The sequence below is a fragment of the Actinomadura chibensis NBRC 106107 genome (assembly GCF_001552135.1).
Lineage (GTDB): Bacteria > Actinomycetota > Actinomycetes > Streptosporangiales > Streptosporangiaceae > Spirillospora > Spirillospora chibensis.
Genome location: NZ_BCQP01000012.1, coordinates 114,579 through 169,207, shown reverse-complemented (window position 1 = coordinate 169,207; position 54,629 = coordinate 114,579). Strand labels below are relative to the sequence as shown.

Below are 54,629 nucleotides of genomic sequence, written 5' to 3'. Positions count from 1 at the left end.
GGACGGCCCCGCCCGGCCGTGCACCGGGGCGAGCGGCGGGAGCGCCCGCCCGCCGGGGACGAGCGCGCCGCCGCGCTCGCCTGGTTCGAGTCCGAGCGGCGCAACCTGGTCGCCGCCGTCCACCAGGCCGCCCGGCTCGGCCTGCACCGGACGTGCTGGGAGCTCGCCGACGCCCTGTTCGACTTCCAGGAGTTCCGCCGCTACAGCGAGGACAACATCGCCGTCCACCAGGCGGGCCTGCACGCGGCCCGCACCGAGGAGGACTGGGCCGCCGCCGCCGTCATGCTGCACAACCTCGCCACCGCGCACTTCGAGCTGGGCGACTCCGTCCAGGCCATCGGCTACGGGGAGGACGCGCGCCGCGGGTTCCGCGCCGTCGACCCGCCCGACCGGTACGGGCAGGCCGCCGCGCTCGCCACCCTCGCCGACGTGCACGTGGCGCTCGGCCGCTACCTGACCGGCATCGAGCACGCGCGCCGCTCGCTCGCCATCCACGAGGAGCTCCGCGACCGCGGCGGCGGGGGCGGCGACGCGGGCGTCGCGCGGGCCCACGACACCCTCGCCCGCGCCTGCCTCGGGCTCGGCGACTACGAGGCCGCGCTCGGCCACGCGGCCGAGGCGCTCGGCGCGCGGCGGCGGATCGGCGACGAGCCGGGCGTGGCCGAGACGCTGCTCACCGTCGCGCAGGTCCACCGGCGGCAGGGGAACGTCCACGAGGCGGTGTCGCACGCGCTGGAGGCCCTCTACATCCGGCAGGAGCTCGCCGACATGCACGGCGCGGCGCAGGCGCTGACGGAGCTCGCCCGCATGAACGCCGCGCTGGGCCTCCGCGACATGGCCCAGCAGGACGCCGAGCAGGCCCTGCGCACCTACCGCGCCGTGGGCGCGCGGCACGGCGAGGCCCGCGCGCTGACCACGCTTGGCATGCTGATGTGCGACGCCGCGAAGTTCGCCGAGGCGTTCACCTACTGCGGGCAGGCGCTGCGGCTGCACCGCGAGACCAGCGACCGGCACGGCGAGGCGGAGGCGCTGTCGCAGATCGGGATCGTCCACTGGCGGCTCGGCCGGTACCGGGAGGCGCGCGAGCACCTGCTGCGCGCCCTGGAGATCCGCCGCGAGATCGGCGACCAGCACGGCGAGGCCAACGACCTGGAGCACCTGTCGGTCGCCATGCGGCGGCTCGGGCGGCACCGGGAGGCGTTCGTCCTCGGCCTGGAGGCCCTCGACCTGTGGCACCGGCTCGGCGCGCAGGGCGGCATGGCCGGGACGCTCGGCAGCCTCGCCCGCACCTACTCGCGGCTCGGCCTGCCCGAGGACGCCGAGCGCGCCGCCCGGCAGGCGCTGCGGATCCGCCGGGAGGGCGGCGACTGGTACGGCCTCGGCGTCGGGATGGACACCCTCGCCGCCGTGCTGCGCCGCGCCGGACGCCCCGAGGAGGCGCTCGAACGCGAACTGGAGGCGCTCCAGTACCTGGGCGAGGTCGGCGACCGGCACAGCGAGGGGACGGCGCTCGTCCACCTCGCCGCGATCCACCTCGACCTCGGCCGCGCCGACGACGCCCTGGACGCCGGGCGCCGCGCCCTCGACCTCGCCACCGAGCTCGGCGACACCCGCGAGCAGGCGTACTCGCTGCACACCATGGCCCGCGCGTGCCGGCTGCTCGGCAAGCACGCCCGCGCGGTCGAGCACGTCAACGCCGAGATCGTCGTCCGCCGCGACATGGACGACCAGCGCGGCCTGCGGCAGGCCCTGGAGCTGCTGCGCGACTCCCACCTCGCGCTCGGCGACCACGTCGCGGCGGCCGACTGCGTCCGCCGCGTCCGCGCCCTGGACAGCTGGCTCGAATCGGACGGCTCCCTCGACATGTGACACCGCGACATGTGACGAAAGACGTAGTCGGCCGCCCCGGCGCCGCGTTCACTGGAGCACGGGGCGCGAGATCATCGAACGGATCTGCGGGAGCGCGCCCCCGCCCGCGGCGGAGGAGGCGACATGGACACCACCCCCTTCTGGGACGCGCTGCCCCCGCGCGCGCGGGAGGCGCTGCGGGACGCGGGCGCGCCGGTCGTGATCAGGCCGGGCGCGTTCCTGATGCGCGAGCACACCCGCGCGTCCCAGGTCTTCGTGCTGCGCGCCGGGGCGGTCAAGGTCTGGGCGGACCGGGACGGCGAGACCGCGATCCTGGACGTCCTCGGCCCCGGCGACCTGGTCGGCGAGGTCGAGGCCGCGGACGGCGGCGTCCGGCACGCCAACGCCGAGGCGCTCACCCGGGTGGAGGCGCTCGTGCTGCCCGCCGCGCGGTTCCGCCGCGTCCTCGACGCGCATCCCGGCGCGGTGTGGGCCGTCGCCGCCGTGCTGGCCGAGCGGCTGCGCGACTCCGAGGAGCTGCGCCTCGCGCACTTCCCCGACGCCCCGGAGCGCCGCCTCGCCGGACGGCTGCTCCGCCTCGTCGCCCGCTTCGGCGCGCCCGTCAAGGAGGAGCGCCCGGACGGGGTGACCGAGGCGAAACCGGACGCCGAGGACGGCGGCGTCGAGGTCCGCGTCCCGCTGTCCCAGCAGGACCTCGGCCGCTGGGCCGGGATGGGCCGCCGGAAGGTCGCGCAGATCCTCGCCGCCGAGCCGGTCCGCGGCGGGCTCACCGTGGCGCGCGGCTCGATCGTCGTCCGCTCGGTGGACGCCCTGCACCGCCTCGCGGGCCACGACGCCGACTGACGGCGCCGGTCAGAAGCCGGACGGCTCGTGCGGCCAGGGCGGCGGGACGGGCAGCGGGCCGTCCGGGCGCAGGCTCACCCCGGCGCCGTCCGAGCGGCCCGACAGCCAGCCGAGCACCGCCCGCCCCGACCCGGACGCCTCGGGCCCGCCCGGCGGGCGGCCGAGGTCGGCGGACTCGCCGTAGTCGGTCGCGGTGATCCGGTGCCCCTCCAGCTCGCCGCGCAGCTTCGGCGGCAGCGCCGCGATGTCGGCGAGCGTCGCGCCGAGCGCCCACCGGACGTACGGCTCGGGCCAGTCGGCGGGCCCGTACCCGGCGGCGAGGTCGACGTGGTGGGCCTCCACCTCGTTCCACCGCCGGTACAGGACGTACCAGGCCGGGTGCGTGTACCCCGTCATCGCCTTGACCTCCGCGTCCCAGGCGGCGTCGGGCAGCGTCCTGGCCTGCTCGGACAGCCGCGCCGCCGTCGCCCGGACGTCCTCGGCGAGCGCGTCGCGGTCGCGTCCCGCGCCCGCCTCGACGTCGGCGTTGCGGGCGTCCACGCTCGGGTACTGCGGGACCTCGACGCCCGTCCGCGCCCATTCGAGCAGGTTCCACAGCGAGTCGGCGTTGCGCGCGATGTGCGTGGCGACGTGGCCGCGGGTCCAGCCGGGCAGCGCGGACGGGGCCCGCATGTCCTGGTCGCCGAGTCCGGACAGCGTGGCGACGATGCGCGCCGCGCCCGAATCCAGCCGATCGATCATTTCTTCCCAGGCCATGACGCCCCCATCTCCAGCGAACGGGACTCCATCCTGTCGCACCGGCCGCGCCCGATGCCACAGAATGGCGATCATGGAGCTACCCATCTGCGTGACCTGCGGCGTCCAGTACGGCGAGGCCCGCCCGGACTGCCCGATCTGCGAGGACGAGCGCCAGTACGTCGGCTGGGACGGCCAGCGCTGGACGACCCTCGCGGCCCTGCGCGCCGACCACCGCGGCCGGATCGCCGAGGAGGGCCCGGACGTCGTCGGGATCGGCGTCGAGCCGCCCACCGCCATCGGGCAGCGGGCCCTGCTGGTGCGCGCGCCGTCCGGCAACGTCCTCTGGGACATGACCACGCACCTGGACGACGACATGATCCGCCAGGTGAACGAGCTGGGCGGGGTCTCCGCCATCGCGATCAGCCACCCGCACTTCTACGGCAGCATGATCGAGTGGGCGCACGCATTCGACGCGCCCGTCTACATCCACGCCGCCGACCGGCGGTGGGTGGCCCGTCCCGACGACGCGGTCGTCTACTGGGAGGGCGACACCCACGAGCTGGCCGAGGGCCTCACGCTGATCAACGCGGGCGTCCACTTCGAGGGTGGGCAGGTCCTGCACTGGCGGGACGGGCGCGCCGTGTTCTCCGGCGACATCCTCCAGGTGGTCAACGACCGCGACTGGCTGAGCTTCATGTACTCCTACCCGAACTTCATCCCCGAGCGCCCGCGCACGGTGCGCCGCGCCCTGCGGCTGCTGGAGCCCTACGACTTCGACCGCGTGTACGGCGCCTGGTGGAGGAAGATCGTCTACACCGACGGGAAGGAGGCCGTCCGCCGCTCCGCGGAGCGCTACCTGTCCTTCGCGCTCGACGACGAGTGACTCACGCCACCGCCGCGGCGATCGCCGCGTGGTCCTGGTACTCGCGCCAGTGGACGATCCGCCCGCCCCTGGCCCGGACCACCGCGACGAAGTTCGCGGACGCCCGCCTGCCCGTGGCCGGGACCGACGCCACGATCGCGTACTCCGCGACGATCACCTCCGGGTCGGCGGTCTCGTGGATCACCACGTCCCGGAACTCCTCGAACACGACGGGCAGCGCCGCGCGCCCTTCGCGCAGCCGGGCCGCGATGGCCGCGCCCCCTTCCGCGCGCCGCCCGGCCCCGCCGGGCGCGAACGGCATCTCGACCACGACGTCCTCGGCGAGCATCTCCTCGTCCAGCCCGGCCCGCCCGTCGAGGGCGTTGCGCTGGAACCGCTCGAACAGCTCCCGGGGACCCGGCGTGGAAGGGGACGTGGACGTGGACATGGCGTACCTCCGGCCGCGGCTAAGATGAGCTAGGACTCATCTTGCAAAATATGAGTCGCGACTCATCTTGTCAACGGACGGACGAATGACACCGAGCAGGCCCATGCGCGCCGACGCCCGCCGCAACCGCGCCCGCATCCTCGCCGCCGCCGAGGAGGTGTTCGCCGAGCGCGGCGCCGCCGCGTCCACCGAGGAGGTCGCGGCCCGCGCGGGCGTCGCCGTCGGGACGGTCTTCCGCCACTTCCCGACCAAGCGCGACCTGCTCGCCGCGATCATGAAGCTGCTCCGGCGGCGCCTCGTCGACCGGGCGGAGGCCCTCATCGCCGACGGCGACCCCGCCACCGCCTTCTTCGACTACTTCACGTACCTGGTGGAGAGCTCGGCCGAGATCGGGACCGTCGTCGGCGCCCTCGCCGAGGAGGGCACGGCCGTCGAGCCCGGCGAGCAGATCGAGGCCCTCACGCAGGCGTTCGGCGCCCTCCTGGCCGCCGCCCAGGAGGCGGGCACGGTCCGCCGGGACGCCCGCCTGGACGAGGTTATGGCCCTGGTCACGGCCACCGCCCACGGCGCCCTGGCCGCCGGGTGGTCCGCCGACCTGCGGCGCCGCACCCTGGCCCGCGTCCTCGACGCCCTCCGCCCGCGCGGGGGCGGCTGACCGGAGCCGTCCGGAGCGGTGTTCCGGTGGCGGGAAGCGTTCGAACACGTGTACGGTGCGGTAGTGCCGCCCGGACCTCCGGGGACGGGCGGGGAGCATCGTGAAATGCGCCGGGGACCGGCGCTGTTACTCACTCGGGGGATTCTGTCGTACCCCCTGGCTAGCCTTGAGACCGACATGTCTCCACCCGCCGTCGCGCCAGAAGAGGAACCGGAACAACGCCGTGCATGACCGACTCATCGTGCGTGGAGCACGCGAGCACAACCTGAAGGACGTCTCGCTCGACCTGCCGCGGGACGCCATGATCGTGTTCACCGGTCTGTCCGGTTCCGGGAAGTCGAGCCTGGCCTTCGACACGATCTTCGCGGAGGGCCAGCGCCGGTACGTGGAGTCGCTGTCGGCCTACGCCCGGCAGTTCCTCGGGCAGATGGACAAGCCCGACGTCGACTTCATCGAGGGCCTGTCCCCGGCGGTGTCGATCGACCAGAAGTCGACCAGCAAGAACCCGCGCTCGACGGTCGGCACGATCACCGAGGTCTACGACTACCTGCGGCTGCTCTACGCGCGGATCGGGCACCCGCACTGCCCCGAGTGCGGCCGTCCGATCAGCAGGCAGGCGCCGCAGCAGATCGTCGACCGGGTGCTGGAGCTTGAGCCGGGCACCCGGTTCCAGGTGCTCGCGCCCGTGATCCGCGGGCGCAAGGGCGAATACCTGGAGCTGTTCCGCGAGCTGCAGTCGAAGGGCTACTCGCGCGCGCTGGTCGACGGGCAGACCGTCCGGCTGGACGACCCGCCCAAGCTGAAGAAGCAGGAGAAGCACGACATCTCCGTCGTGGTCGACCGGCTCTCGGTGAAGGACTCGGCGCGGCAGCGGCTCGCCGACTCGGTGGAGACGGCGCTCGGCCTGGCGGGCGGGACGATCGTCCTCGACTTCGTCGACCTCCCCGAGGACGACGAGCACCGCACCCGGATGTACTCCGAGCACCTCTACTGCCCCTACGACGACCTGTCGTTCGAGGAGCTCGAACCCCGGTCGTTCTCGTTCAACTCGCCCTACGGCGCCTGCCCCGACTGCACCGGCCTCGGCACGCGCATGGAGGTCGACCCGGAGCTCGTCGTGCCGGACGTCGAGCTCAGCCTCGGCGAGGGCGCGATCCAGCCGTGGTCCAACGGCCACGTGAGCGACTACTTCCTGCGCCTGCTGTCCGCGCTGGGCGACGCGATGGGCTTCGACCTCAACACCCCGTGGGAGAAGCTGCCCGCCAAGGCGCGCAAGGCCATCCTCAACGGGCACGAGACGCAGGTCCACGTCCGCTACAAGAACCGCTACGGCCGGACGAGGTCGTACTACACCGCCTACGAAGGCGTCATCCCCTACATCCAGCGGCGGCACGCCGAGTCCGAGAGCGACACCAGCCGGGAGAAGTTCGAGGGCTACATGCGCGAGATCCCGTGCCCGACGTGCGAGGGCGCCCGGCTCAAGCCGGTCGTGCTGGCCGTCACCATGGGCGGGATGTCGATCGCCGAGGTCGCCGCGCTGCCGATCGGCGAGGCCGCGAAGTTCCTGCTCGCCCTGGAGCTGAACGAGCGCGAGACGCACATCGCCGAGCGCGTCCTGAAGGAGATCAACGCCCGGCTCGGGTTCCTGCTGGACGTCGGACTCGACTACCTCACCCTCGACCGCGCGTCCGCCACGCTCGCGGGCGGCGAGGCGCAGCGCATCCGGCTCGCCACCCAGATCGGCTCCGGGCTGGTCGGCGTCCTCTACGTGCTGGACGAGCCGTCCATCGGCCTGCACCAGCGCGACAACCACCGCCTGCTGGAGACGCTGCTCCGGCTCCGCGACATGGGCAACACGCTGATCGTCGTCGAGCACGACGAGGACACCATCGCCGCCGCCGACTGGGTCGTCGACATCGGCCCGCGCGCGGGCGAGCACGGCGGCGAGATCGTCGTGTCCGGCACCGTCGACGACCTGAAGAAGTCCGAGCGGTCGCTGACCGGGGCCTACCTGGACGGGCGGCGCGCGATCGCCGTCCCGGAGATCCGGCGGCCGCGCACCCGGGGCCGCGAGGTCACCGTCAAGGGCGCCCAGCAGAACAACCTGCGCGACGTCGACGTCGCGTTCCCGCTCGGCGTCCTCACCGCCGTCACCGGCGTGTCGGGCTCCGGCAAGTCCACGCTGGTCAACGACATCCTGTACAGCTCGCTGGCGAAGAAGCTGAACGGGGCGAAGACCGTCCCCGGCAAGCACAAGCGGGTCAACGGCGTCGACCAGCTCGACAAGGTCGTCCACGTCGACCAGTCGCCGATCGGCCGCACCCCGCGCTCCAACCCGGCGACCTACACCGGCGTGTTCGACCACATCCGCAAGCTGTTCGCGCAGACCACCGAGGCGAAGGTGCGCGGCTACCAGCCGGGCCGGTTCTCCTTCAACGTCAAGGGCGGGCGCTGCGAGAACTGCTCCGGCGACGGCACCATCAAGATCGAGATGAACTTCCTGCCGGACGTCTACGTCCCGTGCGAGGTCTGCCACGGCGCCCGCTACAACCGGGAGACCCTGGAGGTCCACTACAAGGGCAAGACGATCTCCGAGGTGCTCGACATGCCGATCGAGCAGGCCACCACGTTCTTCGAGCCGGTCACCGCGATCCACCGGCACCTGAAGACGCTCAACGACGTCGGGCTCGGATACGTCCGGCTGGGGCAGCCCGCGCCGACCCTGTCCGGCGGCGAGGCGCAGCGCGTCAAGCTGGCGTCCGAACTGCAGAAGCGCTCGACCGGACGCACCATCTACGTCCTGGACGAGCCGACCACCGGCCTCCACTTCGAGGACATCAACAAGCTCCTCGGCGTCCTCAACGGCCTGGTCGACAAGGGCAACACGGTGATCGTCATCGAGCACAACCTCGACGTCATCAAGACCGCCGACTGGATCATCGACATGGGCCCCGAGGGCGGCTCCCGCGGCGGCACCGTCGTCGCCACCGGCACCCCCGAGGACATCGCCCGGGTCGAGGCCAGCCACACGGGCCAGTTCCTCAAAAAGATCCTCGCCTAGCCCGCCCCCGACCGGCCCACCGGCTCCCGTCCAGGATCATGGGGGGATGAGTGATGAAGTGGTGTCCGGGGGCGGGGGAGTCGGACGGCGGGGCGTGTTGTGCGGGGGTGCGGTCCTGGGGGTGGCTGTGCTCGCGGGGTGCGGGGGCGGTGACAAGGAGAAGTCCGCGTCCGACCTCAAGGGCAAGGAGGTCGCCAAGGTCGCGGACGTCCCGGTCGGCGGCGGCAAGATCAACGGGGCCGAGAAGGTCGTCGTGACGCAGCCGACCCCCGGGTCGTTCAAGGCGTTCACGGCGGTGTGCACGCACCAGGGCTGCACGGTCGGGAGCGTCTCCGACGGGCTGATCAAATGCCCCTGCCACGGCAGCGAGTTCAAGATCGCGGATGGCGCGGTGCGGCGCGGCCCGGCCGACCGGGCGCTGACCGAGTACCCGGTGCAGGTCAAGGGCGGCGGGATCGTCGTCGTCTGAGCGTCCCGCCCGCCGATGTCGTTCGGTATTGAACCATCCGCCTCGGGCGTACGTTCTCACGGTGACTGACGGGAACCGAGATGTCACCGGGAGGACGGCAATGCCACAGGAGTCCGAGACGCAGGTTGGCGAGCCGGTGCGGGCGCCGCGGGACGCACCGGCCGGGGGCGGCACGCGCAGAGGGCTTCTCATCGGAGCGGGGCTCGCGGGGATCGCCGGGCTCGCCGCCGCGTGCGGCGGGTCGGGGGACGACGACGCGGGCGGCTCCGGCGGCTCGCAGGACGGGGGCGGCGGGGGCGGCGGGGGCGGCGGGGGCACGGCGCTCGGGTCGGCCGCCGATATCCCGGTCGGCGGCGGCAAGGTGTTCAAGGACGCGAACGTCGTCGTCTGCCAGCCCACGCAGGGCCAGTTCAAGGCGTACTCGTCCAAGTGCACCCACCGGGGCTGCGACGTCGGCTCGGTGTCGGGCGGCACGATCAACTGCCCCTGCCACGGCAGCAAGTTCAAGATCGCGGACGGTTCGGTGGCGAACCCGCCCGCGGACAGGCCGCTGGAGGAGAAGCGCATCACCGTCGAGGGCGGGCAGATCACGCTCGCCTGAGCGGCGCGGGCGACGGCGGCCGGGCCCTGCGGCGCCGGCCCGCCGTCCGGCCCGCCGTCCGGCGCGGTGTGTCGGTGGCGGCTACTAGGCTTCTGAACGTGGCAGATCCGGCGACCTATCGACCCGCACCCGGCTCCATCCCCGAGTCCCCAGGGGTGTACCGGTTCCGCGACGAGCACGGCCGGGTCATCTACGTGGGGAAGGCCAAGAGCCTGCGGCAGCGGCTCAACTCCTACTTCGCCGACTTCTCCGCGCTGCATCCCCGCACGCAGACGATGGTGCGGACCGCCGCCCGCGTCGACTGGACGGTCGTGTCCACCGAGGTCGAGGCGCTCCAGCTGGAGTACTCCTGGATCAAGGAGTTCGACCCGCGGTTCAACGTCCGTTACCGGGACGACAAGTCGTATCCCTACCTCGCCGTCACCCTGAACGAGGAGTTCCCGAGGGTGATGGTGATGCGGGGCGCGAAGCGGAGGGGCGTGCGCTATTTCGGGCCGTACTCCCACGCGTGGGCGATCCGCGAGACGGTCGACCAGCTGCTGCGCGTGTTCCCGGTCCGGACGTGCAGCGCGGGCGTGTTCAAGCGGCAGCACCAGCTCGACCGCCCCTGCCTGCTCGGCTACATCGGCAAGTGCTCGGCGCCCTGCGTCGGCCGCGTCTCCCCGGACGAGCACCGCCTCCTCGCCGAGGACTTCTGCGACTTCATGGCGGGCAACACGTCCCGCTTCATCAAGCGCCTCGAACGCGACATGCGCGAGGCGGCCGCGTCGCAGGAGTACGAGCGGGCCGCCCGGCTCCGCGACGACGTCCGCGCGCTGGAGCGGGCGCTGGAGAAGCAGGCCGTCGTCCTGCCCGACCGCACCGACTGCGACATGATCGCCTTCGCGGAGGACGAGCTGGAGGCCGCCGTCCAGGTCTTCTACGTGCGCGGCGGGCGCATCCGCGGGCAGCGCGGCTGGGTCGTCGACAAGGTCGAGGACGTCACCACCGCCGACCTCGTCGAGAACTTCCTCATCCAGATCTACGGCGAGAGCGAATCGGTGCCGCGGGAGGTGCTCGTCCCGGCCCTGCCGCCGGAGGAGGGCGCGATGACCGAGCTGCTGGAGGAGCAGCGCGGCGGGCCGGTCCGGCTGCGCGTCCCCCAGCGCGGCGACAAGAAGGCCCTGCTGGACACGGTGGCGCGCAACGCGCACGAGGCGCTCAAGCAGCACAAGACGCGCCGCGCGTCCGACCTGACGACCCGCAGCCGCGCCCTCCAGGAGATCCAGGACGCCCTCGAACTCGACGACGCGCCGCTGCGCATCGAGTGCTACGACGTGTCCAACCTCCAGGGCAGCGACGTGGTCGCGTCCATGGTCGTGTTCGAGGACGGCCTCGCCCGCAAGAGCGAGTACCGCCGGTTCACGATCAAGGCCGTCCAGGGGCAGGACGACGTCCGCTCCATCCACGAGGTCATCACCCGCAGGTTCAAGCGCTACCTCGCCGAGAGCGAGAAGATGGGAGAGCTCGACCACCTCGGTGACCCACCTGAGGATCTTGCCGGGGGGCTTGGGGGGTCGTCCCCCCAAAGTGAGGCGCAAGAGGGCGCGCACCAGCCGATCGACCCGGAGACCGGCAGGCCGCGCAAGTTCGCCTACCCGCCCAACCTGGTGATCGTCGACGGCGGTCCGCCGCAGGTCGCCGCCGCGCAGCGCGCCCTGGACGAGCTCGGCGTCGACGACATCGCCGTCTGCGGCATCGCCAAGCGGCTGGAGGAGATCTGGCTGCCCGGCGACGCCGACCCGGTGATCCTGCCGCGCAACAGCGAGGGCATGTTCCTCGTCCAGCGGGTGCGGGACGAGGCGCACCGGTTCGCCATCACCTTCCACCGGCAGCGGCGGTCCCGGTCCATGACGGTGAGCGAACTCGATAACGTTCCGGGTCTGGGCCCGGCGCGGCGCGCGGCGCTGCTGAAGCACTTCGGCTCGCTGAAGCGGCTGAAGGACGCGACGCCCGAGCAGGTCGCCGAGGTCCCGGGGATCGGCATGCGCAGCGCGGAGAGCATCGTCGCCGCGCTGCACGGCGCCCCGCCGCGCGGCGGCGCGGGCGGCGGCACGGGGACTGGCGGCGACGGGGAGCACACGGGGAGACGGTCATGACCAGCGAGACGAAGATCCCGGACATCGTGATAGTCACCGGCATGTCCGGGGCGGGCCGCAGCACCGCGGCCAAGTCACTCGAAGACCTCGACTGGTTCGTGGTCGACAACCTGCCGCCGGGGCTGCTGGCGACGATGGCCGACCTCGGCGGCCGGGTGAAGGACGCGGTGCCCCGCATCGCCGTCGTCGTCGACGTGCGCAGCCGCGCGTTCACCGAGGACCTGCACTCCTCGATCGCCGAGCTTGAGGCGCGCGGCGTCCACCCGCGGGTGGTGTTCCTGGAGGCGAACGACGCCGACCTGGTGCGCCGGTTCGAGAGCGTCCGGCGGCCGCACCCGCTGCAGGGCGACGGACGGCTCGTCGACGGCATCGCGCGGGAGCGGGAGCTCGTCCGCGAGGTCCGCGCCGAGGCCGACCTCGTGATCGACACGAGCGGGCTCAACGTGCACGAGCTGCGCAACAAGATCATCGGGTTCTTCGGCAACGACACCGGCGAGTCCAGCCTCCGCGCGACCGTCGTGTCGTTCGGATACAAGTACGGCTTGCCGGTGGATGCCGACCTCGTGGTCGACTGCCGGTTCCTGCCGAACCCGCACTGGGTGCCGGAGCTGCGGCCGAAGACGGGCCGCGACGCCGCCGTCCGCGACTACGTGCTGGGGCAGCGCGGCGCGAAGGAGTTCCTGGACTCCTACACCGACGTCCTGCGGCTCCTCGCCGACGGCTACGAGCGGGAGGGCAAGCACTACGTGACCCTCGCCGTGGGATGTACCGGCGGCAAACACCGTAGTGTGGCCATGGCGGAACAGATCGCCGCGCGGCTGCGGGACGAGGGCATCGAGGTGCAGGTCGCCCATCGTGACCTCGGCCGCGAGTGACATCCCCGGCGGGGCTCCGCCCGGGACCCCGGACGAGGAGGCGATCGGCACGGTGGAGACCGGCGGACCGAAGGTCGTCGCGCTCGGCGGCGGCCACGGCCTGTACGCCTCGCTGTCGGCGCTGCGCCGCGTCACCGACCGGCTGACCGCGATCGTCACGGTCGCCGACGACGGCGGGTCCAGCGGCCGGCTGCGCCGCGAGCTCGGCGTGCTGCCGCCCGGCGACCTGCGCATGGCGCTCGCCGCCCTGTGCGGGGACGACGAGTGGGGCCAGACGTGGCGCGACGTCGTCCAGCACCGGTTCCGCAGCGAGGGCGACCTGCAGGGGCACGCCGTCGGCAACCTCCTCATCGTCGCGCTGTGGGAACTGCTCGGCGGGGACGCGCCCGGCTCGACCGTCGCCGGGCTCGACTGGGTCGGGCGGCTGCTCGGCGCGCACGGCCGGGTCCTGCCGATGGCGGCCGTCCCGATGGACATCGTCGCCGACGTGCGCGGCGCCGACCCGTGCCGCCCCGACGAGATCACGCACGTCAAGGGGCAGGTCGCGTGCGCGAAGACGCCCGGCAGCGTGCTCGGGGTGTCGCTCGTCCCGGCCGATCCGCCCGCCTGCCCGGAGGCGCTCGCCGCCGTCGAGGACGCCGACTGGGTCGTGTTCGGCCCCGGGTCGTGGTTCACGAGCGTCCTGCCGCACCTGAAGGTCCCGGCGCTGGCCCGCGCGCTCGTCTCCTGCCGCGCCCGCCGGGTCGTCGCGCTGAACCTCGCGCCGCAGCCCGGCGAGACCGACGACTTCTCCCCGCAGACCCATCTGGAGGTCCTGCGCGCCCACGCCCCCGACCTGACGGTGGACGTCGTCCTCGCCGACGGCGGCATCGTGGACGACCCGGCCGCGCTCGACAAGGCGGCCCAGGAGATCGGCGGGCGGCTCGTCCTCGCTGACGTCGCCGCCGACGACGGGTCGCCCCGTCATGAACCGGCCCGGCTGGCCCAAGCCTTCGTACAGATTTTCAGCCAGTGACGTCCGGCGCGGCCGGGATCGGCCAGACTGCTGGAAGTCCGATAGGGGGAGGGGTCAACAGATGGCGATGACCGGTGTGGTCAAGGACGAGCTGAGCAGGCTCACGGTCATGAAGCCGTGCTGCCGCAAGGCCGAGGTCTCGACGCTGCTGCGGTTCGCGGGGGGTCTGCACCTGGTCAGCGGGCGGATCGTGATCGAGGCCGAGATCGACACCGGGGTCGCGGCACGGCGCCTGATCAAGGACATCGCGGAGGTGTTCGGGCACACCTCCGAGGTCGTCGTGCTCGCGCCGAGCGGACTGCGCAAGGGCAACCGGTACGTCGTCCGCGTCTTCCGGGACGGCGAGTCGCTCGCCCGGCAGACCGGGCTGATCGACAACAACGGGCGGCCCGTCCGCGGGCTGCCCCGGCACGTCGTCGCGGGCGCCGCCTGCGACGCCGAGTCCGCGTGGCGGGGCGCGTTCCTCGCGCACGGCTCGCTCACCGAGCCCGGCCGGTCCATGTCGATGGAGGTGACCTGCCCCGGCCCCGAGGCGGCGCTCGCCCTCGTCGGCGCCGCCCGCCGCCTCAAGATCCACGCCAAGGCCCGCGAGGTCCGCGGCGTCGACCGCGTCGTCGTCCGGGACGGCGACGCCATCAGCGCCCTCCTCACCCGGCTCGGCGCCCACGACAGCGTCCTCGCCTGGGAGGAGCGCCGGATGCGCCGCGAGGTCCGCGCCACCGCCAACCGGCTCGCGAACTTCGACGACGCCAACCTCCGCCGCTCCGCCCGCGCCGCCGTCGCCGCCGGGGCCCGCGTCGCCCGCGCCCTGGAGATCCTCGGCGACGACGCCCCCGAGCACCTGGTCAACGCCGGACGGCTCCGCCTGGAGCACAAGCAGGCGTCCCTGGAGGAACTCGGGCAGCTCGCCGACCCGCCCCTCACCAAGGACGCCATCGCCGGACGCATCCGCCGCCTCCTCGCCATGGCCGACAAGCGCGCCGGAGACCAGGGAATCCCGGGAACGGAGGCGAATCTGACGGCGGAAATGCTGGCGCCGTAGTTTATTGGGGGGCGACCCCCCAAACCCCCCGGCTGCGCGCTCGGGTCTCCTCGCTCCGGTCGCTGGCGCTCCCTGCGCTGCGGGGACGCGGCGCGCCGGGCATGCCCGCTGCGCTCGCAGAGCTCGCTCCGCGGCCCTGCCCGTGACCCCGGCTGAGGTCTCGTCCAGGGAAATCCGAGAATTTACTTGTCGCCTCTTTGGATTCTTTCGATCAGGTCTTCGCGTAGTTGGCCGTAGCCGGTTTGGGACCAGACGCTTTTCGCCGGGTCCATTTCGTAGTAGGGGACTTCGCGGCCGTTCTCCGTGTCCGTGAGGACGTCGGGGAGTTTCTTGTCGCGGGTCTTCTGGGCGCAGGGGCGGCAGGTGCGGACGCGGAGGCGGTCGCGGGAGCCCGGCGGGCGCCAGTCGAGCCGCGTCGTGGCGTCGCCGTGCAGCGGGTTGAAGAAGCAGAGGGGGACCGGCGGGATCTCCGGGCCGCCCTTCGCGACGGACTCGGCGGAGGCGAGCGCGTCGCGGCCCTGGTCGAGCAGGACCAGGACGCCTGCCAGGTCGGGGATGCCCTGGGCGCCGTCGAGGGTCTTGCCCGCGGCCTGGTAGGCGTCGAGTGCCCTGGTCATGAGGGCTCGGGTGCGCTCGTCCTCGGTCGGGACGGACGTCTCGTCCAGGAGCTCGCCGAACGCGACCACCTCGCGGGACGCCTGCTCGCGGAGCTGGTCCTCGTTCGCGCGGTTCGCGGTGGCGAACACCGTGCGGGGGAGGAGGAGGCCGTTGCCCTCGCGGTGGACGGACCTCGTCCGGCGGTGTCGCCAGACCAGGAGACCGGCGGCGGCCGCCAGGGCGGTGCCCGCCAGCGCCGTGGTGAGGGGGACCGCCAGGTCGCCGTCGTCCGAGGGGCGGGGCGCGCGGGTGCGGAGGGCGGCGCGCCTGTCGATCTCGGCGCTGACGCGGTCGTACTCGCGTACGGCGGTGCCCGAGACGATCAGGTCCACGACGCGGGACAGGCGGGCCGAGAGGGGCCGGTCGTCCATCGCGCGGTCCAGGGTGACGGCCCAGGCGGCCTTGCGGGCCTGGTGGTCGCCGCCCCACTCGCGGGCGGTGAGGTCCTCGGTGGCGTCGTTGAAGGTGATGAAGATGCCGTCCCGGCCGAGGCGGTCGTGGACGACCGTGGCCAGTTGGTCGGCGTCGGTCCAGGTGCCGCCCTTCACCAGCGGGACGAGCACCACGTAGATCGGCGCGGGCGCCGTTCGGAACCGGGCGGCCAGCCCGCGCCGCTCCGCCGCGGGCAGCGCCGACGCGATCGACGGGTCCACATGGATCGGGAAGCGCCGCAGCGCCGCCGCGAGCCGTTCGCCGGGGGAGGGTTCAGTCGACACCGAGGTACCTCATCACACGGGGGAGGACGTTCCTGTCGCGGGCGCCCCACGCCGTGTCCCGCCAGACGCCGGGGACCGCGGTGTGGCGGCGCGGGCCGTCCGGGCCGGGGACCCGGAGGAGGTGCCGCTCCCTCAGCCTGTTCCGGTGGTGGAGGTCGCGGCACGGGCCGCAGAGCGGGCACCGGGCGGGCAGGACGCGGTCGACGTCCAGGGCCTTCGCCTTCCGGCGCCCGACCGAGTCGCCGTGCAGCGGGTTGACCAGGCACGGCGGCGGCGGGGTCGAGAAGCGTCCGGCGAGCGCGGCCCGTCCCTGGCGGGCCAGGACGATCGCGCCGACCAGGTCGACGGCGCGCTCCTCGTCGTCCGCGGCGTCGTCGTAGAGGATCTGCGCGGCGTCGAAGGCGGACACGGCGTAGGCCCGTCCTTGATCGGTATCCGCGTCGGTGAGGCGTTCGCGCAGCCGGGCGAGTTCCGCGGCCGCGTGGCGGCGCAGGTCGCGCATGCCGGGGGCCGTCGGCGCCCAGAGGCGCTCCGCGGCCCGTCTCCGGCGGCGGACCAGGGCGAGGACGCCGAGCACGGCGCAGTAGAGCGTTCCGGCGGTGATCGGTCCGACGAGGATCAGGCCGGTGACGAACGGCGCCGCGCGGTCGGGCTCGCGCGGGCTGAGCGTGTGCTCCCGGCCGAACGGGTCCGGGCTGGAGTACAGCCTCGGCGTGGTCGGGGACGCCGAGGGCGCGGCCGCGTAGCCGTCCAGGCGCCGGACCAGCCGCTCCGCGAGGCCGTCGAACGGGCGGTCGCGGTCGGCCGGACGCGACCCGCCCGGGCCCTCGTCGTCGAACGGGTCGTAGTCGCGGGGGACGCCGAACGCCTCCGACTCCAGGCGCCCGTACGCCCCGGCCATCAGGTAGAGGCCGTCGCGGCGCGAGCGGTCGTGCAGCGCGAACAGGAAGGCGTCGTCGCGGCCCTGCGACTCCGAGTCGATCGGGTTCGGGATCACGACGACGTACGCGGGCGTCCCGAGGCGCGCGGACGTTCTGCGCAGCGCCGTGCGCACCGTGGCGCGTTCGCGCTCGTCGAGGGCGGCGGCGAGGTCGGGGTCGACGAACAGCGGGTCGCGGGCGAGGGCGGCGGCGACGCGGTCCAGGCGGTGGCGGGCGTAGGGCGGGATGTCCGCGGCGGCGGGGGACGGCGGCCACGTGGCGAGGGCGGCGACCAAGGCGGCGATCAGCGCCCGGACGGCCCGCCTCACCGGCGTGCCCTCCGCGCGCGGCGGACGCGGAGTCCGACCAGCAGGGCGAGGATCGGGAGGCCGCTGAGGGCCGCGCCGCCGCCGAACGCGGCCCGCTCGGCGCGGTCGGCGCGGCGGTCGGCGGCGTCGTAGGCGTCCAGCTCCACGCGGGTCTTCGACTTCGGGGCCGGACGCGGATGCCTGCGCCGCTCCCCGGCCTCGCCGGACAGGGCGATGTCCGCGAACCGCGCGATCACGTCGGGCGCGCTCGCGTCGGTCGAGGACTCGAACTCGGCGGCCAGCCAGGCGTCCTTCACCGGGAGCCGCCCGGGGCCGAACTGGCGCGCCTCGCCGTTGCCGCCCTTCGGGGGGACCACGATGTAGATCCCGTCCCGGCGCAGCCGGTCGTGCAGCAGCGCCGCGAGGGAGTCGCCGGGGTTCCACGGGCCGACGCCGGTCGTCGGCGTCACCGCGACGTAGACCGGGCCGCCGAGCCGGGCGGCGGACGCCCTGATCCGCGCCGCCGCGTCGGCGGGCAGCGACCGCGGCGAGTGGTCGGTGACGTAGACGGGGTCGCGGCGCAGCGCGGCGGCGAGGTGGTCCGCGCGGGACGGCAGGTCGGCGGGCACGGCGGCGGGCGCCGCTGCGGCGGGCGCGGACGGAATCACGCAGAGTAGCGCCGATATCACGAGAACAGACCATCCGCGCCGCATGGACGGGGAGTGTAGTGATCTCCGCCGGGACGTCCCCGACCGGGGAGTCCCCGCCCGGGGGAGCGCCGCCGCGCGCGGGATTTCCCGCGCCGCCCGTGTCCGGCTACCGGCGGGTCATTGGATAGGGTCGAAGGCGGGGGAGAACCCCGGATGACCGTTGCCGACAGTCCGGCTGAGACCGGGCGACACCACGTGCGAGGAGAGCCGTTCCGTGACCATCCGAGTAGGCATCAACGGGTTCGGCCGGATCGGCCGCAACTTCTACCGGGCCGTGAAGGCGTCGGGGGCCGACATCGAGATCGTGGCGGTCAACGACCTGACCGACAACGCCACGCTCGCCCAGCTGCTGAAGTACGACAGCATCCTCGGCCGCTTCCCCGAGGAGGTGCGCGCCACCGAGAGCGAGATCGTGGTCGGCGGCAAGTCGATCAAGGCGTTCGAGGAGCGCGACCCCGCCAACCTGAAGTGGGGCGACGTCGGCGCCGACATCGTCGTCGAGTCCACCGGTTTCTTCACCGACGCCACCAAGGCGAAGGTGCACGCCGACAACGGCGCGAAGAAGGTGATCATCTCCGCGCCGGCCAAGAACGAGGACCTCACCGTCGTCCTCGGCGTCAACGAGGACAAGTACGACCCGGCGAACCACACGGTGATCTCCAACGCGTCCTGCACCACGAACTGCCTGGCCCCGCTCGCGAAGGTGCTGCACGACAGCTTCGTCATCGAGAAGGGCCTGATGACGACGATCCACGCCTACACGCAGGACCAGAACCTCCAGGACGCCCCGCACAAGGACCTGCGCCGCGCCCGCGCCGCCGCGATCAACGTCGTGCCGACCTCGACCGGCGCCGCGAAGGCCATCGGCCTCGTGCTGCCCGAGCTGAACGGCAGGCTGGACGGGTACGCGCTGCGCGTCCCGGTGCCGACCGGCTCCGCCACCGACCTCACCGCCACGCTGTCCCGCGAGGTGACGGCCGAGGAGGTCAACGAGGCGTTCAAGGCGGCGGCCGAGGGCCCGCTCAAGGGCTACCTCACCTACACCGAGGACCCGATCGTCTCCAGCGACATCGTCACCGACCCGGCGTCCTGCATCTTCGACTCCGGGCTGACCAAGGTCATCGGCGACCAGGTGAAGGTCGTCGGCTGGTACGACAACGAGTGGGGCTACTCCAACCGGCTCGTCGACCTCGTCAAGCTCGTCGGCTCGCAGCTCTGACCGACCCTCGTCCCGCCGTGGCCGCGCCGGCGCGCGGCCACGGCGCGCCCGTGTACGGAAGGACACCGCATCCCGATGCGCACCATTGACGACCTCGACGTCGCCGGACGGCGCGTCCTCGTCCGCTCGGACCTGAACGTCCCGCTGCAGGACGGCGCGATCACCGACGACGGGCGGATCAGGGCCAGCCTCCCGACGATCGAGGCGCTCCGGACGCGGGGCGCCAAGGTCATCGTCTGCGCCCACCTCGGGCGCCCGAAGGGGCGGGTCAAGCCGGAGCTGTCGCTCGCGCCCGTCGCGGCGCGGCTCGGCGAGCTGCTGCGCGCCGACGTGGCGTTCGCGACCGACGTCGTCGGCGACTCCGCCCGCGCCGTCGCCGCCGCGCTCCCGGACGGCGGCGTCGCGCTGCTGGAGAACCTGCGCTTCGAGCCCGGCGAGACCAGCAAGGACGACGCCGAGCGCGGCGCGTTCGCCGACCGGCTGGCCGCCCTCGCCGACCTGTACGTCGGGGACGGGTTCGGCGCGGTGCACCGCAGGCACGCCTCGGTGTACGACGTGCCGCGGCGGCTCCCGCACGCGGCGGGCGGGCTGATCGCCGCCGAGGTCGAGGTGCTGAAGCGGCTCACCGAGGACGTCGAACGGCCCTACGCCGTGGCGCTCGGCGGGTCGAAGGTGTCCGACAAGCTCGGCGTGATCGACAGCCTGCTCGGCAAGGCCGACCGCATCCTCGTCGGCGGCGGCATGGTGTTCACGTTCCTGAAGGCGCAGGGCCACGAGGTCGGCAGGAGCCTCCTGGAGGAGGACCAGCTCGACACCGTCCGCGGCTACCTGCGGCGGGCCGAGGAGACGGGCGTCGAGTTCGTCCTGCCCGTCGACGTCGTCGCTGCCGCCGCGTTCAGCGCCGACGCCGACCACGGCGTCGTCGCCGCGGACGCGATCCCCGCCGACCGGCTCGGCCTCGACATCGGCCCCGAGTCCGGCAAGCTGTTCGCCGCGCGCCTCGCCGACGCGCGGACGGTCTTCTGGAACGGCCCCATGGGCGTGTTCGAGATGGAGCCCTACGCCAACGGCACCCGCGCCGTCGCGCAGGGCCTGATCGACTCGGGCGCGTTCACCGTGGTCGGCGGCGGCGACTCGGCCGCGGCCGTCCGGCGGCTCGGCTTCGACGAGGCCGCCTTCTCGCACATCTCGACCGGCGGCGGCGCCAGCCTCGAATACCTCGAAGGCAAGACGCTGCCCGGCCTGCAGGCCCTGGAGGACTGACCGATGGCCCCCGCGACCCCTTCCCGCAAGCCGCTGATGGCCGGCAACTGGAAGATGAACAACAACCACCTTGAGGCGATCGCGCTCGTCCAGAAGATGGCGTTCGCGCTCAAGGAGGCCGACTACGACGCCGTCGACGTCGCCGTGATCCCGCCGTTCACCGCGATCCGCTCGGTGCAGACGCTCGTCGACGCCGACCGCCTCGCGATCCAGTACGGCGCGCAGGACGTCTCCCAGCACGCGTCCGGCGCCTACACCGGCGAGATCTCCGCGTCGATGCTCGCCAAGCTGAACTGCTCGTACGCCGTCGTCGGGCACTCCGAGCGCCGCCAGTACCACGCCGAGACCGACGAGATCGTCAACGCCAAGGCGCGGGCCGCGCTGGCCGCCGACATCTCCCCGATCCTGTGCGTGGGCGAGGGGCTCGACGTCCGGAAGGCGGGCGGGCAGGTGGCGCACGTCCTGGCGCAGCTCGACGGCGGGCTGGCGAAGATCCCCGCCGACCAGGTGCGCCGCACGGTGATCGCCTACGAGCCGGTCTGGGCGATCGGCACCGGCGAGACCGCCACCCCGAAGGACGCCCAGGAGGTCTGCGCCGCCATCAGGACGCGGCTCGCCGAGCTGTACGACGGCGGTCTGGCCGACGAGGTGCGTATCCTGTACGGCGGTTCGGTCAAGGGCGGCAACATCGCCGGGATCATGGCGCAGGACGACGTGGACGGCGCACTGGTCGGTGGTGCCAGCCTGGATCCGGGAGAATTCGTCAAGATCTGCCGGTACCGGGATCTCCCCGTCTGAGCAAAACTGATCAATTCCGCGTGAACTGGGGGTTCTTGCCGAACCAGCGGGCCATCCGTCGTACCCTTCGTAGCTGACGGGTAAACCGCCCGGCCAGACCCTCGGTCCTTACCTACGAGACAAGGCGCTGAAGAACCGTGATCATCGCAACGTCGATCGTGCTCATTCTCGCGAGCCTGCTGATGGTCGTCCTCGTCCTGATGCACAAGGGCAAGGGCGGGGGACTGTCCGACATGTTCGGCGGCGGCATCTCGTCGTCACTCGGCGGGTCGTCGGTCGTGGAACGCAACCTCGACCGGCTGACGATCGGCGTCGGGGTGGTCTGGTTCGCCTCGATCGTCGTGCTCGGGCTGCTGTTCAAGCACAAGGGCGTCGGCTGAGCCCACCCGTTCGACCAACAATGCGAGCGCCGCGCCGTCCCAGGAGGTCACGGGCGGCGGCGGAAGACAGACGAGGAGTACTCCGTGGGTAGTGGCAACGCGATTCGGGGCAGCCGTGTCGGGGCCGGTCCGATGGGAGAGGCGGAACGCGGTGACGCCGCCCCCCGCGTATGGGTGACCTTCTACTGCGCCAACCGGCACGAGACCCGCCCGAGCTTCGCGACGGACGTCGCCGTCCCGGAGACCTGGGACTGCCCGCGCTGCGGATTCCCGGCCGGGCAGGACTCGGAGAACCCGCCGGCCCCGCCGAAGACCGAGCCGTACAAGACGCACCTCGCGTACGTGAAGGAGCGGCGCAGCGACGAGGACGGCGAGGCCATCCTGGAGGAGGCGCTCGCCAAGCTCCGCCAGAAGCGCGCCGCCGTCAAGAAGGCCCTGGAGTCCGCGGGCCGCTGACGGCCCGCGCGCACCCGACCGCATGGCCCGACCCCGCGAGGGGGTTGGGCCATACGCGTCTCTGCACCACACGCGCCTTCCGGGCTAGGGCCAGGACGTCCACAGTTCGGCAAGCGCCGCGTTCACGGCCCCGGGGCGCTCGACGTGCGGGTAGTGCGCCGCGCCGGGGACGCGCGCGAGCCGCGCCCCGATCCGCTCGGCGGTGACCCGCGCGCACGCCATCAGCGGCTCCCCGCCGCGCTCCCGGTAGGGGGCGGGCGCCGTCTCCCACGTCCCGGACAGGACGAGCTTCGGCCACGTCCCGGCGGCCAGCTCCGCCACCGGGATCGGCGCCTCCCAGCACACCCGCTCGCGCAGCGCCGTCGCCGCGGCGCGCAGCCGCCGGGGCGTCGGGTCCAGCGGCGGCAGCCCGGCCGCCTGCGCCGCGGCCTTGAGATAGACGTCGGCGGGCAGGTCGGGAGGAACGTTCGCGATCGCCTCCCGGTTGGCGCGGAGCGCGGCGGCGACGACCGGGTCGTCCGCCGCCGCCTGGTAGCAGCCCGGTTCGATCAGCGCCAGCGACAGGACGGCCTCGGGGCGCCGCGCCGCCGCGAGCATGGCGCCGACCGCGCCGTAGGAGTGGCCGACGAGATGCGCTCCGTCGCCCATCAGGGCCGCGATGTCGGCGGCGTCGGCCTCGTAGTCGCTGGCGTACTCGGCCGAGCCCGTCCCGCCGCTGCCGCCGTGGCCGCGCCGGTCCATGGCGAGGACGCGGAACCGGTCCGCCAGCGGGCGCTGCGCCGCGAACCCGAGGACCGGGTCGTCGCCCCAGGCCGTCGAGCCGTGGACGAGGATCGCGGGCGGTCCCGTCCCGCCCGTGTCGTCCCAGACGGTCACGTGCACGTCTCCGGGCATCTCCGCCTCCGATTCTTGAGCACTGTTCAGTTTCCTTGAACAATGTATAGGAGAGTGAACGGCGTATGGCAAGGGGCTAGGGTGGGGCCGTGCCCACGCCTTCGCCTTCCGTCTGGCTGCGTCCCGAGCGTCCGTCCCGCGACCGGCGGCTGAGCCGCGCCCGGATCGTCGCCCGCGCCGTCGCGATCCTCGACGCGGAGGGGGCGCGGGGGCTGTCCATGCGGCGGGTCGCGGCGGACCTCGGCGTGACGGCCGGATCCCTGTACTGGTACGTCACCACCAAGGACGAGCTGCTCGAACTCGCGCTGGACCACGTCCTGGGCGAGGTCGCCGCGGACGGCGAGCCGCGCGCCGCCGGCTGGCGCGACGCGCTCGGCGGCCTGGCCCGGCGGCACCGCGCGATGCTGCTGCGCCATCCGTGGGTGCTGTCCGGCCTCACGGGACGCCCCAACCTCGGGCCGAACGCGCTCGCCCTCGCCGAGGCCGGGCTGACGATCCTGTCCCGCGCCGGGTTCTCCGGCGGCGACCTGGACGCCGCCCTCGCCGCCGTCAACGACCACGTCGTCGGCGCGGTGACGGCCGAGACGTCCTGGCGCGCGGCCCTCGACCGGACCGGAGGCGGCGCGGAATGGCGCGACCGGGTGGCTGAGCATCTGCGCCGGATCGCCGACGAGTATCCGCTGCTCGGCGCGCGAATGGCCGCCGCCGGTGCGGAGCTCGACGTCGACCGCGAGTGCGAGCGCCGGTTCGCGTTCGCGCTCGACTGCCTTCTGGACGGACTGGAGGCCCGGCGCCCGTCCCGGCGCGGGGATGCCGAATGATCGTCGGAGGCTCAGCCTCGCCGGGCCGCTCGGCGCCGCCCGGGGTGTTCGCCGTGTCGACGCTCCGCGAAAAGGCAGGCCGGTATGATGGCGGGCACGCGACTGGCGCAGTCAAGGTGGAGACGACCACCGGGGAGCGAGACTAGTCCGCACACCGCGCGCCTGGGTGTACGGGCCCCCTTCGCCGGGGCGCCCGATCCCCGGCGCGAGCAGCGCGGAGGCTCCGATGCACGAACCCGCCGTCCCCCACCTGAAGGACCAGGACCCCGAGATCGCCGGGCTGGTCGAGGACGAGGCCCGCCGCCAGTACGAGAAGCTGCGGCTGATCGCCTCGGAGAACTACGTGTCGGAGGCCGTGCTGGAGGCCACCGGCACGGTGCTGACCAACAAGTACTCCGAGGGCTACGCGGGCAGGCGGTACTACGAGGGCCAGCAGAACGTCGACCCGATCGAGACGCTCGCCGTCGAGCGCGCGAAGGCGCTGTTCGGGGCCGAGCACGCGAACGTCCAGCCGTACTCGGGGTCGCCCGCGAACCTCGCCGTCTACCTGGCGTTCCTGGAGCCGGGCGACCCGGTGATGGGCCTGTCGCTGCCGATGGGCGGGCACCTCACGCACGGCTGGTCGGTGTCGGCGACCGGGAAGTGGTTCCGGCCCGTCCGCTACGACGTGCGCGCCGACACCGGGCGCGTCGACATGGACCAGGTGCGCGACCTGGCGCTCAAGGAGCGGCCGAAGGTGATCTGGTGCGGCGGCACCGCCATCCCGCGCACGATCGACTTCCCCGCGTTCGCCGAGATCGCGCGGGAGGCGGGCGCGGTGCTCGCCGCCGACGTCGCGCACATCGCGGGCCTCATCGCGGGCGGCGCGCACCCGTCCCCGGTCGGCCACGCCGACGTGATCACCACGACCACGCACAAGACGCTGCGCGGCCCGCGCGGCGCGATGATCCTGTCCACCGCCGAGCACGCGAAGGCGGTCGACAAGGCCGTGTTCCCCGGTCTGCAGGGCGGGCCGCACGACCACACGACCGCCGCGATCGCCGTCGCGCTGAAGGAGGCGGCGCGGCCCGGGTTCGCCGCGTACGCGCGGCAGGTCGTCGCGAACGCGAAGGTGCTCGCCGCCGCGCTGCTGGACCGCGGCTACGACCTGATCTCCGGCGGCACCGACAACCACCTCATCCTGATCGACCTGACGAGCAAGGGCGTCGCGGGCAAGCCCGCCGCGCAGGCCCTCGACCGGGCCGGGATCGAGCTGAACTACAACGCGGTCCCGTTCGACCCGCGCAAGCCGTTCGACCCGTCCGGGCTGCGGATCGGCACCGCCGCGATCACCACCCGCGGGCTGGACGAGGGGCGGATGCCGCAGGTCGCGGCGTGGATCGACGAGGTCGTGCAGGCCGCCGCCAAGCAGGACGAGGCGGTCGTCGAGCGGGTCGCCGGGCAGGTCCGCGAGCTGCTCGCGGGCTACCCGATGCCGGGCTGGGCGCCGACGCCCTGAGCCGGCGCGGCGGCCGGCCGCAGCACGGTGATCATCCGCCAGGCGGCGGGGTCGGTGAGGGGCACCGCGTCCTCGCCGACCCCGAAGTCGCCGTACTGCGCGACGGCCGCCAGGCCCCCGGCGAGGCGGATCGCGGCGTCCAGCTCGGTCGCCGTCCAGAACCGGTAGGGGACGACGTCGCGGACGACCCGCGTCCCGCCGTCCGCGGTGATCGTCACCGTGACGTGGTCGGCGGACACCTGGGTGACGGGGTCGAGCCGGTCGCCGGGCTCGCCCCAGCGCACGCCCGCGTGGACGCCGTCGCGCTCGACCGTCCAGCCGGTGCTGACGCTCGGGTCGTCGGTGAGCCGGTCGCGCGGGTGCGACATCTCCACGATGTACAGGCCGCCGGGGGACAGGTGCGCCGCGACCCCGCGCAGGTGCGCGACCATCGCGTCCAGGGTCATCAGGTGGGACGTCGAGTCCAGCATGGTCACGGCGAGGTCGAACCGGCGGCCGAGGTCGAGCCGCGTCATGTCGCCCTCGACGACGTCCACCGCGACGCCCTCGCGCGCCGCCTCCCGGGACGCGTACGCGCACATCCGCGGGTTCAGGTCGAGCGCGGTCGCGGCGACGCCCCGGCGGGCGAACTCGCGGGCGTGCTCGGCGGGCCCGGCGGCGAGCTCCAGCACCGTCGCCGGGCCCGTCCCGGACGGCGCGGCCCGCCCGGGAGCCGGAGCGTGGTCGGTGTCCGCGGCGTGCTCGGCGTACCAGCCGAGCAGCGCGTCCACCTCGGCGGGCACGTCGCGGAAGGCGCACGCCAGCTCGTACGCCCAGGGGTCGTCGTAGATGCCGCTCATCCGGGACATCCTGCCAGCGCGCGGGGCCCGCGGGACGCGGGTTCGGCCGGGTTACGCGAGCGCCACCTCATCCTGCGCGCGAGGTTTCACATTCCGGCCGGGGCTTGAGCCGCCCCGGCGGACCGCCTAGCGTGCGGTAAGTGATCGACCCCGTGAGCGGTGAGCGCGTCAATGACCGACCCCGGCCCGGCCCGGTCCCCGGCCCCTCCTCGGCGCGGCTCCCGCTGCTGCTCCCCGGCACGCTCAGCGACGAGCAGCGCGCCGTGTACGAGGCGGTGACCGGCGGCCCGCGCACCTCGGGCGGCCCCCCGCCCTACGGCCTGGCCGACGACTCCGGACGCCTCCTCGGCCCCTTCAACGCCATGCTGTACAGCCCGGCCGTGGGGCTGCCGCTCCAGGACCTCGGCGCCGCGCTGCGCTTCCGCACCGCGTTCACCAAACGCGAACGCGAGATCGCGACGCTGGTCGTCGCCGCGCACGTCCGATCCGACTACGAGTGGTACGCGCACGAGCGGATCGGCCGCGGGCACGGCCTCACCGACGCCGAGCTGGACGCGCTGCGCGAGGGCCGCGCGCCGATGCTCGCCGACGTCCGCGAGCGCGTCGTGCACGAGGCGGCCCGGCAGCTCGCCGCCGAGGGCGACCTCGCCGACGCCGTGTTCACCGAGGCGGCGGCGACGCTCGGCCGCACCGCCCTCGTCGAGCTGGTCACGCTCGTCGGCTACTACAAGGCGCTCGCGGTGCAGCTCCGCGTGTTCCGGGTCGGCGTCCCCGACGGCGAGGCCCCGCCCGCGTGGCCCCCGGCGCCGGAGGACGGGCATGAGTGAGGTGCTGCGCACGGTGCGGCTCGTCCTGCACCCGGTGACGGCCGACGACCGCGCCGCGCTGCTCACGCACTGGACGGGCCCGCTCGTCCGGCGCCACCTGTTCGACGACCGGATGGTCTCCGCCGTCCAGGTCGCGGAGATCATCGACGCCAGCGAGCGGGACTTCGCCACCGAGGGGTACGGGCTGTGGGCGCTGCGCCCGGTCCGCTGGGACGGCGGGATCGACGCGGCGGCGCCGGGCGGGCCGCTGATCGGGGTGGCCGGGCTCAGCCACCACGACGGCCCGCTCGGCAACGGCGCGGACGTCGAGATTCTCTACAGCCTGGAGCCGGACCGGTGGGGGCAGGGGCTCGCCGCCGAGGCGTCCCGCGCGGTGCTCGACTACGCGTTCGGGGTGGTCGGCGTGCACCGCGTCACCGCCGAGATCGACATGGCGAACCCGTCGTCGGCGGAGATCGCGCTGCAGCTCGGGATGCGCCGCAGGCCGGACGGCCCGCGCGGCCCGGACGGCGCCGCCTACTACGCCGCCGAGCGCTCCCGCTGGATCGGATCCCGTCGTATCGTGGACGCTGTTCCTTAGAATCCGTTGCCGACTGGTGCTTTCCATGCGGGATCCAGCAGTATGAGCGGATGAGTTCGTCATCGTCCGGGTCCCGTGCGCCGCTGGACGCGGGGTTCCGCGACGGCGGCGTGTCCCACTGGTTCGAGGCGGCCGGACGGCCCGCTCCGGGGCCCCGCCTGCCGGGGCCGCGCGACGCGGACGTGTGCGTCGTCGGCGCCGGGTACACGGGGCTCTGGACGGCCTACTACCTCAAGCGCGCCCGCCCCGGCCTGCGGATCGTCGTACTGGAGCGGGAGTTCGCCGGGTTCGGCGCGTCCGGCCGCAACGGCGGCTGGGTGCTCGGCGAGCTCGCCGGGTCGCGGGAGCGCTACGCCGCCCGGCACGGCCGCCCCGCCGCGATCGCCCTGCAGCGTGCGATGTTCCGCGCCGTGGACGAGGTCGTCCGCGTCGCCGCGGCGGAGGGCATCGACGCGGGGCTCGTCAAGGGCGGCGTGCTGTACGTCGCGCGCAACGCGGCGCAGCGGGCCCGGCTCGCCGCCATGGTCGCGGAGGCCCGCGCCTGGGGCTGGACGGACGGCGACCTCGTCCCGCTGCCCGCCGCCGAGCGCGCCGGCCGGCTGCGCGTGGCGGGCGCGACCGGCGCCGCGTGGAGCCCGCACGGCGCCCGCGCGCAGCCCGCCGCGCTGGTCCGCGGCCTCGCCCGGACGGTCCGCGACCTCGGCGTGGAGGTCTACGAGCGGACGCCCGTCCTGCGGATCGACCCGCGCCGCGGGCGCGTCCCGGCGACCGCGGTGACGCCCCACGGGTCCGTCGCGGCCGAGTACGTGCTGCGCGCCACCGAGGGCTTCACGGCCGGGCTGCCCGGCCACCGCCGCGACCTGCTGCCGATGAACAGCTCCATGATCGTCACGACGCCGCTGCCCGGCGCCGTCTGGGACGCGATCGGGTGGGAGCGGCGCGAGCTGCTCGGCGACATGGCGCACTACTACATGTACGCGCAGCGCACCGCCGACGACCGCATCGCGTTCGGCGGCCGGGGCCGCCCGTACCGCTACGGCTCGCGCGTCGACGACGCGGGACGCACCGCGCCCGCCACGGTCGACGCCCTCTGGACGACGCTCACCGCGATGTTCCCCGCCGTCGCGGGCGAGGGGCGCGTCGCGCACGCCTGGTCGGGGGTCCTCGGCGTCCCGCGCGACTGGTGCGCGGCGGCCGCCGTCGACCGTGCGAGCGGGCTCGGCCACGCGGGCGGCTACACCGGGCACGGCGTCGCGACCGCGAACCTCGCCGGGCGGACCCTCCGCGACCTGGTCCTCGGGGAGGGCACCGAGCTGACCGCGCTGCCGTGGGTCGGCCGCCGCGTCCGCCGCTGGGAGCCGGAGCCGCTGCGGTGGCTCGGCGTCCACGCGATGTACGCGCTCTACCGGGCCGCGGACGCGCGCGAGTCGGCGTCGGGCGCGGCGGGCACGTCCGTCCTCGCGCGCCTGGCCGACGCGATCAACGGCCACCCCTAGGGCCGGAGGAGCGCCCGCACGTCCGCGATGCCGGGGACGAAGACCCCGTCCGCGCCCGCCTCCGCGTAGGCGCGCGCCCGGCGGAGCGTCTCGGCGCGGCCGTCCTCTAGGTTGACCCCGGCGACGCCGCGACCCGAGGCTGGTCGTGCGACCGCGGGGAAGCCGGCGTCCGCCAGCGCGGCGCCGCTCGCGAAGTCCCGGGCGTTCGGCGGCAGCAGCGGACGATCACCGTGGTGCAGGTCGTGGAAGCGCACGTCCCGACCCCTAGGCGCGGCTCGCTTCGGCGCCGGACGAAGCGTCCGCCGGACCGCCGCGCCAGGCGGGCAGCGGACGCGCGCCGACCGCCGTCTCGAACGCGGCGCGGGCGAGCAGGCGGGTGGAGTCCAGCGTCGGCAGCGGTGACCGGTCCGGCGTGACGAGCAGCGGGATCTCGGTGCAGACGAGCGCGACCGCGTCGCAGCCGCGCTCGGCGAGCCGCTCGATGACGCGGGCGTAGGCGCGCCGCGACTCCGCCGTGAAGATCCCGTTGACCAGCTCGGCGAAGATGATCCGGTGGACGGTCTCCCGGTCGCCGGCGTCGGGGACCTCGGCGGCGATGCCGCGCGCGGCCAGCTCGCGCGGGTAGATCGGGCCGTCCATGGTGTAGCTCGTGCCGAGGACGCCGACGCGGGTCCGGCCGTCGCGCGCGGCCTGGTCGGCGACGACCTGGGCGATGTGCAGGCCGGGCAGCGGCAGGTCCGGGCCCGGACGTTCGAGCGCCATGTGCGCGGTGTTGTCGGGGCAGACGAAGAAGTCCGCGCCCGCCGCCGCGAGCCGCCGGAGGCTCTCGGCGAGCGTCGTCCGGATCGCGTCGTGGTCGCCCGCGTCCCAGGCGGGCATGCTCCGGGCGAGCGCGATGAGGTCGAGCGTCACGTCCGGGTGGTCGTCGGGGCCGAGCTCCCGGAAGCCCTCCTGGCAGAAGGTGCGGAGGCACAGCGTCGCGCCCTCCATGCTGTGGGCGAGGATGCCGAGATGCTCCATGCCGAGTCCCCCTGTTCGGTGTGGCGAACAATCGTCCACTAGCATGAACAGCGGAGCGCCTGTTCGTCAAACCGAACCCCCGGACGTCTGGAGCGAACACATGGGGAACGCCGACCTGATCGGACGGATCGCCGCCGCCATCCGCCGGGAGCGGGAGCGCGCCGGGCTGTCGCAGACCGACCTCGCCCGGCGGGCCGGGCTCGCCAAGTCGACGCTGTCCCAGTTGGAGGCGGGCGGCGGCAACCCGAGCGTCGAGACCCTGTGGGCGCTCGGGACGGCGCTGGACGTCCCCTTCAGCCGCCTCGTCGAGCCGCCCCGCGCCGCCGTCCGGGTGGTCCGCGCGGGGGAGGGCCCGGCCGCGCGCGCCGAACGGGCCGACTACGCCGCCGCGCTGCTGGCGGCCTGCCCGCCGCACGCCCGCCGCGACCTGTACCGCGTGACCGCCGGGCCCGGCCGGCCCCGCGTCTCGGACCCGCACCCGCCGGGGACGGTCGAGCACGTCGTCCTCGCCTCGGGCCGCGCCCGCGTCGGCCCGCCGGACGAACCGGCGGAGCTGGCGCCGGGCGACTACGTCACCTACCCCGGCGACGCGCCCCACGTGTTCGAGGCGCTGGAACCGGGGACGTCGGCGGTCTTCCTGATGGAGTACGTCTAGAGGGTGCGGTAGTGCGTGGTGAGGCGGCCGCCGCCGTCCAGGATGTGGAGCGCGAAGCCGGGCGGGGCCGTCTCGTCGGCGACGTCCCCGGCCTCGCCGGGCAGGCGCAGCGTGGACACGACGCCGGGCGCGACGAGCAGCGGACGTCCGGCGAACGTCGTGGCCGCCGCCGTGTGCGCGTGCCCGCACAGCACGGCGACGACCCGCGGATGCCGCTCGATCACCGCGGCGAGCCGCTCCTCGCCGGACTGGCGGATCCCGTCCACGTAGGGGATGCCGACCCGGACCGGCGGGTGGTGGAAGCAGACGAACGCGGGCGCGCCGGGATCGGCCGCGAGGCGCTCGTCGAGCCAGGTGAGCGTCTCGTCGGCGAGGAACCCGCCGGGCCGCCCGGGGATCGTGGAGTCGCACATCGCGAACAGCGCCCCCGCCACCGTGTGAGCGCGGTCGACCGGATCGCCGGACGGCGGCTCGCCGAGCAGGGCCGCCCGGTACGGGCCCCGGGCGTCGTGGTTGCCGGGGCACATCAGCACCGGGTGCCGGGACGCGAGCGCCTTCACGGCCTGTTCGTACTCGGCGGGCTCGCCGTGGTCGGCGATGTCCCCGGTGACGAGGACGGCGTCGAGCGGCAGCCCGTCCAGATGGGCCATGACCCGCGCGGTGCGCTCGGCCCGGTGGCCGCCGCCGTCGAGGTGGGTGTCGCTGAGCTGCGCGAAAACAAGCATGCCCACGAACCTAGGCCGCGACCGGCCCATGAATAAGATCCAGTTCCATGCCGAGAGATTGGACCGGTTCGGGCGTCGACCTCCACCTGGACCTCGATCCGTCGCGCGGCCGCCGGGCGGGGCTCGAACACGCGCTCCGCGCGGCCATCGCGACCGGGCGCCTCGCGCCCGGCGCCGCGCTGCCCTCGACCCGCGCCCTGTCCGCCGAGCTGGGCCTCGCGCGCGGGACGGTCACCGCCGCCTACGACCAGCTCGCGGCCGAGGGGTACCTCACGGCGGCGCCCGGCTCGCGGACCCGCGTCGCGGAGACCGCCGGGCCCGCCCCGGCGCCCGCCGCCGGACGGCCCGCGCCGCCCGCCGCGCCCGCGCACGACCTGCTGCCCGGACGCCCCGACCTCAGCGCGTTCCCGGCGGAGGCGTGGCTGCGCTCGACGCGGCGGGTCCTGTCCGCCGCGCCGCCGGAGGCGCACGCGCTCGGCGACCCGCGCGGCCGCCCCGAGCTGCGCGCGGCCCTCGCCGCCTACCTCGGACGCGCCCGCGGCGTCCACACGAGCCCGGAGCGGATCGTCGTCACGTCCGGGTACGCGCAGTCGCTCGGCCTGCTCACCGGGGTCCTCGCCGAGGCCGGGACGGCGGCGGTCGCGATGGAGGAGCCCGGCCATCCCTTCCACCGCGAGATCGTCCGGCGGGCGGGGGCGGAGATCGTCCCGCTGCCGGTGGACGAGCACGGGGCGCTGCCCGGCGCGCTCGGCGGGGCGGGCGCGGCCGTCCTCACCCCGGCGCACCAGTACCCGTCCGGCGCGACCCTCGGCCCGGGCCGCCGCCGCGCCTTCGCCGCGTGGGCCCGGCGCACCGGCGGCGTGATCGTCGAGGACGACTTCGACGGCGAGTTCCGCTTCGACCGGCGGCCGGTGGGCGCGCTGCAGGGCACGGCGCCCGACCACGTCGTGTACGCGGGGACCGCGTCGAAGACGCTCGCCCCCGCGATGCGCCTCGCCTGGACGGCGCTGCCCGCGCGCCTGGTCGAGCCGTTCGCCGAGGCCAAGCGGCTCGCGGACGCGCACACGCAGTCGCTCGCCCAGCTCGTCCTCGCCGACCTGATCGGCACGCACGCCTACGACCGGCACGTGCGGGCGTCGAGGCTCCGCTACCGGCGGCGCCGCGACCTGCTGGTCGAGACGCTGCGGGCGCGGGCGCCCCGCGTGCGGGTGCGCGGCGTCGCGGCCGGGCTGCACGCGCTCGTCCTGCTCCCGGACGGCGGCCCGTCCGAGGACGAGGTCATGGCGCGCGCCGCCGCCCTCGGCCTCGCGCTGATGCCGCTCCGCGGCCACTGGCAGGACCCGGAGGGGCGGCCGCAGGGGTTCGTCGTCGGGTACAGCACGCCGTCCGGGCCCGGGTACCGTCCGGCGCTAGCCGCGCTCTGCGCCGCCCTCGACCCGTGACGCCATGACCACGAGCGTGCTGTAGGCCATGGTGAAGCCGCCGCCCAGCCGGTCGATGGCCCGCCCGGTGAGCTCGGCGACCTCGGCCAGCCGGTCCGGCGCGAGGCGGGTGAAGACCCCGGCCGTGGGGAGCTGGTCGAGCCATTCGTCGCGGGTGTAGGGGCGCGTCCATTCGTGGCGCCACTCGTCCAGGCCGCCGAACGCGCCCGCCGCGCGGACGCCGTCGGCGACCTTGCCGATCAGCGCCGGGTAGGTCTCCTCGATCGGCCGCTTCATCGCCGTGACGTCGACCGGGATGTCCGGGACGACGCGGCGGACGGCCTCGGCGAGCGCGTCCACGATCTCGTCCGGCGGCCGGGGCGCGTTCCAGAACGCCGCCAGCACGCCGCCGGGGCGCAGCACCCGCGCCGCCTTGGCCGCGCCCGCGACCGGGTCGACCCAGTGCCACGCCTGGCCTGAGACGACGCCGTCGAACGTCCGGCCCGCCGGGTCCCAGTCCTCGATCGTCGCGACCTCGACCGCGGTGCCGAGCCGCCGCGCGACCTCGGCCATCCGGGCGTCCGGCTCGACGCCGAGCACCGTGCGTCCCGCGGCCTGGAACCGCCGGGCGGCGATGCCGGTGCCGCAGCCGACGTCGAGGATCTCCGGGCCCGGGCAGGCGGCGGCGATCCGCTCGATCACGGCGTCCGGGTAGCCGGGGCGGGCGCGGTCGTAGCGCTCGGCGTCGGTGCCGAACGACTCCGCCATCCCGCGGTCGCGGTGGAGTTCGGGATCGGAGGGAGGGCCTGGCTCGGGCGTTATAGTGGGCATGCGCCCACCATAGTGGGCAAGTGCCCACTCGTCCATCGCAGCGAAGGAGACGCATACGGTGCCGACCGGGGTGGCCCTCCGCGACGTGCGGGAGCAGCTGTTCGACGCGGCCGACCGCATCCTGCTCAGGGACGGTCCGAGCGGCCTGACGAGCCGGGCGGTGACGACGGAGGCCGGGTGCGCCAAGGGCGTCCTGCACCGGCACTTCGAGGACTTCGACGCCTTCCTCGCCGAGTTCGTCCTCGACCGCGTCGGCCGGCTGGACGCCGAGGCCGCCGCGCTCCGCGCCGCCGCCGGGACCGGCACCGTCACCGGCAACCTCGCGGCCGCGCTGTCGGCCCTGTTCGGGTCCGTCGCCGTCGCGATCGTCGCGCTCGTCACGTTCCGGGACGCGCTGCGGGTCCGGCTGCGCCGCGCCTGGCCCGCGGGCGTCCCCGTGCTGACCGAGGCGGCGGTGATGGTCGAGGGCTACCTCGCCGCCGAGCGCGACCTCGGCCGGATCGCGGCCGGCGCCGACGTCGAGGCGCTCGCGCCGACGCTCATCGGCGCCGGGCACCTGCTGTTCGCCGACCGGACCGCCGGGCCGCCGGACGACGCCGCCGTCCACCGCATGGTGACCGCGGTGATGGCGGGCGTCCTCCGGTAGCCCGGGCCGCCGGCGGGTCAGGCGGGCGCGTAGCGGGTGAGCAGCAGGTGGTCGCCGGGGAGCGCACGCGCGTCCAGGAACCGGAGCCGGGCCGGGGACGGGCCGCCGAACACCGGCGTCCCGCCGCCGAGGAGGGCCGGGCCGATCATCAGGTGCAGCTCGTCGACCAGCCCGGCGGACAGCAGGTCGTTCCACAGCGTCCGGCTGCCGAACATGAGGATCTCCTCGCCGGGGGAGTCCTTGAGCTCGGCGATCCGCGCGTGCGCGTCCGCCCGCCTGACGATCTCGGTGTTCCGCCAGGGCGCCGCCGGGTCCGCGGCGAGGGTGTCGGACACGACGACCTTGTCGATCGCGCCGTTCAGCCGCGAGATCTCCCGCTCCACGGGACGGGCGGACGCGTCGTCCGCGACCGGCGGCCAGTAGGCCCTGAAGCCCTCGTAGGTGGTGCGCCCCAGCAGCAGGGTGTCGGCGGCGCGGAGCCGCTCGGCGTTGTAGTCGTCGAACGCTTCGTGGAACGGCAGGGCCATGATGTCGCCGCCGGGGCCCTCGTAGTAGCCGTCCAGCGAGACGATGTTGGTGACGATCAGCTTGCGCATCGGGCTCTCCTCGTCGTTTTTCGCTTACACAGGGGGAGAGACACGGCGGGCCGCCGATTCATCGGTCAGGACGGGAATTCCTTCGGAAGTCCGAAGAGCGGGTACAGGGCGGGGTCGAGGAAGCCGGAGATCGCGGTGATCAGGCCGTCCCGGACGCTGAGCACGTTGATCGCCCCGAGCCGGAAGCGGCCGTCCGGGTTCCGCTGGTAGCAGGCGAACCCGGGCTGCCCGTTGACGCGGATCGGCGCCAGCCGCCACGGCGTCTCGAAGCAGCGTTCGGCGATGAACCGCATGACGTCGTCGCGGCCGTCGAACCAGGCGGGCAGCGGCGGCATCGTGAACCGGACGTCCTCGGCGAGCAGGGACACGAGCGCGTCCACGTCGGCGCGCTCCCAGGCGGCGACGAACGCGTCGATCAGCTCGCGCTGCCCCTCGGCTCCGAGGGCGGACAGCTCGGCCCGCTGCGTGGCGGGCGGCACCCGCTCCCGGACGGCCTTCCGCGCCCGCTGCAGCGCGCTGTTCACGGCGGCCGGGGTGAGTTCGAGGACGGAGGCGACCTCGGCGGCGGAGAACTCCAGCACCTCCCGCAGGATCAGCACCGCCCGCTGCGTCGCCGGGAGGTGCTGCAGCGCGGCGACGAACGCCAGCTCCACGTCCTCGCGGCGGGCGAACGAGGCGTCCGGGCCGGGGTCGCCCGGGACGTCGTCCGGCCACGGTTCGAGGAACACCGGCCCCGGGACGAACTCGCCGAGGTCGTGGACGTCGCCGCGCGGCGGTCCGTACTCCGGCGACAGGACGCGCGGCGGGCGCTTCGAGGCCAGCCGCAGGCACGCGTTGGTGGCGATCCGGTACAGCCAGGTGCGCGGCGAGCTGCGCCCCTCGAACCCCGGCAGGCCGCGCCAGGCGGCGAGGAGGGTCTCCTGCAGCGCGTCCTCGGCGTCCTGGAGGGAGCCGAGCATGCGGTAGCAGTGCGCCTTCAGCTCGCGCCGGTGCCCGGCGGCCAGCCGGGCGAAGGCCGCCTCGTCGCCGCCCCGGGCCCGTTCCAGCAGTTCGGACTCGTCCACGCGGAGAGCCTAGCCGCGGGGCGGGACGCGTCAGCTCCGGCTCTGGTAGCGGGCGCCGACCACCGCGCCCGCGACCGCGCACACGATCGGGACGGCGACGAACGCCGCCAGCAGGACGCCGGTGCCGTCCACGTCGAGGGTGCGGTCCAGGACGAAGGTGAAGAACGCGCCGACCGTCTCCGTCAGCAGGAAGCCCGCCGCTCCGCCGACCAGGAACCCGACCATGGCGCCCGAGATGCTCATGCCGCCCAGCCTCGCCGCGCGGGGCGCCGGGCCGCGTCCGCCCGGGGCGGTCAGTCCGCGATACGCCGCCGGTCGCGGCCGGCCGGCGCGGCTACCGCTCCGGTCGTATCCAGCCGGGGCTGACCATGCCCGACTCGTAGGCGAGGATGACGAGCTGCGCCCTGTCGCGCACGTCCAGCTTGGACATGATGCGGCTGACGTGCGTCTTCGCCGTCGCCGGGCTCAGCACGAGGTGCGCCGCGATCTCGTCGTTGCTCAAGCCCGTCGCGACGAGCTGCATGACCTCGCGCTCGCGGGCGGTGAGGGCGCGCAGCCGCGGGCCCGGCCGGGGCGCCTGGACGCGCCCGGCGAACTCCCCGATCAGCCGCCGGGTGACCGACGGCGTGATCAGCGCGTCCCCGCGCGCCGCGACCCGGACGGCGTGGATCAGCTCGGCGGGCTCGGTGTCCTTGAGCAGGAACCCGGTCGCCCCGGCGCGCAGCGCGCCGTACACGTATTCGTCCAGGTCGAAGGTGGTGAGGATGACGACGCGGACGCCGTCGAGCCGCGCGTCGCCGGTGATCCGGCGGGCCGCCTCCAGGCCGTCCATGCCGGGCATCCGGACGTCGAGCAGCGCCACGTCGGGGCGCAGCTCGCGGCACGCGGCGAGCGCCTCCGCACCGTCCGCGGCCTCGCCGGTGACGGTGATGTCGTCCTCGTCGTCCAGGATGGAGCGGAAGCCGGCGCGGACCAGCCGCTGGTCGTCGGCCAGCAGAACCTCGATCATCGGGATCCGTCCTCGTAGGGGAGCCTCGCCCGGACGACGAACCCGCCGCCCGGCCGCGGCCCCGCGGTCAGCTCGCCGCCGAGGGCGCGGGCGCGCTCGCGCATCCCGTCCACGCCGCTGCCCGGCCCGGCCGGGCCGGCGGCCGCGCCCCGGCCGTCGTCGGCGACCTCGACGAGCAGGCCGCCCGGGCCGCCCGCGACGCTGACGACGACCTCCGCCGCCCCCGCGTGCCGCGACACGTTCGTCAGCGACTCCTGGACGATCCGGTACGCCGCCAGCCCGACCTCGGTCGGCGGGTCGGCCGCGCCGTCCAGCTCGGTGCGGACGGTGAGCCCCGCCGCCCGCGCCGCGCCGACGAGGTCGCCGATCCGGTCCAGGCCGGGCGCGGGCGCGGTCGGCGCCTCCTCGTCGGCCTGCCGCAGCACGCCGAGCGTCGCGCGCAGGTCGCGCAGCGCCTCCCGGCTCGACTCCTTGATCGCGGCGAGCGCGGCCTCGCCCTGCGCCGGGTCCCGGTGGTAGCGGTGCAGCGCCGTGCCCGCCTGGACGTTGATCAGCGACAGGTGGTGCCCGACGACGTCGTGCAGCTCGCGGGCGATGCGCAGCCGCTCCTCGCCCGCCGCGCGCTGCTCGGCCACCCGCAGGTAGACGATCCTGCTGTGCCGGACCCAGCCGAGCGCGACGATCGCCACCACCCAGCCGGTCAGCATGAACAGCGCGACCCCGTTGACCTGCTTGTTGCCGGACAGCGTCCCGATCCCGGTGAAGATCACGGTCAGCGCGCCGAGGGCGAGCGCGGCCCGCAGCCGTCCCTGCGCCGCGACCAGGTACAGCGCGGCGATCAGGGCCATCATCAGCGCGCCGTCGTAGGTGCTGGTGAGGTAGAACGCCATGGTCAGCACCAGGACGGCGAAGCCGACCTGGACGGGGTGGCGGCGGCCGAGGTAGAGCGCGCCGCAGGCGGCGACGATCATCGCCCAGGCCGCCGCCGTGACGGCCCACGGCTCCTGGCGCGGGCCGAACAGCGAGTCGATGCTGCTGAGCGCGACCGCGACGAACACGCCGCCGGCGAGCGCCGCGTCCCGCGTGCGGCCGCGCGGCGGGCGCGGGAACCGGCGACCACCCATGCGGCCAGCGTAGACGGCGTGCGGAGCGCCGCGATCGGCCGCGCGGCCGATCGCGGTACCCGCCGGACCGCAACCGGGGGTGTAGCCGGGCGCCCCGGCACCGCGACCCGGGTTGTAGGCGGGTCAGCCCTCGTAGGTGTGGACGAACCGTCCGAGCAGGCGGGCGAACTCGGCGCGCTCGGCGTCCGTCCAGTCGGCCATGGCCTGGGCGAAGTGCTCCTGGCGGGTGCGGCGGGTGGCCTCCACGACCGACCGGCCCGCGTCGGTCAGCTCCAGGTGGATGCGCCGCCCGTCCTCCTGGGACGCGACCCGGCGGACGTACCCGGACTTGACGGCCTCCGCGACGATGCGGCTCCCGCGCGAGGCGTCGACGCCGAGCCGGGCGGCGACGAGCCCGACGCTCATCTCCTGGCCGGGGTGGTCGGGGCCCTCGTCGACGACGTCCACGACGTGCAGGACCTGGACGTCCACGGGGAGGTTGTGGTCCCGGATGGCGGCCTTCCCGAGCCGCTGCCGCGCCATGCCCCGGCGGAGCCTCACCATGCTCCGCTCGACGGCGTCCAGTGCCTCGTCGCTCATGGCGGCCAGTCTAGCTAGGTTGCGCACCTCATCTAAGTGTGCTTAGCATCTGCATGCCTTAAGCATATAAATGAGAGGTGCACATGAATTCCGCGACCGGAACCGCCGCCCCCGCGCCGATGAGCCGCCGGGACCGGCGGCTCGTGTTCGGCGGGCTGATGCTCGCCGGGCTGATGTCGTCCCTGGACGCGACCGTGCTCGGCACCGCGCTCCCGGCGATCGTCGGCGACCTCGGCGGGCTCGACCGGCTCGCCTGGGTGTCCACCGCGTACGTGCTGGCGACCAGCGTCACCGTCCCGCTGTCGGGGCGGCTCGGGGACCTGTTCGGGCGCCGTCCCGTCCTGCTGACCGGCCTCGCCGGGTTCATGGCCGCGTCGGCGGCGTGCGGGGCGGCGCCGTCGATGGACTGGCTGATCGTCTTCCGGGTCGGGCAGGGCGCGGCGGCCGGATGCCTGATGAGCTCGATGTTCGCGCTGACCGGCGACCTGTTCGAGCCGCGCGAGCGGGCCAAGTACCAGGGATACTCGGCGCTGGTCTTCGCGGTGTCGAGCGTCGCCGGGCCGCTGATCGGCGGGTTCCTCACCGACCACGCGTCCTGGCGCTGGGCGTTCTACGTCAACCTGCCGCTCGGCCTCGCCGCCACGGCCACGACCGCGCTCCTGCTGCGGCTGCCGCGCCCGGACCGCGAGCCGCGGATCGACTATCGCGGGATCGTGCTGCTCGGCGCGGCGGTCACCTGCTTCACGCTGCTCACGAGCTGGGCCGGGACGCGGTACGCGTGGGGATCGCCCGTCGTGCTCGGGCTGGCGGCGGGGTCCGCCGTCCTGTTCGCGGTGTGGGTCCTCGCGGAGCGGACGGCGGCCGAGCCCGTCGTCCCGCCGCGCCTGTTCCGCGACCGGTCGTTCGCCGTCGCCTGCGCCGTCGCGGCCGTCGGCGGCGCGACCGGGTTCGGGCTCGCCACCTACCTGCCGATGTTCTTCCAGGTCGTCGGGGGAGCGGGGGCGACGCGCTCCGGCCTGCTCGTGCTGCCGATGATGATCGGGCTCCTCGCCGCCTCGATGGGCGCCGGGCGCCGCATCCACCGGACCGGCCGCTACCACCGGCTCCCCGCCGCCAGCATGGCGGTCAGCGGACTGGGCGTCGCGCTGCTCGCCACCATGGACGCCGATACCAGCCTTCTCGTGGCGGGCTGCTACATGGCCGTCCTCGGGTTCGGGGCGGGGCTGTCGCAGCAGGTCGTCGTGCTGATCGCGCAGAACGCGGCGCCGCCCCGCGACCTCGGCGCCGCCAGCTCGGGGGTGTTCGCGACGCGGATGCTCGGCACGGCCGCCGGGATGGCGGTGTTCGGCTCGATCGTGTCCAGCCGGTTCGCCGCCGAGGTCGGGCGGCGCGTCCCGGACGGCCGCGTCCCCGCGTTCGACGACGCCGTCCGGCCCGGCGCGCTGGAGGCCCTGCCCGCCCCGGTGCGCGACGGCGTCGCCGACGCCTTCGCCGCCGCGTTCACCGACCTGTTCGTCGCCGCGCTGCCGCTGCTCGCCGCGGGCCTCGCCGCCGCGCTGCTGCTGCGGCACGTCCCGCTCGCGCCGCGCGGACCCGGCGGCGGCCCCCGCGACTAGGTGTCGAGGGCGGCGTCGTGGACGAGGAGCGCGACCTGCACCCGGTTGTTCAGCTCCAGCTTCGTCAGCAGGCGCGACACGTACGCCTTCACGGTCGCGACGCTGAGCGACAGCTCCCGGCCGATCTCGCTGTTGGTCCGGCCCTGCCCGACCAGCGCGGCGACGGCCCGCTCGCCCTCGCTCAACCGGCCGAGCAGCTCGCGGGCGCGGGCCTGGCGCGGGTCGGCGGCCGCGTCCGCGACGTAGGACATCATCCGCCGCAGCACCGCGGGCGACATCATCGGCTCGCCCGCCGCGACCTGCCGGATCGCCTGGACGATCTCCGGCGGCGGCGTGTGCTTCAGCAGGAACCCGCTCGCCCCCGCCCGCATCGCGCGGACGATGTGGTCGTCGGTGTCGAACGTCGTCAGGATGATGATCTCGGGCGGGTCGCGGCGGGCGCGCAGCAGCTCGGTCGCCGCGAGCCCGTCCAGCCTCTGCATCCGGATGTCCATCAGCACCACGTCGGGGCGGTGCCGGTTGACGGCGGGCACGACCTCCGCGCCGTCGGCCACGTCGGCCACCACGTCGAGGTCGTCGGCGTTCGCCAGCATCATCGACAGGCCGGCCCGGACGAGCGCGTCGTCGTCCACGATCAGGACGCGGATGGCAGCGGAGTCCATCCCGCCACCCTATGGCTTCGGCGCGGCCGGGCCCGCCGGTCAAGGCCCGCCGCTACGGGCGGCGCAGGCGGCGGCCGCTGACCTCGTGCGCGGCCAGCCGGAACCACGCGTCGCGCTCGCCGCCCGGCCACGGCCGGACCTGCGCCACGCCGGGGATCTCGTCGTCGCTCAGCGGATGCGCGCCGCCGCGCACGAGCACGCTCCACCCCTCGTGGGTCGACTCGTCGAACCGGTCGACCTCGAACGCGGCCCGGACCTCCCCGCCGGTCACGATCGGGACCAGGCTCCGGTTCAGGCGCCCCGTCGCCGAGGTGCGGAAGATCACGGCGTCGCCGTCGACGGCGTGGTTCACCGGGACGACCGTCGGGCCCTCGCCGTCGTCGAACGCGACCCGTCCGACGCCCGTGCCGGAGATCAGCCGGAGGCATTCCGCGCGGTCCAGTTCTTCGAGCAGTGGCTGGTCAGCGGAGTTCGGTGCCATGGGGGACACCCTTCCCGGCATCCCCGGCGGCATGCGGGCCGCCGAGCGGCAGCCGGGCCCGCAGCCGGAACCGGCCGTCGCCGGTGCGGCCGTGCTCCAGCGTCCCGCCGAGCAGCGCGACCCGCTCGGCGAGGCCGACGAGCCCCGCGCCCGCCCCGGGCAGCGGCCGGGCGGGCGGGCCGGGCGGCAGCGCGTTGACGATCTCGATGTCGAGGTCGGCCCCCGCGTCCAGCGTCACCCGGACGCGCGCCCCCGGCGCGTGCTTGCGGGCGTTGGTCAGCCCCTCCTGGACGATCCGGTACGCGTGCCGCCCGACCCGCGCCGGGACGCGCCCCGGATCGGGGACGCGGTCGTCCAGCGTGACGCGCCCGCCCGCGCGCTCGGACTCGGCGACGAGGCCGGGCACGTCCGCGAGCGTCGGCTGCGGGCGCTCCGGGCCGGCGGCGCGCGGGGAGTCGTCCCGCAGCACGCCGATGACCTCGCGCAGGTCCTCCATGGCCTCGTAGGCGCTCTGCCGGATGATCCCGGCGGCCTCGCGCTGCTCGGGCGGCGAGTCCCGGCGGAACTCCAGCGCGCCCGCGTGCACGGCCAGCAGGGAGATGCGGTGGGCGAGGACGTCGTGCATCTCCCGCGCGATCCGCTCGCGCTCCAGCAGCCGCGCCTCCTCGACCCGCAGCTGCTGCTCGGTCTCGGCGGCGCGGGCCCGCTCGCGCAGCGACTCGATCAGCATCCGCCGCGACCGCACCAGCATCCCCGCCGTGACGAGCACCGCGTACATGAGGGCGAAGACGACGACGCCCTCGCGGAAGTCGCGCGCCGACAGCGGCGCGATCCAGAACTCCAGGGCGACCACGCCCATGGTCGCGGCGCCGATCGGCAGGCTCGTCCGCCACGGCCGCAGGACGGCGACCGAGAACACCGCCGCCGCCGCGGTGCCGAGCACCGTCGACGCGGTGAGCTGCGCGAACATCATCACGACCGCGAGGGCGACCGGGTACCGGCGGCGGAACAGCAGGACGGCGGCCCAGCTCACCGCGCCGATCGCCAAGTCCCGCGGCACCGAGAGGTCCTGGCCGCTCTGCAGGTCCTCCAGCGATGCCTGGAGCATGAGCAGGCCGAGCACGACGGCGCCCGCGGTGACGCCCGCGTCGCCGACCCGGTCCCGCCAGGATCGCCTGAGTTCCACGCGCTCCACGGTATCGGCGGGCCCGCGTGCGGACAGTGGCCGCAGGTCGGCGGCCCGTCGACTTTGGTAGCGGCCGCGCGCCACCCCGCCGCGCCGCGATCAATTTCTACAGGTAGTATTCGTAGAAAATGCGGGAGGAGCGCGCCGTGACCTATGTGATCGCCGAGCCGTGCGTGGACGTCAAGGACCGCGCCTGCGTCGACGAATGCCCCGTCGACTGCATCTACGAGGGCGCGCGGTCCCTCTACATCCATCCTGACGAGTGCGTCGACTGCGGCGCCTGCGAGCCCGTCTGCCCGGTCGAGGCGATCTACTACGAGGACGACGTCCCCGACCAGTGGAAGGCGTACACGGCGGCCAACGCCGAGTTCTTCGACGACCTCGGCTCGCCCGGCGGCGCCGCCAAACTCGGCGCCGTCGACCGCGACCATCCGCTGGTCGCGGCGCTGCCCCCGGCGGGGGAGGCGTGAGCGGCGCCGCCCCGCCGCCGGACCGGCCCCGGCGGCGCGAGGTCCTGGAGGCGCTCCGCGCGGCGGACGGGCCGCTCGGCGTCGCCGACGTCGCCCGGCGGCTCGGCGTCCACGCCAACACCGCGCGCTTCCACCTGGACGCCCTCGCCGCCGAGGGCGCGGTCGAGCGGAGCGTCGAGGAGCCGTCCGGGCGCGGCCGCCCGCGCACCGTGTACGCGCCGCGTCCCGGCATGGACCGGGGCGGCGCCCGCGGGTACCGGCTGCTCGCGCAGATCCTGCTCAGCCGGCTCGCCTCCGCCGGTCCCGGCGCCCGGGCCGACGCCACGCGCGCCGGCCGCGAATGGGGCCGCTACCTCGTCGACCGTCCGCCGCCGTTCCGGCCGACGAGCGAGGCCGACGCCGCCGGGCGGCTCACCGCCCTGCTCGCCGACCTCGACTTCGACCCGAAGCCCGCCGCCGACGTGATCAGGCTCCGGCACTGCCCGTTCCTCGAACTGGCGGAGGAGTACGGCCCTCTCGTCTGCGACGTCCACCTCGGCCTCATGCAGGGCGCGCTGGAGGAACTGGACGCGCCCCTGGCGGCCGACCGGCTGGAGCCCTTCGCCGAACCCGGCGCCTGCGTCGCCCACCTGCGGCGCGCCCCCCGATGATCCCCGAAAGCCGATGATCCCCCGGAAGGCGGTTGTGCGATGAACGCGACGGCGGCGGCGACGGCCGGTGCGGTGACGTTCCTGTGGCTCGGGATGGTGCTGGCGATCTCCTTCATGGAGGCGCCGCTGAAGTTCCGCGCGCCCGGCTTGACGATCCCGGTCGGGCTCGGCATCGGCCGGATCGTGTTCCGCGCGCTGAACGCCGCCGAGACCGGGCTCGCCGTCGTCGTGGTCGCGGCGGTCGCGGCCGGGCGCCCGTCCGCGCCGGTCGCCGTGCTCGCCGCGCTGGCGGCGGCGCTGCTCGCGGTGCAGCTCGGCGTGATCCGCCCCCGGCTCAACCGGCGGTCGGACCGGGTGCTCGCGGGCGAGGACCTGCCCCGCTCGCGCGGCCACCTGTACTACGTGGCGTGCGAGGCGGCGAAGGTCGCCCTGCTGCTCGCGCTCGGCGTCGCCGTCCTCGCCGCGGCCTGACGGCACCGGCGTGACGGCTCGCGAGGACGGTCAGCGCTTGGCGACCGTCAGCAGGACGGCCGAGTCCTCCAGCGCCTCAAGGGCGTGCCGCGCGTCCGGGACGATCAGCAGGTCGCCCGCGATGCCGTCCCAGGCGTCGTCGCCGCTCAGCAGCCGCACCCGCCCCAGCAGGACGTGGACCGTCGCCTCGCCCGGGCTCTCGTGCTCGGCCAGGGACGTCCCCGCGGTCAGCGCGATCAGCGTCTGGCGCAGGACGTGCTCGTGCCCGCCGTACACGGTCTCGGCGCTGCGCCCGGTGGACCCGGCGGCGGCGCGCTTGAGCTGGTCCCGTACCTGTGCGTCAAGCGAGAGCTTCTGCATGGCACCCAGTGTGCCAGCGCCCCCGCCGCGGCCTCACGGGGGCCGGTCAGTTCAGCGGCGCGCCGGTGACGGGCCTGCCGGTCGCGCTGCCCTGGAGCCAGGCGTCCCACGACTTCGCCCACGGCGTCGGACCGTTGCCGAACTGGAGCCTGCGCGTCGTCCCGGTCACCTTGACGACGTCGCCGCGGTTCGTGAAGTCGAAGAACCACTTGGCGTCGGACGGGGAGGCGTTGACGCATCCGTGGCTGACGTTGTCGTTGCCCTGCGAGTCGGTGGACCACGGCGCGGAGTGGACGAACGTCCCGCTGTAGGTCAGCCGGACGTTCCACTTCGTCGGGATCCGGTACTCGCCCGGGTCGCCGGTGGTCGCCGAGTCCATCACGATGTGCGCGTTCTTCTCCTGCGCGATCATCGTGCCGCTGTAGCTGTCGTGGCCCGGCTTGCCGAGGCTGACCTTCATCGTCCGGACGGTGCGCCCGCCGTCGGTGACGGTCGCGGTGTGCTTCTTCGCGTCGATGGTGGTGATGTGCCGGGGGCCGACCGTGAAGGTGGTGCTGCGGTCCTTCATCCCGTACAGGCCCTCGCCCGCCTTCAGCCCGGCCAGGTGCGCGACGACCTGAACCTTCTGCCCGGACGGCCAGTAGTCGCGGGGCCGGAAGTCGACCTCCCGGTCGCTGACCCAGTACCAGGCGCCCTCGACCGGCTTGGACATCCGGACCTCAAGCGCCTTCTCGACCGCGACCTTCCCGGCCTTGGTGGCGACCGGCTTGGACAGCAGCAGCTGCACGGGCATGCCGACCCCGACCTTCTCGCCGTCCAGCGGGGACATGCCGCTCTCCAGCTTCTTCGGCGGGGTCAGCGTCGTGAAGGTGGACGTCGCCGTGGCCTCCTTGCCGCCCTCGCCCGTGCCCTTCGCGGTGACCGTGTACGTCGTGGACGGGCGGAGCGTCCACGACGACTTCCACGACTTGCCGTCCGAGGCGAGCCTTCCCTGCGCCTTGGCGTTCTTCTGGCCGTAGGTGAGGGTCACGCTGGTCAGCCGCCCCTTGTCGGCCGTGACGGTGACGGGCTGGTCGGGCGCCACCCGCTGAGCGCCGGTGGCGGGGGTGATGGCCAGCTTGACCGCGTCCTCGGCCTTGCCGCCGCCGTCCCCGCCCTTTCCGCCGCCGCCCCCGGACGAGCAGCCCGCGACGGCGACGACCGCCGCCCCGATGATCGCCGCGCTCGCCGTCCCGGTCCGACCCCTGGGCACTGGGCACACTCCTCACGCTCGACGTGCATTCCCTTCGTCAGGGTATGCACGGTTTTGCCGAAGACATTCGAAAGTGCGGGCTTTGTTCTGTTTCTCCCAGGTCAGGGCGGCCCAGACGTGTCGGCCCCCGGCGGGAGCTTCGCGGCGGCGGACCGGTCCACCAGGAACAGCGTGCGGTCGCGGCCGCGCACCCCGGCCACGGGCGCCTCGGCGACGTCCGCGCCCGACAGGCCGAGCCGCACCGCCTCCGCCTTCGACTCCCCGGCCGCGAGCACCCACACCTCGTCGGCGGAGTTGAGCGTCCCGAACGTGAGCGAGACGCGGGTCGGGGGCGGCTTCGGCGCGCCGCGCACGGCCACCGCGGGCGCGTCCGCGCGCAGGCCCGGCATGTGCGGGAACAGCGAGGCGACGTGCGCGTCCGGGCCGACGCCGAGCAGCACCACGTCGAACCGGCCCCCGGCCGCCGCCAGCTCGGCGCCGTACCGGGCGGCGCCCGCCTCGGGGTCGTCGCCGTCCGGGCCGCCGGGCGCGGGCATCGCGTGCACCCGCGCCGGGTCGACCGGGACGTGGTCGAGCAGCGCCGCCCGCGCCCCGGTCTCGTTGCGCTCCGGGTCGCCGGTGGGCAGGAACCGCTCGTCGCCCCACCAGACGTCGAGGCGCGCCCAGTCGACCGCGTCGCGCGCGCCGGACGAGGCGACGGCGGCGAGGACCGCCGTGCCGACGCCGCCGCCGGTCAGCGCGACCGACGCCGCGCCCCGCGCGGCCTGCGCGTCGGCGATCCGGGTGACCAGCCGCGCCGCCGCCGCGGCGGCGAGCACCTCCTGGTCGCGGTGGACGAGGACGGACGGGGGAGTCACGCGTCCCCCGATCCGTCCGCGCCCTCGCCCTGGCCCGCGGCGCCGTCCCCGGCGGCGTTCTGCCCGGCGGCCTCGCGGTCGGCGGCCTCGCGCCTGGCGGGGCCGGTCCTCGCCGCCTCCGCCGTCGCCGACACCGGGTCGCTCGCGACGCCCTCGCGGGTCGTCCCGCCCGCGAGGTCCTTGGCGAAGCGGGCCGCGGCCTCCCGGTACACCTCGTCCGGGTCGAGCCGGCGCAGCTCCTCGGCCAGCAGCTCGGCCATCGGCCGCCGCATCAGCGCCACCTGCCGGTCGGGCTGCCCCGGACGGCACAGCGTCGCGACCCGCCCGTCCGGCCGGTGGACGACGATGTCCCCGGCCGTCGTCGTCAGCGTCACACCGGTGAGCCCCGGCCCCTCCGACACCGCGCGGGAGATCGGGACGCCGAGCCGGATCGACAGCCACGCCGCGAGCAGCTCCGCGCTCGGGCTGTCCGGCTCCGCCGCCACCTCGCCCGCGACGATGTCCTCGTGGTCCTGGTCGAGCGCGGCGGCGAGCAGCGACCGCCAGGACGTCAGCCGCGTCCAGGTGAAGTCGGTGTCGCCGGGCCGGTAGCCCTCCGCGAGCTGGGCCAGCGTGCCGAGCCGGTCGCGGGCCGCGTAGGAGTCGGTCACCCGGCGCTGCGCGAGGCGGCCGAGCGAGTCCTTCGCGGGCGCCTTCGGCACCTTGCCGCCCGGCCACCACGTCACGACCGGGGTGTCCGGCATCAGCAGCGGGACGACGACCGAGTCGGCGTGCTCGGCGAGCGGCCCGTACATGCGCAGCAGCACCGTCTCGCCGGGGCCGGTCTCGCCCATCCGGATCTCGGCGTCCAGCCGGGACGTCGCGCCGCGCGGGTCGCGGGAGATGACGGTCAGCACCCGGCAGGGGTGCTCGCGCGCCGCCTCCGTCGCCGCCCGCACCGCGTCGTACTGCGCCGACTCGTCGGTCACGATGATCAGCGTGAGCACCATGCCGACGGCCGGGCCGCCCATCAGGTGCCGGGACTGCGTCAGCGCGTCCTGGATCTGCCGGGTCGTCGTGCCGGTGAGGTCGATGTTCATCAGAGCCGCCTCCAGGTGCGCCCGTCGCGCGCCATCAGCTCGTCGGCGCTGTCGGGCCCGTATCCGCCGGACTTGTACTGGTCGAGGCCGCCCCGGCTCGCCCAGAACTCCTCGATCGGGTCGAGGATCTCCCAGGACAGCTCGACCTCCTCCTGGCGCGGGAACAGCGGGGGGTCGCCGATCAGGACGTCCAGCAGCAGCCGCTCGTACGCCTCGGGGGAGGTCTCGGTGAACGACTCGCCGTAGGCGAAGTCCATGTTGACGTCGCGGATCTCCATCGACGTGCCGGGCACCTTCGAGCCGAACCTGACCGTGATGCCCTCGTCCGGCTGCACCCGCATCACCAGGGCGTTCTGCCCGAGCTCCTCGGTGTCGGTCTCGGAGAACGGCAGGTGCGGCGCCTGCTGGAACACCATCGCCACCTCCGTCACCCGGCGGCTCAGCCGCTTGCCGGTGCGCAGGTAGAACGGGACGCCCGCCCAGCGCCGGTTGTCGATCTCCAGCTTCACCGCGGCGTAGGTCTCGGTGCGGGAGTCGGCGGGGATGCCGTCCTCCTCCAGGTAGCCGCGCACGTTCACGCCGCCCTGCCAGCCCGCCGCGTACTGCCCGCGCGCCGTGGACGCGGTCAGGTCGCCCGGCACCCGCACCGCCGACAGGATCTTCGCCTTCTCCGCGCGGACGGCCTCCGCGCTGAACGACGTCGGCTCCTCCATCGCGGTCAGCGCCAGCAGTTGCAGCAGGTGGTTCTGGATGACGTCGCGGGCCGCGCCGATCCCGTCGTAGTACCCGGCCCGGCCGCCGATCCCGATGTCCTCGGCCATGGTGATCTGCACGTGGTCGACGAACGACCGGTTCCAGATCGGCTCGAACATCGAGTTCGCGAACCGCAGCGCCAGGATGTTCTGCACGGTCTCCTTGCCGAGGTAGTGGTCGATCCGGAAGATCGACTCCTCGGGGAAGACGCGGTGGACGGTGTCGTTCAGCTCCTGGGCGGTGCGCAGGTCGCGGCCGAACGGCTTCTCGATCACGACCCGCCGCCAGGACCCCTCCCGGCGCTCGGCCAGCCCGCTGCGCTGCAGCTGCTCGACGACGAGCGGGAACGCCTTCGGCGGGATCGACAGGTAGAAGGCGTAGTTGCCGCCGGTGCCGCGGCTCTCGTCCAGCTCCTTGACCGCCATGGACAGCGCGTCGAACGCGCCCGGGTCGCCGAACTCGCCGGGGACGAAGTGCATGCCCTCGGACAGGTGCGTCCAGACGTCCTCGCGGAACGGCGTGCGGGCGTGCGCCTTGACGGCGTCGTAGGCGATCTGGCGGAAGTCCTCGTTCTCCCAGTCGCGGCGGGCGAACCCGACGAGGGAGAAGCCGGGCGGGAGCAGTCCGCGGTTCGCCAGGTCGTAGATCGCCGGGAGCAGCTTCTTGCGCGACAGGTCGCCGGTGACGCCGAACAGCACGAGCACGCACGGGCCGGCGACCCGCGGCAGGCGCTTGTCGCGGGGATCGCGGAGCGGATTGGCTGGGTCGGTCACGTGGCTCTACCTTTCCTCGGGGCTTCCCCCGGGCCCCCGGGACGGCGGCCCGAAGATCCTCGCTTCGCTGCGGTCATCGGGGCCTGTCCGGCCGTCCGGCCGCGCGCCCGGCCGGGCGCGCGGCGCCCTGTCGTCCTGGTCCTGCAAGCATCCTGCCCTCTCCGCACGTTCTTCGGTGGCCACATCTCCGGTCCCGGTCCCGGGCCGCCGGGGGCGGCGCCGGGACGTCCACGGGTACGCGCCCGCGGGGGCGCCGCGCTCATCCCGTGTCCCATCCGGTTCCCCATCCGGTGTTCGGTCGCGTGCCCGGATCCCCGTCCGGTCCGGCGCCGGGCTCCGGCTCGCGCGCGGCGGCGAGGAGGCGGGCGAGCCCCGCCCACCGGTTCCGCAGGTGCAGCCGCAGCACCGGGCGGCCGGCGGCGCGCGCGTCGCGGACGTCCCCGAGCGCCCGGGCCAGCCGCAGCGTCCCGAGCCGGTGCCCCCGTCCCGGGACCGGCACGTCGCGGTCCACGTTCCCGGTCACCATCAGGTATACGCACCCGTCCGGTTGATCATTCCCGATCGCGGGCCGCCGCGCGCCCCAGCCGACCGTCACCGGGCGGCCGCTGCGCGCCGCGAGCAGCGCGGCCAGCCTGCGGACCTGCGCGCCCTGCCCGCGCGCCTCGTCCGGATCGAGGTAGGCGCGGATCGCCAGGCGCCCGCCCGGACCCGCCTCGGCCGCCAGCGCGGCCAGCGCGGCCATGAGCGCGGGCAGCGTGCCCGCCGCCGCGAGTTCGGGGACGGTCGTGTGCGCCTCGACGGCCCGGTCCGGCGCGCCGTCGGCGAACAGCGGCCCGCCCGTCCCGTCGTCGAGCGTGCTCGGGGCGGGGGCGGGGGCGGGGGCGGCGCGCGGCGCCATCGGGTCGGCGCCGAGCAGGTACGCGGCGACGGCCGCGGCGTACTCCCACACGACGAGCTGGGCGGCGAGCGGGCCGGTGACGGTGGCGTCGTCCTGGCGCGGACGGCCGCCGAACGTCACGAGGAACAGGTCGCCCGCGGGCGCGAGCGGGAGCCCGCCGTCCTGGACGACCGGGGTCAGCCGCCCGCCGGTCGCCTCCGCCAGCAGCGGCGCCGCCCACCCGGCGAGGCCGGGCGGCTCGGCCGGGTAGCCGCCGAGCACGGCGGTCCGGCGCCCGGCGCGGGCCGCGCCGCCGAGGATCGCGCCGAGGACGAGCCCCGGGTTGTGCTCCGGCCGGGTCAGCGCCGGGAGAACGGCGGTCGCGTCGCCGAGCAGCGCGGCGACGTCCGCCCCGGCGAGCGCGGCGGGCACCAGCGCGTACGGGGACAGCGCGCCGAACGGGGTCGGCGCGGGCGCCTCGACCAGCGGGCGCCCCTCCTCCGCGGCGAGCTTGGCCGCCGCCGCGCCCGGCTCGGCGACCGTGACGATCCGCCGCGCGACGTCGGCGGGGGAGAGGCCGAGGCCGCCGAGCATCCCGCCGAGGACCTCGCGCAGCGCCCCGGTGGCGGGGTCGTCGGCGGTCACCACGACCATCGTCCGGGCGAGCCGGTCGGGGTCGTCCCGCAGGCGGAGCAGCGGGCCCGGCTCGGGGCCGTCGAGCAGGGTGAGCGCCGGGTCGGCGGGCTCGCCGCCGGGCTCGCCGCCGTCGGGCACGGGGCGCCGCCGGGACGCGACGATCAGCTCGGCGGCGCGGGCCGGGGCGCCGTCGCCGAGCAGCACGACCTCGGTCAGCCCGTCCGCGCGGGCCCGGTCGCGCAGCTCCCCGGCACGGTCCAGGACGGCGCGCCCCGGCCCCGGCTGCCCGGGCCAGCACAGGTCCCGGCCCTCCAGCGCGGCGGCGCCGGCGGACGGCCACAGCGACGCGTCCTCCGACGCGAGCCGGACCGGCACCTGGTCGATCCACAACCGGCCGAGCACCCGCTCGGCGGCCGCCCGCAGCGGTCCGCGGGCGGTGATGGCCGTCTCCCCCGAGACGACGGCGCTGAACGTCACGCGGCCTGCGCGCCCCCGCGACCGCCCGTACCGCCTCGGTGAGCCGTCCGGCGCCCTCCACCGGGTCGCGCAGGTGCAGCCTGATCACCGGGAGCCGCCGCTCGCGCAGCGCCCGCAGCTCGCCGAGGGCCCGCGCCACCTGCAGCTCCGCCAGGCTGTACGGGCGCCCCGGGACGGGGTGCGCGGCGAGCGCGTCGCCGGGCGCCGGGTCGCCGGTGATGATGAGGAACGCGCCGTTGCCGGGGCCGTCCTTGTGCACCGGTCCAGTCGCGTGCGGGAAGGCGGGGCCCGGCCCGTAGACGACCGGGCGGCCCGACGCGCGGGCCAGCGACGGCGCGAGGTAGCGCCCCGAGAAGTCTCCCGACAGATACGACATGACGGACAGATACCCGTCCGACGGCACCGACGCGACCAGCCCGCCGAGGACGGTCATCAGCTCCGCGCCCGGCGGCCACGGGAAGTCGGCGTGCACCTCGATGCCGTCCTCCACGTACACCGGGCGCTCGGCGGTCAGCGCCGTCCCGCCCGGCGCGCGCAGCAGCGTGGCCGCGTCGTCCTCCGCCTCCTGGACGACCGCGCTGCCCGCCTCGAACGGGTTCACCCCGAGCAGCCACCCGGCGACCGCCGTCGCGTACTCCCACATCAGGAACTGCGCGCCGAGCGGCGCCCACACCGAGGTGTCGGCGTCCTCGTCGGCCGCCGACCGCGGGTTGATCGCCACGCCGTGCACGTCGGGGAACTCGCCGCGCCCGCCCGGCGGCTCGAACACCACCACGCCGCGGCCCCGCTTGCCGGTGCCGACCGCGAGGAGCTGGGAGATCCAGGCGGTCAGCGCGCCGGGGCCGCGCAGCAGCACCTTGTCGCGGGCGAGGCCGCCCGGGGCCTGCTGCGCGCAGCCGCCGAGGACCGCGCCGAGCAGCAGCCCGGGGTTGTCCTCGTCCTTGCCGAGCGACGGGACGAGCGAGGCCGCCTCCTCCAGCAGCCGTTCGGCGTCCGCGCCCGCGAGCACCGCCGGGACGAGCCCGTACGCCGACAGCGCGCCGTAGTGGCCGGGCAGGTAGGGGTCGGTCAGCCCGATCCGGTAGCCGCACTGCCGGGCGAAGTCGTGCAGCGGGCTGCCGTGGTCGGTGATCACGAGGAACCGGGACGCGATCTCCCGCTCCGACAGGCCCCGCTCCCGGAACGCGGCGGCGAAGATCCGGCGGTAGGCGTCGCCCTCCAGCGACACGCCCGCCTTGCTGGCGAGCACGACGAGCGTCCGGTCGAGGCGCTCCAGCGCGAACGCGAGCGCGGCGGTGTCGCTGCCGTCGAGGACGGTGAGGCCGCCCGCCGGGCGGTCGTCCCCGGCGGCGGCCGCGTGCGACTCCACGATCGCCTGCGCGGCGAGGGTCTCCGCGCCGACGCCGATCAGCACGATGTGGTCGAGGCCCGAGTAGCGCGCCTCCGCGACCAGGGCGTCCACCTGGCTCAGCAGGCCGCGGGAGGCGAACGGCAGGTCGAGCCAGCCGAGCCTGCTGTGGTCGACCGCGCGGCGCCCCCACAGCCGGGGGTCCTTCGCGGCCAGCGCGCCCGGGACGCCGCAGCTCACGAGGTAGTCCCTCGCCTGCAGCGCCGAGTCGAGCACGTCGCCGCGCGTCAGTACGTCGAATCCGGACACCGTTCTCCTCCCGTCCCCATCGTTTCAGGAGAGAAAGGGCATTGGCGACCATCTCCGTCGATCTTCTTCGTCGCGATTCGGGTTCGGGTCGTCGCCCTGCGTCCCGCCCGTTCCGTCCCGACTCGTCCGGGTGTCGGGGGGGGCTGGTCAGGCGAGCGCCTCGGTGAGCTGGGCGAGCCCCTCCGCCCGGTCGCGCAGGTGCAGCCGGACGGCCGGACGCCCGAGCGACCGCACCGTCCGCAGGTCGCCGAACGCCTGCGCGAGCTCCAGCTCGCCGAGCGTGTAGGGCCGTCCCGGCACCGGGACATCGTCCACCACGGCTCCCGTCACCTGGAGGAACGCGCCGTTCGCCGGGCCGCCCTTGTGGTACTGGCCCGCCGCGTGCAGGGACCGCGGACCCCAGCCGAACGTCACCGGCGCCGGATCGCGGCGGAGCTTGCCGCCGCGCGCCGCGAGCAGCGGCCGCAGCCCGGCCGCCGCCGCGTCGCCGGTCCGGTCGAGGAACGCCTGCACCGCGAGGTAGCCGCCGTCGGGGACGTCGTCGAGGACCGCGTCGAGCGCCTCGGTGAGCGTCCGCGCGCCGCGCAGCGCGCCCTCCGGGGCGTGCACCTCCACCGCGCCCGACACCAGCTCGGGCGGACGCGTCACCACCGTGGGCGCCGCGCCCTCCTCCGAGCGGAGCAGGGCCGCCGCGGCCTGCCGGGACGCGTCGGCGTCCGGCTCGTCGAACGGGTTCACGCCGACCACCCGGCACGCCACCGCGACCGCGTACTCCCAGAGCAGGAACTGCGCGCCGAGCGGGCCCGCGACGCTCACCCCGGCCTCGCGGCCGGGGCCGGGCTCGTCCGGGCGGCGGCCGAGGATGACCCGGCGCAGGTCGCCGGTCAGCTCGAAGCCGGGCGCGTCGACGCTCTCCACGACCACGGGCAGCAGGCCCCGGCCGTCCTTGCCGAGCGCCCCGGCGACGAGCTGCTCCATCCACCCGGACAGGCCGTCCAGCCCGGAGCCGTGGTCGGCGATCACCAGCTTGTCGCGGGCGCCGAGCGCGGACGAGGCGAGCACCGCGCCGAGCGCCAGCGCCGGGTTGTCGTAGGGCTGGCGCAGCACGCCCGCCAGCCGGGACGCCTCGTCGAGCAGCCCGGCCACGTCGACGCCCGCGAGCGCCGCCGGGACGAGCCCGCGCGCGCCGAGCGCGCCGAAGCGCCCGTCGGTGCCCGGCTCGGCGACGACGAGGTGGTGGCCCGCGGCGCGGGCCGCCCGCTCCGGCTCCGAGCCCTCGTCGGCGACGACGACGAACCGCAGCGCCTGCTCGGCGGCGCTCAGCCCGGTGCCGCCGAACGCGTGGGCGAAGACCCGGTGCAGGGCGTCGGCCTCGGGGCTCTCCCCGACGACGACCACGATCGTCCGGTCGACCCCGGCGGCGAGGACGCCGCCCACCTCGTGCGGGTCGGCCGTGTCGAGGACGACCAGTTCCACGCCCGTCGCGTCCCGCCCGCCCGCCGTGCGGAACATCGCCTCGGCGGCGAGGGCGGGGCCGCCCGCCCCGGCGAGCACGATCCGGTCGAGCCCGGCGGCGCGGGCGTCGGCCGCAGCCTCGGCCAGCCGGGCCGCCACCGGCCGCGCGGTCTCCGGCAGGTCGAGCCAGCCGAGCCGGCGGGCGGCGAGCGGGGCCGCGTCCGGCCCCCACAGCTTGGCGTTGCCGGA

General features: G+C 74.9%; 57 protein-coding genes and 1 riboswitch (1 of these 58 only partly in view). Of the genes, 30 read left to right on the top strand and 27 right to left on the bottom strand.

The window, feature by feature from the left end; genetic code table 11:
- Both ACH01S_RS08075 and ACH01S_RS08070 read left to right on the top strand, forming a co-directional pair.
- A partial coding sequence (locus tag ACH01S_RS08075; RefSeq protein ID WP_157406270.1) for a tetratricopeptide repeat protein occupies positions 1-1,869 on the top strand: 1,869 nt, incomplete at its 5' end.
- A 123-nt stretch (positions 1,870-1,992) separates the two neighbouring features.
- Positions 1,993-2,712: a Crp/Fnr family transcriptional regulator gene (locus tag ACH01S_RS08070; protein WP_067887178.1), complete on the top strand. Its 720-nt coding sequence runs from the start codon at positions 1,993-1,995 to the stop codon at positions 2,710-2,712.
- Between the two features lie 9 nt (positions 2,713-2,721).
- On the opposite strand, the gene ACH01S_RS08065 is transcribed toward ACH01S_RS08070, so the two are convergent.
- Positions 2,722-3,453 carry a maleylpyruvate isomerase family mycothiol-dependent enzyme gene (locus tag ACH01S_RS08065; RefSeq protein WP_169809223.1) on the bottom strand — a complete coding sequence of 244 codons (732 nt, stop codon included), beginning with the start codon at positions 3,451-3,453 and terminating at the stop codon, positions 2,722-2,724.
- An 88-nt stretch (positions 3,454-3,541) separates the two neighbouring features.
- Here ACH01S_RS08065 and ACH01S_RS08060 point away from each other — a divergent pair, with 88 nt between their 5' ends.
- Positions 3,542-4,333: an MBL fold metallo-hydrolase gene (locus ACH01S_RS08060; protein WP_218010180.1), complete on the top strand. Its 792-nt coding sequence runs from the start codon at positions 3,542-3,544 to the stop codon at positions 4,331-4,333.
- 1 nt (position 4,334) lies between these two features.
- On the opposite strand, the gene ACH01S_RS08055 is transcribed toward ACH01S_RS08060, so the two are convergent.
- Positions 4,335-4,760: a nuclear transport factor 2 family protein gene (locus ACH01S_RS08055; protein ID WP_067887169.1), complete on the bottom strand. Its 426-nt coding sequence runs from the start codon at positions 4,758-4,760 to the stop codon at positions 4,335-4,337.
- An 85-nt stretch (positions 4,761-4,845) separates the two neighbouring features.
- On the opposite strand from ACH01S_RS08055, the gene ACH01S_RS08050 reads away from it, so the two are divergent.
- The 8 genes from ACH01S_RS08050 (at position 4,846) to whiA (ending at position 14,616) form a co-directional block, all read left to right on the top strand.
- Entirely contained in the window at positions 4,846-5,415 is a 570-nt protein-coding gene (locus tag ACH01S_RS08050; protein ID WP_067887166.1) for a TetR/AcrR family transcriptional regulator, read from the top strand.
- A 223-nt stretch (positions 5,416-5,638) separates the two neighbouring features.
- A complete protein-coding gene (uvrA, locus tag ACH01S_RS08045) occupies positions 5,639-8,476 on the top strand; it encodes an excinuclease ABC subunit UvrA (protein ID WP_067887163.1) in 2,838 nt (945 codons plus the stop codon).
- A 46-nt stretch (positions 8,477-8,522) separates the two neighbouring features.
- On the top strand, positions 8,523-8,945 hold the full coding sequence (locus ACH01S_RS08040) for a Rieske (2Fe-2S) protein (protein WP_083980439.1): 423 nt from the start codon (positions 8,523-8,525) through the stop codon (positions 8,943-8,945).
- Positions 8,946-9,045: 100 nt separating this feature from the next.
- Positions 9,046-9,546, top strand: coding sequence for a Rieske (2Fe-2S) protein (locus tag ACH01S_RS08035; protein WP_083980438.1), 501 nt, complete (start codon positions 9,046-9,048; stop codon positions 9,544-9,546).
- A 98-nt stretch (positions 9,547-9,644) separates the two neighbouring features.
- A complete protein-coding gene (gene uvrC, locus ACH01S_RS08030) occupies positions 9,645-11,684 on the top strand; it encodes an excinuclease ABC subunit UvrC (protein WP_067887157.1) in 2,040 nt (679 codons plus the stop codon).
- Entirely contained in the window at positions 11,681-12,559 is an 879-nt protein-coding gene (gene rapZ / locus ACH01S_RS08025) for an RNase adapter RapZ (RefSeq protein ID WP_067887154.1), read from the top strand. The genes uvrC and rapZ overlap by 4 nt, the downstream gene beginning before the upstream one ends.
- A gap of 43 nt (positions 12,560-12,602) precedes the next feature.
- A complete protein-coding gene (locus tag ACH01S_RS08020; RefSeq protein WP_067887235.1) occupies positions 12,603-13,574 on the top strand; it encodes a gluconeogenesis factor YvcK family protein in 972 nt (323 codons plus the stop codon).
- A gap of 61 nt (positions 13,575-13,635) precedes the next feature.
- A complete protein-coding gene (whiA, locus tag ACH01S_RS08015) occupies positions 13,636-14,616 on the top strand; it encodes a DNA-binding protein WhiA (protein WP_067887150.1) in 981 nt (326 codons plus the stop codon).
- A 182-nt stretch (positions 14,617-14,798) separates the two neighbouring features.
- Here the strand turns inward: whiA and ACH01S_RS08010 are convergent, their stop codons facing one another.
- Genes ACH01S_RS08010 through ACH01S_RS08000 form a run of 3 tightly spaced genes read right to left on the bottom strand, consistent with a single transcriptional unit; the run spans position 14,799 to position 17,885 of the window.
- A complete protein-coding gene (locus tag ACH01S_RS08010; RefSeq protein ID WP_067887147.1) occupies positions 14,799-15,989 on the bottom strand; it encodes a hypothetical protein in 1,191 nt (396 codons plus the stop codon).
- The gene (locus tag ACH01S_RS08005; RefSeq protein ID WP_067887144.1) at positions 15,979-17,238 is read right to left on the bottom strand and encodes a hypothetical protein; all 1,260 of its coding nucleotides are present in this window, start codon (positions 17,236-17,238) and stop codon (positions 15,979-15,981) included. Before ACH01S_RS08005 ends, ACH01S_RS08010 begins: the two co-directional genes overlap by 11 nt.
- Entirely contained in the window at positions 17,235-17,885 is a 651-nt protein-coding gene (locus tag ACH01S_RS08000; RefSeq protein WP_067887141.1) for a hypothetical protein, read from the bottom strand. Before ACH01S_RS08000 ends, ACH01S_RS08005 begins: the two co-directional genes overlap by 4 nt.
- A 256-nt stretch (positions 17,886-18,141) precedes the next feature.
- On the opposite strand from ACH01S_RS08000, the gene gap reads away from it, so the two are divergent.
- The 5 genes from gap to ACH01S_RS07975 all read left to right on the top strand — a co-directional run bounded on the left by gap (position 18,142) and on the right by ACH01S_RS07975 (position 22,043).
- Positions 18,142-19,146, top strand: a complete 1,005-nt coding sequence (gene gap, locus ACH01S_RS07995) for a type I glyceraldehyde-3-phosphate dehydrogenase (protein WP_067887138.1) — start codon at positions 18,142-18,144, stop codon at positions 19,144-19,146.
- A 75-nt stretch (positions 19,147-19,221) separates the two neighbouring features.
- Positions 19,222-20,409, top strand: a complete 1,188-nt coding sequence (locus ACH01S_RS07990; protein ID WP_067887135.1) for a phosphoglycerate kinase — start codon at positions 19,222-19,224, stop codon at positions 20,407-20,409.
- Positions 20,410-20,412: 3 nt separating this feature from the next.
- A complete protein-coding gene (gene tpiA / locus ACH01S_RS07985; protein ID WP_067887132.1) occupies positions 20,413-21,207 on the top strand; it encodes a triose-phosphate isomerase in 795 nt (264 codons plus the stop codon).
- A gap of 137 nt (positions 21,208-21,344) precedes the next feature.
- Positions 21,345-21,587, top strand: coding sequence for a preprotein translocase subunit SecG (gene secG / locus ACH01S_RS07980; protein WP_067887129.1), 243 nt, complete (start codon positions 21,345-21,347; stop codon positions 21,585-21,587).
- An 84-nt stretch (positions 21,588-21,671) separates the two neighbouring features.
- Complete coding sequence (locus ACH01S_RS07975; RefSeq protein ID WP_083980437.1) at positions 21,672-22,043, top strand: RNA polymerase-binding protein RbpA; 372 nt, start codon at positions 21,672-21,674, stop codon at positions 22,041-22,043.
- A gap of 84 nt (positions 22,044-22,127) precedes the next feature.
- Here the strand turns inward: ACH01S_RS07975 and ACH01S_RS07970 are convergent, their stop codons facing one another.
- Positions 22,128-22,937 (bottom strand): alpha/beta fold hydrolase, encoded by an 810-nt coding sequence (locus ACH01S_RS07970; protein WP_067887121.1) that lies wholly within the window; start codon positions 22,935-22,937, stop codon positions 22,128-22,130.
- An 89-nt stretch (positions 22,938-23,026) separates the two neighbouring features.
- On the opposite strand from ACH01S_RS07970, the gene ACH01S_RS07965 reads away from it, so the two are divergent.
- Both ACH01S_RS07965 and glyA read left to right on the top strand, forming a co-directional pair.
- A complete protein-coding gene (locus ACH01S_RS07965) occupies positions 23,027-23,758 on the top strand; it encodes a TetR/AcrR family transcriptional regulator (protein ID WP_067887119.1) in 732 nt (243 codons plus the stop codon).
- Between the two features lie 88 nt (positions 23,759-23,846).
- Positions 23,847-23,933: riboswitch (ZMP/ZTP riboswitch) on the top strand.
- 51 nt (positions 23,934-23,984) lie between these two features.
- Positions 23,985-25,256 carry a serine hydroxymethyltransferase gene (glyA, locus tag ACH01S_RS07960; protein WP_067887116.1) on the top strand — a complete coding sequence of 424 codons (1,272 nt, stop codon included), beginning with the start codon at positions 23,985-23,987 and terminating at the stop codon, positions 25,254-25,256.
- Here the strand turns inward: glyA and ACH01S_RS07955 are convergent.
- On the bottom strand, positions 25,223-26,095 hold the full coding sequence (locus tag ACH01S_RS07955) for a class I SAM-dependent methyltransferase (RefSeq protein WP_067887113.1): 873 nt from the start codon (positions 26,093-26,095) through the stop codon (positions 25,223-25,225). The genes glyA and ACH01S_RS07955 overlap by 34 nt on opposite strands.
- A gap of 140 nt (positions 26,096-26,235) precedes the next feature.
- On the opposite strand from ACH01S_RS07955, the gene ACH01S_RS07950 reads away from it, so the two are divergent.
- From ACH01S_RS07950 to ACH01S_RS07940, 3 genes are read left to right on the top strand one after another with little or no spacing between them, the layout of a single operon-like run.
- The gene (locus ACH01S_RS07950; protein ID WP_083980436.1) at positions 26,236-26,922 is read left to right on the top strand and encodes a carboxymuconolactone decarboxylase family protein; all 687 of its coding nucleotides are present in this window, start codon (positions 26,236-26,238) and stop codon (positions 26,920-26,922) included.
- Positions 26,915-27,502, top strand: a complete 588-nt coding sequence (locus ACH01S_RS07945) for a GNAT family N-acetyltransferase (RefSeq protein ID WP_067887110.1) — start codon at positions 26,915-26,917, stop codon at positions 27,500-27,502. Before ACH01S_RS07950 ends, ACH01S_RS07945 begins: the two co-directional genes overlap by 8 nt.
- 50 nt (positions 27,503-27,552) lie before the next feature.
- Complete coding sequence (locus ACH01S_RS07940; protein WP_067887107.1) at positions 27,553-28,998, top strand: NAD(P)/FAD-dependent oxidoreductase; 1,446 nt, start codon at positions 27,553-27,555, stop codon at positions 28,996-28,998.
- On the opposite strand, the gene ACH01S_RS07935 is transcribed toward ACH01S_RS07940, so the two are convergent.
- Positions 28,995-29,252: a hypothetical protein gene (locus ACH01S_RS07935; RefSeq protein ID WP_067887103.1), complete on the bottom strand. Its 258-nt coding sequence runs from the start codon at positions 29,250-29,252 to the stop codon at positions 28,995-28,997. The genes ACH01S_RS07940 and ACH01S_RS07935 overlap by 4 nt on opposite strands.
- A 10-nt stretch (positions 29,253-29,262) precedes the next feature.
- Complete coding sequence (locus ACH01S_RS07930) at positions 29,263-30,018, bottom strand: aspartate/glutamate racemase family protein (RefSeq protein ID WP_067887099.1); 756 nt, start codon at positions 30,016-30,018, stop codon at positions 29,263-29,265.
- 100 nt (positions 30,019-30,118) lie between these two features.
- Here ACH01S_RS07930 and ACH01S_RS07925 point away from each other — a divergent pair, with 100 nt between their 5' ends.
- Positions 30,119-30,673, top strand: coding sequence for a helix-turn-helix domain-containing protein (locus ACH01S_RS07925; RefSeq protein ID WP_067887097.1), 555 nt, complete (start codon positions 30,119-30,121; stop codon positions 30,671-30,673).
- Here ACH01S_RS07925 and ACH01S_RS07920 read toward each other — a convergent pair.
- Positions 30,670-31,398: a metallophosphoesterase gene (locus ACH01S_RS07920; protein WP_067887094.1), complete on the bottom strand. Its 729-nt coding sequence runs from the start codon at positions 31,396-31,398 to the stop codon at positions 30,670-30,672. The genes ACH01S_RS07925 and ACH01S_RS07920 overlap by 4 nt on opposite strands.
- Positions 31,399-31,445: 47 nt before the next feature.
- On the opposite strand from ACH01S_RS07920, the gene pdxR reads away from it, so the two are divergent.
- Positions 31,446-32,840 carry a MocR-like pyridoxine biosynthesis transcription factor PdxR gene (gene pdxR, locus ACH01S_RS07915; RefSeq protein WP_067887091.1) on the top strand — a complete coding sequence of 465 codons (1,395 nt, stop codon included), beginning with the start codon at positions 31,446-31,448 and terminating at the stop codon, positions 32,838-32,840.
- On the opposite strand, the gene ACH01S_RS07910 is transcribed toward pdxR, so the two are convergent.
- Entirely contained in the window at positions 32,808-33,650 is an 843-nt protein-coding gene (locus tag ACH01S_RS07910; protein WP_083980435.1) for a class I SAM-dependent methyltransferase, read from the bottom strand. The genes pdxR and ACH01S_RS07910 overlap by 33 nt on opposite strands.
- 58 nt (positions 33,651-33,708) lie before the next feature.
- Here ACH01S_RS07910 and ACH01S_RS07905 point away from each other — a divergent pair, with 58 nt between their 5' ends.
- The gene (locus ACH01S_RS07905) at positions 33,709-34,296 is read left to right on the top strand and encodes a TetR/AcrR family transcriptional regulator (RefSeq protein ID WP_067887085.1); all 588 of its coding nucleotides are present in this window, start codon (positions 33,709-33,711) and stop codon (positions 34,294-34,296) included.
- A gap of 17 nt (positions 34,297-34,313) precedes the next feature.
- On the opposite strand, the gene ACH01S_RS07900 is transcribed toward ACH01S_RS07905, so the two are convergent.
- From ACH01S_RS07900 to ACH01S_RS07875, 6 genes are all read right to left on the bottom strand, one after another.
- Positions 34,314-34,892, bottom strand: coding sequence for a dihydrofolate reductase family protein (locus ACH01S_RS07900; protein ID WP_067887082.1), 579 nt, complete (start codon positions 34,890-34,892; stop codon positions 34,314-34,316).
- 65 nt (positions 34,893-34,957) lie between these two features.
- Positions 34,958-35,956 (bottom strand): sigma-70 family RNA polymerase sigma factor, encoded by a 999-nt coding sequence (locus ACH01S_RS07895; RefSeq protein WP_067887079.1) that lies wholly within the window; start codon positions 35,954-35,956, stop codon positions 34,958-34,960.
- 30 nt (positions 35,957-35,986) lie between these two features.
- Complete coding sequence (locus ACH01S_RS07890) at positions 35,987-36,199, bottom strand: hypothetical protein (protein WP_067887075.1); 213 nt, start codon at positions 36,197-36,199, stop codon at positions 35,987-35,989.
- A gap of 91 nt (positions 36,200-36,290) precedes the next feature.
- Positions 36,291-36,965: a response regulator gene (locus ACH01S_RS07885; RefSeq protein ID WP_067887073.1), complete on the bottom strand. Its 675-nt coding sequence runs from the start codon at positions 36,963-36,965 to the stop codon at positions 36,291-36,293.
- Positions 36,962-38,089, bottom strand: coding sequence for a sensor histidine kinase (locus tag ACH01S_RS07880; protein ID WP_067887070.1), 1,128 nt, complete (start codon positions 38,087-38,089; stop codon positions 36,962-36,964). Before ACH01S_RS07880 ends, ACH01S_RS07885 begins: the two co-directional genes overlap by 4 nt.
- A gap of 123 nt (positions 38,090-38,212) precedes the next feature.
- Positions 38,213-38,668: a MarR family winged helix-turn-helix transcriptional regulator gene (locus tag ACH01S_RS07875; RefSeq protein WP_067887067.1), complete on the bottom strand. Its 456-nt coding sequence runs from the start codon at positions 38,666-38,668 to the stop codon at positions 38,213-38,215.
- An 83-nt stretch (positions 38,669-38,751) separates the two neighbouring features.
- On the opposite strand from ACH01S_RS07875, the gene ACH01S_RS07870 reads away from it, so the two are divergent.
- Positions 38,752-40,284: an MDR family MFS transporter gene (locus ACH01S_RS07870; protein WP_067887064.1), complete on the top strand. Its 1,533-nt coding sequence runs from the start codon at positions 38,752-38,754 to the stop codon at positions 40,282-40,284.
- Here the strand turns inward: ACH01S_RS07870 and ACH01S_RS07865 are convergent.
- From ACH01S_RS07865 to ACH01S_RS07855, 3 genes are read right to left on the bottom strand one after another with little or no spacing between them, the layout of a single operon-like run.
- Complete coding sequence (locus ACH01S_RS07865) at positions 40,281-40,946, bottom strand: response regulator (protein ID WP_067887062.1); 666 nt, start codon at positions 40,944-40,946, stop codon at positions 40,281-40,283. The two genes, ACH01S_RS07870 and ACH01S_RS07865, sit on opposite strands and share 4 nt — an antisense overlap.
- Before the next feature lie 52 nt (positions 40,947-40,998).
- Complete coding sequence (locus tag ACH01S_RS07860) at positions 40,999-41,427, bottom strand: pyridoxamine 5'-phosphate oxidase family protein (protein ID WP_067887059.1); 429 nt, start codon at positions 41,425-41,427, stop codon at positions 40,999-41,001.
- A complete protein-coding gene (locus ACH01S_RS07855; RefSeq protein ID WP_246237160.1) occupies positions 41,408-42,613 on the bottom strand; it encodes a sensor histidine kinase in 1,206 nt (401 codons plus the stop codon). Before ACH01S_RS07855 ends, ACH01S_RS07860 begins: the two co-directional genes overlap by 20 nt.
- A 146-nt stretch (positions 42,614-42,759) precedes the next feature.
- Here ACH01S_RS07855 and fdxA point away from each other — a divergent pair, with 146 nt between their 5' ends.
- The 3 genes from fdxA to ACH01S_RS07840 are packed head-to-tail and all read left to right on the top strand — an operon-like array spanning position 42,760 to position 44,204.
- Positions 42,760-43,083 carry a ferredoxin gene (gene fdxA, locus ACH01S_RS07850; RefSeq protein ID WP_067887228.1) on the top strand — a complete coding sequence of 108 codons (324 nt, stop codon included), beginning with the start codon at positions 42,760-42,762 and terminating at the stop codon, positions 43,081-43,083.
- Positions 43,080-43,733 (top strand): helix-turn-helix transcriptional regulator, encoded by a 654-nt coding sequence (locus tag ACH01S_RS07845; RefSeq protein WP_067887056.1) that lies wholly within the window; start codon positions 43,080-43,082, stop codon positions 43,731-43,733. Before fdxA ends, ACH01S_RS07845 begins: the two co-directional genes overlap by 4 nt.
- 39 nt (positions 43,734-43,772) lie before the next feature.
- Positions 43,773-44,204, top strand: coding sequence for a hypothetical protein (locus ACH01S_RS07840; RefSeq protein WP_067887053.1), 432 nt, complete (start codon positions 43,773-43,775; stop codon positions 44,202-44,204).
- A 30-nt stretch (positions 44,205-44,234) separates the two neighbouring features.
- Here ACH01S_RS07840 and ACH01S_RS07835 read toward each other — a convergent pair whose 3' ends face one another.
- The 6 genes from ACH01S_RS07835 to ACH01S_RS07810 form a co-directional block, all read right to left on the bottom strand.
- On the bottom strand, positions 44,235-44,564 hold the full coding sequence (locus tag ACH01S_RS07835; RefSeq protein WP_067887049.1) for a cupin domain-containing protein: 330 nt from the start codon (positions 44,562-44,564) through the stop codon (positions 44,235-44,237).
- A 46-nt stretch (positions 44,565-44,610) separates the two neighbouring features.
- A complete protein-coding gene (locus ACH01S_RS07830) occupies positions 44,611-45,816 on the bottom strand; it encodes a L,D-transpeptidase (protein WP_083980434.1) in 1,206 nt (401 codons plus the stop codon).
- 101 nt (positions 45,817-45,917) lie between these two features.
- A complete protein-coding gene (gene pgl, locus ACH01S_RS07825; protein WP_067887042.1) occupies positions 45,918-46,673 on the bottom strand; it encodes a 6-phosphogluconolactonase in 756 nt (251 codons plus the stop codon).
- Positions 46,670-47,752, bottom strand: a complete 1,083-nt coding sequence (locus tag ACH01S_RS07820; RefSeq protein ID WP_067887039.1) for a glucose-6-phosphate dehydrogenase assembly protein OpcA — start codon at positions 47,750-47,752, stop codon at positions 46,670-46,672. The genes pgl and ACH01S_RS07820 overlap by 4 nt, the downstream gene beginning before the upstream one ends.
- Positions 47,752-49,278 carry a glucose-6-phosphate dehydrogenase gene (gene zwf / locus ACH01S_RS07815; RefSeq protein ID WP_067887036.1) on the bottom strand — a complete coding sequence of 509 codons (1,527 nt, stop codon included), beginning with the start codon at positions 49,276-49,278 and terminating at the stop codon, positions 47,752-47,754. The genes ACH01S_RS07820 and zwf overlap by 1 nt, the downstream gene beginning before the upstream one ends.
- Positions 49,279-49,537: 259 nt before the next feature.
- Positions 49,538-51,268 carry a hypothetical protein gene (locus ACH01S_RS07810; protein WP_067887033.1) on the bottom strand — a complete coding sequence of 577 codons (1,731 nt, stop codon included), beginning with the start codon at positions 51,266-51,268 and terminating at the stop codon, positions 49,538-49,540.
- Between the two features lie 374 nt (positions 51,269-51,642).
- Here ACH01S_RS07810 and ACH01S_RS43270 point away from each other — a divergent pair, with 374 nt between their 5' ends.
- Both ACH01S_RS43270 and ACH01S_RS43265 read left to right on the top strand, forming a co-directional pair.
- Positions 51,643-52,314: a hypothetical protein gene (locus ACH01S_RS43270; protein WP_067887030.1), complete on the top strand. Its 672-nt coding sequence runs from the start codon at positions 51,643-51,645 to the stop codon at positions 52,312-52,314.
- 189 nt (positions 52,315-52,503) lie between these two features.
- On the top strand, positions 52,504-52,704 hold the full coding sequence (locus tag ACH01S_RS43265; protein ID WP_067887026.1) for a hypothetical protein: 201 nt from the start codon (positions 52,504-52,506) through the stop codon (positions 52,702-52,704).
- A gap of 368 nt (positions 52,705-53,072) precedes the next feature.
- On the opposite strand, the gene ACH01S_RS07795 is transcribed toward ACH01S_RS43265, so the two are convergent.
- Positions 53,073-54,629 carry the 3' portion of a glucose-6-phosphate isomerase gene (locus ACH01S_RS07795; protein WP_067887023.1) on the bottom strand. It continues 117 nt past the right edge of the window, so 1,557 of the gene's 1,674 nt are visible here — the last part of the coding sequence; its start codon lies off the right edge, out of view; it ends in the stop codon at positions 53,073-53,075.

What these genes read in the sequence shown, in the direction of transcription:
- ACH01S_RS08070 (WP_067887178.1), top strand. Translation starts at nt 1,993, where the DNA reads ATGGACACCACCCCCTTCTGGGACGCGCTGCCCCCGCGCGCGCGGGAG.
- ACH01S_RS08065 (WP_169809223.1), bottom strand. Translation starts at nt 3,453, where the DNA reads ATGATCGATCGGCTGGATTCGGGCGCGGCGCGCATCGTCGCCACGCTG.
- ACH01S_RS08060 (WP_218010180.1), top strand. Translation starts at nt 3,542, where the DNA reads ATGGAGCTACCCATCTGCGTGACCTGCGGCGTCCAGTACGGCGAGGCC.
- ACH01S_RS08055 (WP_067887169.1), bottom strand. Translation starts at nt 4,760, where the DNA reads ATGTCCACGTCCACGTCCCCTTCCACGCCGGGTCCCCGGGAGCTGTTC.
- ACH01S_RS08050 (WP_067887166.1), top strand. Translation starts at nt 4,846, where the DNA reads ATGACACCGAGCAGGCCCATGCGCGCCGACGCCCGCCGCAACCGCGCC.
- ACH01S_RS08040 (WP_083980439.1), top strand. Translation starts at nt 8,523, where the DNA reads ATGAGTGATGAAGTGGTGTCCGGGGGCGGGGGAGTCGGACGGCGGGGC.
- ACH01S_RS08035 (WP_083980438.1), top strand. Translation starts at nt 9,046, where the DNA reads ATGCCACAGGAGTCCGAGACGCAGGTTGGCGAGCCGGTGCGGGCGCCG.
- rapZ (WP_067887154.1), top strand. Translation starts at nt 11,681, where the DNA reads ATGACCAGCGAGACGAAGATCCCGGACATCGTGATAGTCACCGGCATG.
- whiA (WP_067887150.1), top strand. Translation starts at nt 13,636, where the DNA reads ATGGCGATGACCGGTGTGGTCAAGGACGAGCTGAGCAGGCTCACGGTC.
- ACH01S_RS07990 (WP_067887135.1), top strand. Translation starts at nt 19,222, where the DNA reads ATGCGCACCATTGACGACCTCGACGTCGCCGGACGGCGCGTCCTCGTC.
- tpiA (WP_067887132.1), top strand. Translation starts at nt 20,413, where the DNA reads ATGGCCCCCGCGACCCCTTCCCGCAAGCCGCTGATGGCCGGCAACTGG.
- ACH01S_RS07970 (WP_067887121.1), bottom strand. Translation starts at nt 22,937, where the DNA reads ATGCCCGGAGACGTGCACGTGACCGTCTGGGACGACACGGGCGGGACG.
- glyA (WP_067887116.1), top strand. Translation starts at nt 23,985, where the DNA reads ATGCACGAACCCGCCGTCCCCCACCTGAAGGACCAGGACCCCGAGATC.
- ACH01S_RS07955 (WP_067887113.1), bottom strand. Translation starts at nt 26,095, where the DNA reads ATGAGCGGCATCTACGACGACCCCTGGGCGTACGAGCTGGCGTGCGCC.
- ACH01S_RS07945 (WP_067887110.1), top strand. Translation starts at nt 26,915, where the DNA reads ATGAGTGAGGTGCTGCGCACGGTGCGGCTCGTCCTGCACCCGGTGACG.
- ACH01S_RS07940 (WP_067887107.1), top strand. Translation starts at nt 27,553, where the DNA reads ATGAGTTCGTCATCGTCCGGGTCCCGTGCGCCGCTGGACGCGGGGTTC.
- ACH01S_RS07930 (WP_067887099.1), bottom strand. Translation starts at nt 30,018, where the DNA reads ATGGAGCATCTCGGCATCCTCGCCCACAGCATGGAGGGCGCGACGCTG.
- ACH01S_RS07925 (WP_067887097.1), top strand. Translation starts at nt 30,119, where the DNA reads ATGGGGAACGCCGACCTGATCGGACGGATCGCCGCCGCCATCCGCCGG.
- ACH01S_RS07920 (WP_067887094.1), bottom strand. Translation starts at nt 31,398, where the DNA reads ATGCTTGTTTTCGCGCAGCTCAGCGACACCCACCTCGACGGCGGCGGC.
- pdxR (WP_067887091.1), top strand. Translation starts at nt 31,446, where the DNA reads ATGCCGAGAGATTGGACCGGTTCGGGCGTCGACCTCCACCTGGACCTC.
- ACH01S_RS07910 (WP_083980435.1), bottom strand. Translation starts at nt 33,650, where the DNA reads ATGCCCACTATAACGCCCGAGCCAGGCCCTCCCTCCGATCCCGAACTC.
- ACH01S_RS07900 (WP_067887082.1), bottom strand. Translation starts at nt 34,892, where the DNA reads ATGCGCAAGCTGATCGTCACCAACATCGTCTCGCTGGACGGCTACTAC.
- ACH01S_RS07890 (WP_067887075.1), bottom strand. Translation starts at nt 36,199, where the DNA reads ATGAGCATCTCGGGCGCCATGGTCGGGTTCCTGGTCGGCGGAGCGGCG.
- ACH01S_RS07885 (WP_067887073.1), bottom strand. Translation starts at nt 36,965, where the DNA reads ATGATCGAGGTTCTGCTGGCCGACGACCAGCGGCTGGTCCGCGCCGGC.
- ACH01S_RS07880 (WP_067887070.1), bottom strand. Translation starts at nt 38,089, where the DNA reads ATGGGTGGTCGCCGGTTCCCGCGCCCGCCGCGCGGCCGCACGCGGGAC.
- ACH01S_RS07875 (WP_067887067.1), bottom strand. Translation starts at nt 38,668, where the DNA reads ATGAGCGACGAGGCACTGGACGCCGTCGAGCGGAGCATGGTGAGGCTC.
- ACH01S_RS07870 (WP_067887064.1), top strand. Translation starts at nt 38,752, where the DNA reads ATGAATTCCGCGACCGGAACCGCCGCCCCCGCGCCGATGAGCCGCCGG.
- ACH01S_RS07865 (WP_067887062.1), bottom strand. Translation starts at nt 40,946, where the DNA reads ATGGACTCCGCTGCCATCCGCGTCCTGATCGTGGACGACGACGCGCTC.
- ACH01S_RS07860 (WP_067887059.1), bottom strand. Translation starts at nt 41,427, where the DNA reads ATGGCACCGAACTCCGCTGACCAGCCACTGCTCGAAGAACTGGACCGC.
- ACH01S_RS07840 (WP_067887053.1), top strand. Translation starts at nt 43,773, where the DNA reads ATGAACGCGACGGCGGCGGCGACGGCCGGTGCGGTGACGTTCCTGTGG.
- ACH01S_RS07835 (WP_067887049.1), bottom strand. Translation starts at nt 44,564, where the DNA reads ATGCAGAAGCTCTCGCTTGACGCACAGGTACGGGACCAGCTCAAGCGC.
- ACH01S_RS07820 (WP_067887039.1), bottom strand. Translation starts at nt 47,752, where the DNA reads ATGAACATCGACCTCACCGGCACGACGACCCGGCAGATCCAGGACGCG.
- ACH01S_RS43270 (WP_067887030.1), top strand. Translation starts at nt 51,643, where the DNA reads ATGACGGACAGATACCCGTCCGACGGCACCGACGCGACCAGCCCGCCG.